This window comes from Candidatus Methylobacter favarea (genome assembly GCF_902806695.1).
GTDB lineage: Bacteria > Pseudomonadota > Gammaproteobacteria > Methylococcales > Methylomonadaceae > Methylobacter_B > Methylobacter_B favarea.
In genome coordinates this window covers 1-57,671 of record NZ_CADCXN010000041.1, presented here as the reverse complement: position 1 = coordinate 57,671, position 57,671 = coordinate 1, and the positions used below count along the sequence as shown (strand labels likewise).

Genomic DNA, 57,671 nt, shown 5'->3' with positions numbered 1-57,671 from the left:
GAATGCAGCGCGCCCATTAAGCCGCACCAGAATATTCCGGTGATCAGCTATGTTTTTTTAAAAGGCAAATGCGCACAATGCCGCAGTCCTATCTCCTTGCGTTATCCGCTTATAGAAATTTTTACTGCCGTAACTTCAGCCATAGTTGCCTGGCATTTTGGCTATACGCCGCAAACGGTTTTTGCTTTAGTATTGACCTGGGCTCTTATTGCGCTGAGCTTTATTGATATAGACCATCAGCTGCTGCCCGATGCCATCTCTGTCCCGGTGCTCTGGCTGGGGCTGTTTTTAAGCCTGTTCACTTTATTTACTGACTCCCATTCCAGCATAATAGGGGCCACTGCCGGTTATATAATTTTATGGATCGTTTATCATCTTTTTAAACTGGCAACTGGTAAAGAAGGCATGGGCTATGGCGATTTTAAATTGTTGGCTTTATTAGGCGCTTGGCTGGGTTGGCAATTTCTGCCTGTTATTATTTTAATATCCTCCCTGGTCGGTGCAGTCATCGGCATAGCCCTGGTCATTTTTGTTAAGCGCAGTTACCATGTTCCTATTCCTTTTGGCCCCTATTTAGCTGCTGCCGGATGGATAGCGCTATTGTGGGGAAACAGCATCAATCAGCTTTATTTATCGGCAGCAGGTCTTTGACTGATGCTAAAGATAGGACTGACCGGCGGCATAGGCTGTGGCAAAACAACGGTTGCCCGGTTATTCGCAAACCTTGGAACGCCAGTTATTGACGCTGACGAAGTAGCCCATCAGTTAGTAGCAGTAGGCCAGCCCGCGCTCGTGGTTATAACGCAGGAATTTGGCGAATCCATACTCAATCCGGATGGATCGTTAAACAGAAACAACCTTAGGGAACAAGTTTTTTCCAATCCCGAAAAGAAACAGAAGCTGGAAGCCATTCTTCATCCTCTGGTTTATAAAACCATCCAGTCCGAAATTGAAAAACTGAATGCCCCCTACTGTATTATCTGCATTCCCTTATTATTGGAAACTGGCATGTCCCGCTTTGTTGACCGGATTCTGGTCGTGGATTGCCCGGTTGAAGCACAGATAGCGCGCGTTAAATCCAGGGATAATTTGTCTTTGCAAAGAATACAGTCAATAATCGACAGCCAGGTATCGCGCGCCTTCAGAAAATCAAAAGCCGACGATATCATCGACAATTCGGAAACTGATTATAGACTTGCAGAACAGGTTAAAAAACTGCACAATTTATATCATTCATTAAGCCTTTGAAAGGATGAACTAATTTGTGAACAGCATAATCACCTATGAATTTCCACTCAATGAACGAATCCGGGTTTTCATTAGGCTCGAACAGCTTTTTCAACAATTCAATCATTTTCTGTCGGGCGCAACTGTGGCAGATACACGTGCTGCTATTAATACTCTCCTTGATATCATTATGATTTTAAGACGCAATGATCTTAAATCAGAAATACTCAAAGAACTGGATCGTCATGTAAATGTGCTGAATAAAATTGCTGACAATCAAAGTGTGGACACGGAAAAACTGGAGCAGCTTCTCGCTCAATTAACTCACACCAGCAAAAGACTTTATGCTTCCACAGGAAAAATCGGCGCCCATGTAATGGAAAGCGACTTGTTTCAAAGTATTGCCCAACGCAGCTCAATCCCCGGAGGAACCTGTTCTTTTGATCTCCCCGAGTTCCATTACTGGCTGGAGCAGGCGGAATCCAATCGCTTGAAAGATCTGGAACATTGGCGCAGCCCGTTTGAAGAGATACATACAGCCATTGATCTTATACTTAATTTTATACGTAACAGCAATTCTTCTACCGATGAGGTTGCAGAGGCGGGTTTTTTCCAGATTGCCCTGGATAGAAGCCTGCCTTATCAGTTGATTAAGGTAAGTCTGGACAAATCCATCCCCTGTTTTGCAGAAATAAGCGGCGGTAAACACCGTTGCAGCATCAGATTTATGATACCGTCTTCTGATGACAAACGGCCCATACAAAGTCAGGATGATATTCCTTTTGCCTTAACCTGTTGTCTGTTCTGATGTCATCCTCCGGCAAGCCGCTCATTGTAAAATGCCCGACTTGTAAACGTCCCGTTCCCTGGACTGCCGACCAGCAATTTAAGCCCTTCTGTTGCGAACGCTGTAAATTAATCGATCTGGGCGAATGGGCGATGGAAGAAAAGAAGATTCCAGGCGAGCCGGTGTCAGGGAATGGCGAAAATGAAGGCGAAGACGAATTTTTATAATCGCACCTTTTATTTTTCGGAAATTACTGGCTTGACGCGGATACGATCGCAAAATTGAGCAAGGGAGTTTGGAGGGGTATTTTCTTTGCATAGTAGGGCTTTTATGCAAAACCGGGTTGAATAATATCAACAACATATTAAAGAGTTAAAAGTGATAATACACCGTTGTTAAATATACATATTCGCCTAAACTAAATAGGTGCCTATTTAACGTTAGGCCTTATTACGGAGAAGATGATGAACAAGCAACAAAAGAAGTGCGTCGTGAAAGCGTTATTTGTAGTTTCGCTATCCCCTATGTCATCAATGGTTTACGCATCTAACGCATCCGCGCTTCAAGCCGCTATTCAAGCGGCTGGATATAGATGCGATGTTGTAGATGTGGATTCGATAGTTCCATTTAGTTGGAGCGGCAAAAGAGGGTATCACGTTTATTGTAATGGCTACCAGTATGGCTACGAAGTGGAAGATGTGGGTGGACGCATTGTAGTAACGGTAAAGTAACCCATTATTAATTTTGCTGTAGTCCACTTAAGGAAATAATCATATGCGCTCATTTGCAGTATTTATCTTGTTCTTTTGCACCATCAACGTGGCTAGTGCCGAGCTATTAAACACAGCACCATCCCAAGCTTGTATCCTTCTCAATGATTTTGGTTTAGCAACCAGTGGTTGGAAAAACGAATATGACCAAGAATTCGGTTGCTCATCTGATTACAAACAAATTGGTTCTGGATTTCCGTTAGCCAACAACATCGCCTTCTACGTTGAAGGAAATAACAACTCAGTTGTGCAGGTAAATCTAATGTTGAACGTCAACGATAGAACATCTGCATCTTCGGCGCATCAAGAACTTTTAAAAGCTGCGAAAATTTTGGGCAATAAGCAAACGGGAAAGCAATTATCTCAGAAGCTAATTGATGCCATAACCAAAGGCAGCAACACATCACAAAAAATCGGAAATGCCACGGTAGATATAGTGCGGGAAGATTGGCCAACAGGTAGAGGCTACGAGGTCAAAGTCACCCTCAAATAGCGATCACGAATTTTAAATATGGATTTTATATCTCACAAATTTCATGGTAGTTTCGATTCTTATCAAAACTTAGATGAAATCAATTTTTCGATTATTCCAACAGGACTAAAAAAGTTATCTTTTTTTGAGGATGATGTCTTTTTGGGTATGCAAGCAATGAATGTTGGCTTAGTCGATCAACTAATCACCCAATATGAGTACACCCTGTTGCGAGAATACAATGAAATAGAGAGAACACCTGATTCTACAATGGCAGTATCAGCTCTTTCTCAAATGTGGATTTACGCAGTTTATGAAGTTTTGCGCATGTGGCGCGATAGAAAATTTGAATTTGAAAAATTGCAAAGAAATGGCGGAATTAAACCAAAAATTAGCAGTATGGTTGATGATCCTCAGAATCTAACTGTAGAAATACGAAAAGAGCAGATGTTGAGGTTTCAAAACGACGCAAAATATCGTGAACGCATAAATAATGTTTGGGATGGTATCGAGGAAATATTTCGAGCCATTGAACTTCTTAGAATTAACTTGGCTAAGCACTGCGCACCCGGTAAAGACAATATAATTCCACGGTCTCCAGGATATGCCCGTATTAACGACTGGTGTGGTGCTATGGATTATCAACTTATAGACAAAAATAAGAATTACACAGAAATAGACGGTGATAGATACTATACATATTTGAATCGTCGTGATATTGCAGATGCTCTTCGTAATTTTATTATTGGCTTCAGTGACTAATTCAAAGCCTAACAAGTCGGTCAAAGGGACGCGCTGCCCGTTGGCGATTTTGAAGTTTGGTTTTTATCAAGGTTCGGTGGCTTCGCTGAGCGTCCTTTAGTGGCGCGTCCCTTACCTTTGCGTTAGGCAATTGGACGATGTTCAATCAAATATGAGCATGAAATACTATAAAAAACTCATCCCTGAAAAGTGGCAAGTATTCCCATTTGAGGCCGATGGCTCTCAAGACAGCTATGGGAACGAAAACATGATCGCCATAACAGCCGAACAGGCACAGGAAATTGCGAGCACAAGCCCACAAGACCCGCTGGTTCTGGATATCCTTAGAAGTGGATCTACTCAGCGAAACTGGACGTGGCCACCCAAGGCATATCAAGAAGCAATTGGCCAAATTGCTGTCAGCTCGTCCAGCATCGAGGTTCTCATTCGAACTGTGATTTGGCATATCGCCGGTTTGGACAGCGTCACCGGTCGAGCCTTCACAGGGAAGGCTCGAATAAGTGAACTGATGGAGATGCTAAAGGCGCTGATTGAGTGCAAGACACCCCACTTGAAAGATCAGGCGGCACTAATCAACACAAAGATCAAAAGTGTCTTTGACCGCCGAGCAGTATACATTCATCAAGTATGGACAATCCAAGACGGAGCACCAGCGGTTGGGAAGCTATTCATTGAGCGATACGAGCGACTTGAGAAACCTATACCTGTCTCACTTAGCGATATGTACAAGCTAGCAGATGAGATGAATCAGATTCAAACCGATTTAATGGCTTCCATCTTAACTCCGTTGCTCTCCACCAATGGGCAGCCAACTGGTCAGGTTCCAATTAATGCCTAACAATTCATTCAACTGTGACGCGCTAACGCGCCCGTTAATTCAAACGTTAGTCGTTAAAAGGAAACTTATGAAATTGGCAAACAAATCAGGCAATGTCTGACTCATTCGAAAACTTACAGCAATATCATAGAATATTTGAGAAGTTCAAACAGCTAGATAATCAGCAACAAGCTGTTGGAATATTGGGCAACTCTGCAAACGTGTTGACATTGCGTACGTTAAAGCGTACCCTTATTTCCTTATTTCCTTATTTCATAGGAGCCATTTTATGCAAACACTCAAAGCCAGCGAAGCTCGCGCAAATTTGTACCGGCTTATTGATGAAGCGGCAGAATCTCACGAACCCATCATTATTACAGGCAAGCGCAGCTCTGCTGTGCTTATTTCCTCCGAAGACTGGAGCGCCATTCAGGAAACGCTTTACCTTCTATCCGTCCCAGGCTTGCGCGAGTCCATCAAAGAAGGCATGGCAGCTCCCCTCGCGGAAAGCGCGAAGGAACTTGATTGGTGAGTTGGCAGATAGTTTTTGCCAAACAAGCTCTTAAAGACGCGAAGAAGCTATCGGCAAGCGGGTTAAAGCAGAAGGCTCAAGAGTTATTGGCTATTCTTGAAAAGAACCCATTCCAAAATCCACCGCCGTATGAAAAACTGGTCGGAGACCTTACCGGAGCTTATTCAAGACGAATCAATATTCAACACCGTCTCGTTTATGAAATATACATACAGGAAAAAGTCGTTCGTATTTTGCGAATGTGGACGCATTATGAATGAACAAAAGCTTAAAACATTTTTCGTTGTGTATAGCTGAAAGTAAACCTGCCCAGTTCAACGCTCAAGCCCACCCATTTCGGGCAAAGTCCCCGGCGATACGCTCCCTACTTTAACGTTAGGCAGCTTTTAGCGCGGCAGGTTGGTGTTTTTGGGAATGCTACTCAAGAAGGGATTTCTTGGTATCTTCATCTTTCAGATTTCCGGCATGCAGCCCGCATTCTTTTTTAGTGGCCTCTTCCCACCACCAGCGGCCCGCCCGCTCGTGCTGATTGGGCAGCACCGGGCGAGTGCAGGGTTCGCAGCCGATGCTGATAAACCCTCTTTCGTGCAGTTCATTATAGGGAACCTGATAGGCGTCTATATAATCCCAGACCTGCGCGGAACTCCAGTTGAGCAAGGGATTAAATTTGATTAATCGATGCTCGGGAGTGGAAAACGCCGTGTCTATCTGCACTTCAGGAATATCTTGCCGGGTATCCAGGCTTTGGTCCTTGCGCTGACCGGTAATCCAGGCGTCCAGATGGGCCAATTTGCGTTTTAGCGGTTCAACTTTACGGATGCCGCAGCACTCCTGATGCCCGTCTGTATAAAAACTGAACAGGCCCTTGGTTTTAACAAAGTTATCGAGTATCTCTCTATCGGGCGTCAATAGTTCTATGTCTAGCTGATAATGTTTTCTGACTTTTTCGATGAAACGGTAGGTTTCCGGATGCAGGCGGCCGGTATCCAGGGAAAAAACCTGAATATTCTTCCTGATGTTTATTGCCATATCAATCAGCACGACATCCTCCGCGCCGCTGAACGCGATGGCGATATTATCAAACAACTCCAGCGCTTTTTTAAGTATTATGCGCGGATTTTTATGAGCCAGGCTGCTTTGCAGTTGCTGAATATCCAAAGTTGTCATAACTATTTCTGCGAAAAATAATGCTTTAAGAACTCATCGAAAGGAAGCTGGTCCTTGCGTTCGATTTCGTTTTGTTGGACATGGGAAAGCTTCGACATTTCAATAAATTTTTGTTTTGTGCTTTCATTGAGCTTATGTCGGCGAAAATAATGCGCATGTTCAACAGAGGTGCGTAATGCAAAATAGCCAAAATTTTCCTTCTGCCGGGCCATGGCCTCCAGAATTCTTGCCGAAGGGGTTAAATCCGGATTTTGGAGTAATGGTTGCTGGTGTTGCAGGGCGGAGCTATACGGCTTACCCGAATCATTATTATCAAGGATCTCACAAACGGGCTTCATGGACTCAAGAGTTTCACTGGCCCAGTCCTGTAAAAGAATCTTTTGGTTGTTTTTGTCCAGTTTTAGCCCCGGCTTTCTGCCAAAATGCGCTACAGCCAGTTGATTGGCATTATTGATCCGGTGTTCCTGTTGCGAAATTTTTGCACTGTCCGTGAACAGGCAGGTGAGCAAAAGCGCTTCTATAAAACGCGCCTTATCTTCGTCTATGCCGATAGGATTAAACAAATCCAGATCCAGCGAACGCATTTCTATATAACGCAAACCCCGGCGTTTAAGAGCCAGGGTCGGTTTTTCGCCTGATTCAGTAATTTGTTTGGGCCGGATCGTGCTGTAAAATTCGTTTTCAATCTGCAAGATATTGCTGTTAAGCTGACGATATTGACCGTCAACCACGATGCCGATTTTTTCATACTCGGGATACGGTGTGGCAATGGCTTTACTCAGGCTGGCAACATAGCCGTCTATGGAGTTGTAATCTATTTCCAAATCAGCCTGGTTTTTACTTTTGTAGCCGATATCGCTCATGCGTAAAGAGGTCGCATAAGGGTGATAAAGGGTGCAACTGTCGAACTCTTCAAATTCCGCCATCAGCGCAGGGCGGCTTTTAAAAAAGCTTTTGCAGATGGCAGGCGATGCGCCGAATAAATACAGAATTAACCAGCCTATCCGCTGAAAATTCCTGATTAAGCCAAAATAGGCGTCTGCGGTAAATTGTCTCAGGGTTAGAGGACTATTTTCCTGTTCGCTCAATGCCGGCCACAGAGCTTCCGGTACGGAATAATTAAAATGGATGCCGGCGATGGCCTGCATGGTCCTGCCGTAGCGATGCCATAAGCCGTGCCGGTAAACGTGTTTCATACGGCCGATATTAGACAAGCCGTACTCGGCGATGGGAATGCTTTCATCGCCATCGATGCCGCACGGCATGCTTGCCGCCAATAATATTTCATTATCCAGATTGGCATAAACAAACCCGTGAATATCGTGCAAATATTTCAGCGTATCTTTTATATTTGCAAACGGCGGCGTAATTAATTCAAGCAGGGCCTCGGAATAATCCGTGGTGATAAAGGGATGCGTCAGTGCGGAGCCTAATGCCTGGGGATGGGGTGTTTGTGCAATAAAACCGTCTTTGGATATTCGCAGGCTTTCTTTTTCAATTCCCTTGAGGCCTCCACAGAGCAGGTGTTGATGACCATTTGACAGAAGTTGTTCCAGGCGCGTTGAAAGCTTATTTTGCAAATTAGTCATGGCGGAGGCGTTGGTTCCCTATAGTCCTGTATAATCGGTCTATTATAAAGATATTGGCTGATCGAAGAAATATAATCGTAGCGAGACGGATACTGTGGATAGCAAGCCGACTGAAATACTCAAAACCGTTTTTGGCTATGCCAGTTTTAGAGACCAGCAACGGGAAGTCATCGAGCAGCTGTTGGCGGGTCAGGATGCATTGGTATTAATGCCGACGGGAGGCGGCAAATCATTGTGCTATCAGATTCCGGCATTGATCAGGCCCGGTGTCGGTATAGTGATTTCTCCTTTGATAGCCTTAATGCAGGATCAGGTGAGCGCGCTGCTCCAGCTGGGCGTAAAAGCCGCCTTTCTCAACTCAACCTTAACGATGGAAGAGGTGCGGCAAACCGAGCAGATGCTGCTTGATGGCGAGCTGGATTTACTTTATATCGCCCCGGAAAGATTGACATCAGCCAGAACGTCAGCGTTGTTTGAACGCATACGGATTGCCTTGTTTGCAATTGATGAGGCGCATTGCGTATCTCAATGGGGGCATGATTTCAGGGTTGATTACTTGCAGCTTTCCATGCTGCATGAGCGGTTTCCTGAAGTTCCGCGCATCGCGCTGACGGCAACCGCGGACGATAAAACCCGGGAAGAAATTAAATTGCGCCTGGGCCTGGAACAGGCCAGGCTTTTTCTCAGCGGTTTTGACCGCCCCAATATCCGTTACCGTATTGTCCAGAAACAAAATGCCCGGCAACAATTGATTGATTTTATTAAGACTGAACATGGCGGCGATGCCGGCATCGTTTATTGTTTATCGCGTAAAAAAGTTGAAGCAACGGCTGAATGGCTGAAAACCAAAGGCATTAAGGCCTTGGCTTATCATGCAGGCATGACGGCTAATCTGCGGCAGAAGCATCAGCATCAGTTTTTAAAGGAAGAGGGTGTGGTGATTGTTGCCACCATTGCTTTTGGCATGGGCATAGATAAACCCAATGTCAGGTTTGTCGCTCACCTGGATTTGCCTAAAAGCGTTGAGGCTTATTATCAGGAAACCGGCCGGGCAGGGCGGGACGGGCTGGCCGCTAATGCCTGGATGGCTTACGGGCTGCAGGATGTCATCACGCTGCGGCAAATGCTGGCAGGTTCAAATGCCGATGAATCCCATAAGCGCATTGAATATCATAAACTGGACGCGATGCTGGCCTTGTGCGAGCAGGTTCATTGCCGGCGGCAAGCGTTATTAAACTATTTCGGCGACACTCTTGAACAGCCCTGCGGCAACTGCGATACCTGTCTGGAGCCGGTAGAGACGTGGGATGGAACCAAAGCCGCGCAACAGGCGTTATCCGGGATTTATCGTACCGGGCAACGCTTCGGCGTCAATTATTTAATTGATGTTTTACTGGGCAAGGCCACAGAGCGGGTTAAAAGTTTTGCCCATGATAAACAATCCACATTTGGCATCGGCATTGATCTGGACGACAAACAATGGTACTCGGTGTTCAGGCAACTGGTTGCGCGCGGCTTGGTGGCTGTGGACTTTGACCGTTTTGGCGCCTTGCAGCTGACCGAAGCGTGCCGGCCGATTCTGCGCGGCGAGCAGCAATTGATGCTGCGCAAGGACTTGCAGCCGCAGAAAATCAAAGCTAATAAAGGCGCCGGCAGGCAATTGGGCTCAGATAGGGACGCATTGCTCTGGAATGCCTTGCGCGCGAAACGCAGGGCGATAGCCGATGAACAGGATGTGCCGCCTTATGTTATTTTTCATGACGCCACCTTGATGGCAATGCTTGAAGCCAAGCCGGTAAATCACCAGCAAATGAGCCTGCTGTCCGGCATCGGTAAACGCAAACTGGACCTTTACGGCGATGAGTTTCTGTCTGTTATCAGCGACTTTCTCCATATTAACCCCAATGGTCCCATTGGCCTGTCCGATACCACGGCTGAATCAGTGGCCTTATTCAGGCTGGGATATACAGTAAAACAGATTGCCCGACAAAGAAATCTGCAAGAGACTACGATATACGGTCATTTGGCGCGCTACCTGGAGCAAGGGTTATTAGTGCTGACGGATGTTATTGACTTGCCGGAGCAGGACATCAGGAGAATACAGGAAGGCATTCTTGGTTTGCCTGAAGAGCAAAAAAACGCCCTCAAACCTGTTTACGAGCTGTTCGACGGCGTATACGGTTATGGCGTCTTGCGCTGTATCAAGGCGGCTTTGCAGCATCAAACCGCCTGATTACAGAATAGCTTTTACTTATCGCTGATAACAGATTTAGCCTGAAGATCAGCATGGTAAGACGACCTGACCATAGGCGCGCTGGCGACTTGTTTAAAGCCCAAAGTTTTTGCCAAAGCCCCGTATTCATCGAATTGCTCCGGCGTGATATAGCTTTTAACGGGTAAATGGGCTTTGCTGGGTTGCAGATATTGACCCAGTGTGAGCATGGAACAGCCGTGCTCCAGTAAATCCTTCATAACCTGGTGGACTTCTTCCGGCTGTTCGCCTATGCCGAGCATCAGGCCTGATTTAGTGGGCGTTTGCGGTTGTGCGTTTTTATAGCGCTGCAGCAAATCGAGCGATCCCAGGTAGTCTGCGCCTGGGCGCGCCTGTTTATAGAGCCGGGGCACGGTTTCCAGGTTATGGTTAAACACATCGCATGGCTGGGCGGCCAATAGTTCAATGGCTTTATCCATGCGCCCGCGGAAATCCGGAACCAGGATTTCTATTTTTGTAGCAGGCGTTTGCCGGCGTATTTCTCTTATGCAGTCGGCAAAATGCCCGGCTCCGCCATCTCTTAAATCGTCACGGTCAACGGAAGTAATGACGACATATTTTAATTCCAGGCCGTTAATGGCGTTGGCCAGGTTTTTGGGTTCATCTTTATCCAGCGCCAGGGGTTTGCCGTGCGCCACATCGCAGAAAGGACAGCGGCGCGTGCACAGATCCCCCATGATCATGAAGGTTGCCGTGCCATGCTGAAAACATTCGGCAAGATTAGGGCAGGCGGCTTCTTCACACACTGTATGCAGCTGGTGCTCGCGCAATAAATGTTTTATGCGGGTGATTTCATCGCTGGCCGATATTTTTACTCGTATCCAGTCGGGTTTGCGCAACGGCGTTAGCGTTGTTTCGACTTTTATGGGGATGCGGGCCAGTTTCTCAGCGTTACGCTGATGCGATTCGGGAGTGGAGCGGGAAGGGGCCTGATAGGTCATTTTTCTAGCGCCGTGGTGATAGCCTGAACAACCGGGATGGCAAGTTCAGAATTGCTGATGGTCACGCCCAGGTCTGCAAGGCCGGTGACTTCCAAGCCCGGATAGCCGCAGGTGTTGATATTATCGAAAGGACTCAGGTCCATATAATTGTTAAGGCTTAAGCCATGATAGCTGCAGTTTTTCCTGATTCTTATTCCGATTGAACCGATTTTTTTATCATTAACATACACGCCGGGCGCATCGGCTCTGGAAACGGCTGAAATGCCAAATCCTGCCAAAGCGATAATCATGGCTTGCTCCAGAATGGTAACTAATTGCCGGATTCCCAGCTTTAACCGTTTAATATCCAATAATATATAGATGATTAATTGCCCAGGGCCATGATAGGTAACCTGCCCACCCCGGTCCGAGTTAATGACAGGAATGACGCTGGAATTCAGCAGATGCTCACGTTTGCCATTTAAACCCAGAGTATAAACAGAAAAGTGCTCCACGATCCATATTTCATCAGCAGTTTCCTCATCACGCTCCTCAGTGAAACGCTGCATGTCCCGCCACACGGCTTCGTAGTCCTGAGTACCTAGATTACGGATGACTATTTGCATGGGCAAGGGAGAGCCGGGATAACGCCTTTAAAAGGCCCAACATCTCTACAAAGCCATTAATATGTCAGGATGGGCGCTTAAATCCTGATAAATGGCGTCGAGCTGCTGCCTGCTGGAGGCTTCTATCAAGATTGTGACGGCCGTGTAATTGCCATCCTTGCTGGAACGCATTGTAATAGCGCCTTCCTTAATATCAACGATATGACGGCGAACAATTTCTACGGCCACCAGGTCAGGTTCAGAGTCGGTTTTTCCCATTGCTTTAATGGCAAATTGACAGGGAAATTTTAACAGCGATTCCTTTTCACTCATAACAGAGAGCGTTTGTAAGCTTGAAAAAGCTCATGCATAGTGCGAAAAACAGGTCCGGGTTTGCCGTCTCCAACCTTTTTGGAGTCAAGTTCAACAACCGGGATGATTTCGCGGGTAGAGCTGGTTATCCATATTTCACTGGCGTTTTTTAATGCCTCAAAGGAAATGATATCTTCACTGCAAGGCAGCTTATTTGTTCGGGCAATTTCCAGTATGACATCGCGCGTAATGCCGGGCAAAATGCCACTGCCTTTGGGCGGGGTAAGCAATAGGCCGTCGATTACTGCAAATATATTACTGGCGGCGCCTTCGGTAACATAACCGTCTTTAACTAAAATGGCTTCAGCACAGCCTTTCTCTACCGCTTCCTGCCTGAGCAGGATATTGGCCAGAAGCGTGGTGGCTTTAACATTGCAAAGATCCCAGCGGCTGTCATCCAGGCTGATGGCTTTTACGCCCCACTCTTTGCCATCCAAAGGCACGATATTCGAGCACATGGCAAAGACGGTGGGCAGGGTATCTTCCGGAAAAGCATGATCTCTTTTCGGCGCAACCCCGCGCGTAATCTGTAGATAAATATATTGATCCAGACTGAAATCCAGTAACGGAGTCAAAATTTCCAGCCATTGCTCCCGGCTGTGCGGGTTGACTAAACGAATGGTGTTAAGACTGTTTTCAAGTCGCTCCATGTGTTCCTGAAAATGAAATAAATGGCCGGAATAGGAAGGAATGACTTCATAAACGCCATCGCCGAATAAAAAACCGCGATCCATGACCGATACCCTGGCTTTATCAAGCGGCAGATAAAGGCCGTTTAAATAAACTGTTTTATTTTCCATTTTGCTTATCCACTACCAGCAGAGCCTCATCATAGAGGCGCTGGAAAAGACTGCCTTTATCCACTGTTTTAAGCGCTATCAGGTCCTGATTAGCCAAAACCTCATCTTTTAAGGCTACATTAACGGAGCCGAGTTTTTGACCTTCTCTAACCGGAGCGGTAATATTTTTATCAATAGTAATGACGGCTTTCAGATCATTGTAATGGCGACGAGGGATAGTAACGAAAAGGTCTTCGGCTAGGCCCAGTTGCAGATTTTTACTGTCGCCTTTCCAAATCCTCGTTTCACTTAAGGAAGTTTTGCCTTGATAGAGCCGGTGCGTTTCAAAAAAACGAAAACCGTAGTTAAGCAGATTCTGATTTTCGTTGGCTCTGGCATTGACACTTTTTGTGCCCATGACGACTGAAATCAAACGCATATTGTCTCGCAGCGCAGAGGCAACCAGGCAATAGCCGGCATCATCGGTGAACCCGGTCTTAACGCCATCCACTGTTGCATCGCGCCAGAGCAGTTTGTTACGGTTTTGCTGAGTGATTTTGTTAAAGGTAAATTCTTTTTCTGAAAACCAGCGGTAATAATCGGGGAATTCTTTAATCAAGGCCCGGGTAAGAATAGCCAAATCGCGCGCAGTTGTGTAATGATCGGGATTGGGCAAGCCGTCGGCATTCAGGAAATGGCTATTCGTCATTCCGAGGCGTTTAGCATGCTGATTCATCATGTCGGCAAAAGTAAGCTCATTACCTGCCACATGCTCCGCCAGGGCGACGCTGGCATCGTTACCCGATTGAATGATTACGCCCTTCAGCAGATCTCCAACCTTGACCTGGTTATTGACTTCAATAAACATGCGCGAACCTGTTGTTTGCCAGGCTTTTTTGCTAATGGTGGCATTATCTTCCAGATGCAAATGGCCATTGCCAAGTTCCCTGAACACCACATAAACAGTCATTATCTTGGTAAGACTGGCGGGAGCAACTTTGGCATCGGCATTATTTTCGGCTAATACCTTGCCGGTGTTAAAGTCCAGCAATATATAGCTGATGGCGGCCACAAGGGGCGCCGGAGGCGTTAGAATTTCAGCATTATCGGAATTTGCCGGAGCGGCGGGAAACAGAAAAACAAAAAATAAAAAAAATTGAAAACGGCTAAAGTCTTTAAAAGATATCATGCTCTTGAAAATGGATACAGTAAAACATCATTTATTGTATCACGGCGTTCTGTATTTTTTTGGCTTCAGTAACAAATTGAGTTTCTGTTATGCCCAGTTTTGCCAATTGCCCATTCAGTTTAACTACGCTGTCGGTCGATTTTATGGGTCCCATTTGCACTTTATAGAGAGTGGACGCCTTATAGGTGGAAGATAAAATTTCAGGCTGAGGCAAATGATGGGAGGCAATTTTATTTTTTAATTTCAGCGCCTTTTTTTGACTGCCAAAGGTGCCAACTTGCAGATACACATTCTTTTTTTGCTTGGCTGCCGTTTTTTGTAATTGCGGCAGCGCCTGAGCTGGCGATAATGCCTTTATTTCTACAGACCCGGTCCCGTTTTTGTGAATATCCAGTTTTTTAGCCGCGGCGTAAGAAAGATCCATAACCCTGTTGCCGACAAACGGGCCGCGGTCGTTGATGCGCACGATAACGCTGCGCTGATTTTCCAGATTGGTTACTTGTGCATAAGAGGGAATAGGCAGCGTTTTATGAGCCGCCGTCATGGCGTACATATCAAATATTTCGCCAGTTGCGGTTTTTTTGCCGTGAAACCGGGGGCCGTACCAGGAAGCAATACCCTGTTTCAGATAGCGCGCGATGCGGGGGAAAAAATATTCCCGGGGAGCTTCTTCCTTATTTTGCTCGGCATGAATATCGTCAACCTGTCTGTTGGTTTGTAATATGGAATGCTGTCGAAGTTTGTGCCTGGATTTTACCGGAGGGGTGGAGGCTATGCTGTCCGGGGGCTGTTTGGAGATCGAGGTGGTTTTAATTTGCCCTGTGGTGCAACTGCACAGAACACAAAGGGAAAGGGCTGGTAGAAGTTTATTATTCATAAGGGGATGACCATCTTCTTATTGAAATGGCCTGGCTTAACTGATAAACAGCCAAAGCATACAAGGGGCTGTGGTTGTAGCGCGTAATTACATAAAAGTTTTCTAAAGCAGCCCATAGTTCTTCGCCTTGTTCTTGTTTAAAAGCCAGGAGTGTTACTTTAGTATTCAACGGTAATGGCTTTGATAAAAGGATTTGCAAGGATTGTAACTGAGGAATTGTTAAATTTGGCTTAAGATTGTTCTTTAAAGCGGCTTTATAGCTTTCGCCAACAGCCTTAACCGGAATGGCGACAGCTTGCCCTCGTTGCCATTGATGGCTGGCCAGGTAATTGGCAATACTGGCTATGACATCGCTGTTGTTATGCCAGATATCGCGGCGCCTATCGTTATCAAAATCAGCCGCATAGGTTCTGAAGCTGCTAGGCATGAATTGCGGCAGTCCCATCGCACCAGCGTAAGAGCCGGTCGGTTGCAGGGGATTAAGGTTTTCTTCGCGGCAGAGCAGTAAATAATTTTCCAGTTCGCCAAGAAAGAATTTACTGCGCGGGGGATAGGCAAAGGCAAGTGTAGAAAGGGCGTCGATGACGCGGTGGCTACCGGTTTTTTGCCCGTACCGCGTTTCAACGCCCAGGATAGCGACAATAATTTCGGCCGGGACCCCGTACTTTTGTTCCACAGCGGCTAATGACGGGGCGTTTTCCTGCCAGAATTTAACGCCTTCATGAATGCGGGATTCGGTCAGGAATATCCTGCGGTATTTGTACCAGGGCAGGCTTTCGGCAGGTGAAGAGATTCTTTTGATTATATCGTCTTTTATTTCAACGGATTTGAATAACTTATCAAGTTCGGATTTACTAAACCGATGCTTTGCCGCCATCTGGCTGATAAAGATATCGACGGGTTTAGTTCGCTTTATTTCAGGCGCACAGGAAATCGCAGTCAAACAGACGCCGCCCAGTATGATCTGAGCCAGGATGTATTTTAGTTTCATTAGTTGGGTAGAAATGTTCTATGGGTATGAATTGACATAAGAATACCGAAACCGGCCAGCAGCGTTACAATGGAGGTGCCGCCATAACTGATTAGCGGTAACGGCACGCCGACAACCGGCAGTATGCCAATGACCATGCCTATGTTGACGAAGACGTAGACAAAAAAGGTAAAGGCCAGGCTGCCGGCTAATAATCGGCTATAGGTATCCTGAGCCCGGGCCGCTATATACAGGCAGCGCCCGATAATAAGCAGGTACAAGCTCAATAGTCCCAGGCAGCCGAACAGGCCGAATTCCTCGGCAAACACGGCAAAAACAAAGTCGGTGGAACTTTCCGGTAAAAAATCCAGTTCGGATTGAGTGCTGCCCAGCCAGCCTTTGCCGTAAATCCCTCCCGAACCAATAGCAATTTTTGACTGAATGATATGATAACCGCGGCCTAACGGGTCAGCTTCAGGATTTAGTAAAGTCAGCACGCGATCGCGCTGATAACCGCGCATAAAATGCCAGAGTACAGGCGCCATTCCAGACAGCGCCGCGACAATTGCCAAGATGAACCGCCAGGAAAGACCGGCAAAAAACAGTACGCCTGCGCCTGAACTGGCTACCAGTAAAGCGGTGCCAAGATCCGGTTGCTTCGCTATCAACAGGGTGGGAATGATAGTAAGCAAACTGGCTATAAAAAGTTGTTTGGATTTGGGCGGCAAGGGATGCTCTGCCAGATACCAGGCAATCATCATGGGCGTAGTGATTTTGATCATTTCGGAAGGCTGAAAACGAAAAAAGCCTATATCCAGCCAGCGTTGTGCGCCTTTTCCTATCTGGCCCATGATCAGCACGGCAATAAGCAGAAAAATGCCTATGTTAAACAGCAGCGTCGAATAACGTTTGAACTGATGAGGGTCAATATGAGCCAATACAGCCATCAATACAAAAGCCAAGCCGATGCGCGCCGCCTGGCGTAGCAGTATGCCTGTTTCCTGACCGCCGGCGCTGTAAAGAATTATAAAACTCAACAGCGAAGTGAAAACCAGGCCGATAAATAAAGGGATATCTATATGCAGTTTTCTGAGAATATTGCCAAGCAGGGAAGGGGGCTGAAGTTGTTCGCGCCGGGTTTCAGTTTTCATTTTTTATCTCCTAAAAACTGCCTAATAACTTTTCCTGCTATAGGCGCTGCAACAGAGCCGCCATGACCGCCATTTTCTACAATAACGGCAACTGCGATTTTTGGATCATCCGCAGGCGCAAAAGAAATAAACAAAGCATGATCGCGCAATTTGAATTCAATGTCTTTTTCGTTATATTTTGCATCCTGCTTAATGTTAAAAACCTGGGCAGTACCCGTTTTACCAGCAATTTGATAAGGAATATCCTTGCTGATGCCCTTGGCCGTGCCTCGGGCACTATGGACAACATTGATCATGCCCTGGATAATATTATTGGCATTGACGGGGTTAAGCGGAATAGTTTTACCGTGGCTTTCAGGGCCCGGAGCGATAGAGTTCATCCTGACAATTTTATCGACCAGAAAAGGCGTAACAACATTGCCTTTATTGGCCAAAGTTGCCGTCGCTCTGGCAAGCTGTAATGGCGAAATCTGTAAAAATCCCTGGCCTATGCCTGTAATCACCGTTTCCCCCGGATACCAGGATTGATTCCGTTGATTCCGTTTCCATTCCCTCGACGGTAATAAACCGGACCTTTCTCCGACCAGATCAATACCTGATTTTTCTCCAAAGCCAAATTGCTGTAAAAAACTGTGGATACGGTCTATACCCAGCATTGATGCCAGCGTATAAAAATAGACATCGCAGGATTGGGTAATGGCTTCGGTTAAACTGACCGCGCCGTGTCCGCCTTTTTTCCAATCCCGATAGCGGTGACTGGCATTCGGCAACTGATAATATCCCGGACAGAAGAGTCTGTGCTGAACGCTTATGACATTATATTCAAGGCCGGCCAGAGCAATAAACGGCTTGATCGAAGAGCCAGGAGGATACAGCCCCCGTAGCGCTCGATTATATAAGGGCTGGTTATCCGAAGCCTGCAATGCCTGATAGTCATTATTGGTAATGCCGACTACAAAAGGGTTAGGGTCAAAGCCGGGGCGGCTGGCAAATACCAGCACGCCGCCGGTTTTAATTTCAATGGCGACTACCGCCCCATTGAAAGTATCCAAGGCATCATAAGCGGTTTTTTGTAAATCAATATCCAGGGTTAAATACAGATTTGCGCCCGGTTCCGTATCCACCTCGTTCAGAATGTTGATAGCGCGGGCCTGCACATTGGTTTCTATTTCAGCATAACCGGCTTTGCCATGCAGTTCAGTTTCATAAAAACCTTCTATGCCTATTTTGCCGACATGATTCGCGCCCCGATATTCTGCAATGGGCAAGGTTTTTAACTCGGCTTCGTTAATGCGGCCAACATAACCGACAACATGCGAGGCCAAGTCCTTATAGGGATAGTGCCGAACCAGACGCGCATGAATATCGACGCCGGGAAAATAAGGCCTGACCACGGCAAATTTTGCGACTTCCTCATCACTCATACTTATTAATAAAGGCGTGCTGGTGAAACGTTTTTGACGGATGCGTTGTTTATGGTATTGCTCGATTTTTTCATTCGGAATAGCTAGCAGATTTTGTAACCTGCGTAACGTATCGTCCATATTGCTGATTTGTTCCGGAATCAGCTCCAGGCTATAGGAGGGCAGGTTTTCGGCCAGAATCTTTCCGTGTCTGTCATAGATAATGCCGCGGGTCGGCTCCAGCGGTTCAATTTTAATGCTGTTCTCTTTTGCCAGTGTTGCATAATGTTCGTGACCGACAATTTGCAGATAAATTAGGCGAATAACCAGACCGGAAGTTAATAACAGTATAGTAATGAACGCGGCGGCAATACGATTGAGAAACAGACGGTTCTCTACCAAATTGTCTTTAATAGTGTAGATACGAGACATAACAGCCGGAAAACTGCCTGATTAATGGCGTCAAGCCAGACGGATAAAGCGCAAGACGGTATAGACCAAAGGCCAGCATAGCGTGCCGGTAAAAACCGGAAGCCAAAATGAGAGTGGCAGCTGTGAAGGATGCTGGATGTTTTTTATCCAGAACAACAATAGCTGGGAAAGTAACAGACAGAAAAAGATAAACAAGCCTTGCTGCACAATCGGAAATTGGCGCAAGCGTCTGTGCAGTTTGAGACAGATATAAATAACCAATGAATAAGCCAATGCGTATTGACCAAATAATCTGCCCGTCAATACATCAGTCAGCAAGCCAAATGTCCAGGCATGAAAGATACCGACGCGTTCCGGTAAGGCAAGCGTCCAGTAGATAAGGGCCAGGAGTACCCAGTCCGGGTTTAGAGCGGCAATGATTCCCGGCAACGGCGCAACTCTCAGGCACATTGTCAACGCTATAGTCAGTATAATGCGGCCCAAGCCGCAGGCCTTATTCATCGGGATGAGCCGCAGTCTCTGTTTCAATCATGGTCTGCTTTGAGATGAGCGGCACGGGTTTTGAATTGCTCCAGACTATCATCAGTTCTCTATTGCGATCCAGCATGGCTTTCGGGGTCGCGGTAATAAGCGCGAAAGATCTTTTCGGCTGAGGAGTGAAATCATCTACTATGCCCACCGGATAGCCCTGAGGGAAGGTGCCGCCTAAACCCGATGTTATTAATAAATCCCCGGGACGGATATCGGCATTATTGGGTAAAAAGGGTAAATTAAGCTGGTTCAGTTTGCCGCTGCCTACGGCTATAGTCAGTAAGCCATTGCGATTGACCTGTACCGGAATAGCATGATTCGGGTCGGTAATCAACATGATTTCAGAGCTGAAAGGCAATGCCCGAAACACCTGGCCGACTACGCCGTTTGCGTCAAGCACGGGTTGCTTGGGATGAACGCCAAAGCGAGTGCCCTTGTTGACCAGAACTATATTTTCATAAGGGGCCATATTGATTGATATTAATTCAGCTATCAGCACTTGCTCGCCGAGTTTAAAAGAATTTTCCAGCAGCGCCCGCAGGCGAATATTTTCTTTTTCCAGCGAAGCAAATTTCAGCAGCCGGATTTGGTGGATTAACTGTTCTTCGCGCAATCTCTTGTTTTCCTTTTTTAATGCCGAGTACGAAGTAACCGAATCGGCGGCATGTTCGCCTAATACCCTGGGCAAGTCGACCAGATATTTTAACGGGTCGATAAAAAAGGATAAGGTGGTGCGAACCGGATCCAATCGGGGGCTCCTGTATTCTGTTACCAGTAAAATAGTGGAAGCAATCACGGCCGCTAAAAGGCGGGTATTGAGTGATGGACCGGTGGCAAATAAAAGCTTTATAGGTAAATGCCTCGTATCAGTTAAAAGATGAAGTCATTGTGTAAATGGCCCGGTTACTGCCAGAATAAATGATTTAAAGGAGATTCCTGCTTATTCTAATGAAAAAGTTGATACACCTTTCTTGTCCAGCATTTCCAGAACCATGCCTCCGCCTCTGGCCACGCAGGTCAGCGGATCATCGGCAATAAATACCGGCAGACCGGTTTCTTCGGCTATCAGCCGATCAATATCTTTCAGCAAGGCGCCGCCACCGGTTAAATAGATACCGCGGTTCGCTACATCCGCGCCGAGTTCGGGCGGCGTTTGTTCCAGAGCTACTTTTACGGCGCCGACAATGCCGGATAAGGGTTCCTGCAAAGCTTCCAGAATTTCATTGCTGTTTAGGGCAAAACTGCGCGGTACGCCTTCGGCGAGATTGCGTCCTTTCACCTCTATCTCCCTGACTTCACTGCCCGGATAAGCTGTGCCGATTTCAAGCTTTATTTTTTCAGCAGTGGCTTCGCCAATTAATGTGCCATAGTTTCGGCGCACATAATTTATAATGGCATCGTCAAAGCGATCGCCGCCAATGCGCACAGAGTTTGAGTAAACAATTCCATTTATCGAAATAACTGCTACTTCCGATGTGCCGCCGCCAATATCCAGAACCATCGAGCCGCAAGCTTCATTTACAGGCAAGCCGGCGCCAATAGCAGCAGACATCGGCTCTTCAATCAAATAGACTTCACGGGCCCCGGCCATTGCCGCTGATTCCCTGATAGCGCGGCGTTCAACTTGCGTTGAACCGCACGGAACGCAGATTAAAATGCGCGGACTGGGCCGGAGCATTTTGCTTTGGTGGACTTTTTCGATAAAGAATCGCAGCATTCGCTCAGTCACTGCAAAATCCGCAATGACGCCGTCTTTAAGCGGACGTATTGCGGTGATGTTGCCGGGCGTGCGTCCCAGCATCAGTTTTGCATCGGTACCGACAGCCGCTATGGTTTTAGCTCCGCGAATTTTATCTTCCTTGATTGCAACTACCGATGGTTCATTGAGTACAATTCCCTGACCCGGAATATATATCAATGTATTAGCGGTTCCTAAGTCGATGGAGAGATCGTTGGAGAAAATGCCGCGAATTCTTTTGAACATCTTTACCTGTATCCTTTGAGGAATAAAAATAGCAGTACTTTATCAATCAAGCAGGTATTTGAGCAAGATATAAAGTATCATATCGATAATCATACAGTGTCACTGGCTTTTACGGAGTAAAAATGTTTTTAACGGCCGATGAGGTGAAGAAAATAGCGCATCTGGCGCGCTTGAAAATTAATGACCAGGATATTCATGGTTATGCCAAAGATTTATCGGACATGCTGAATTTGATGACACAAATGGGTGCTTTGAACACAGAGGGAATTAATCCGATGGCTCATCCGATGGATCAGGAACAAAGGCTTAGGCCCGATGAGGTCACTGAATGTGACAATCGGGAAAAATTTCAGGCGATAGCGCCGCAAGTCGAAGCGGGACTTTATCTGGTGCCGAAAGTTATAGATTGAAGGGAATACTCCTAAGATATGCACAATAAAACAATTGCGGATTTAGCTAAGGGTCTGCGTTCAGGTGAATTTTCCAGCCTGGAATTGACCTTGGCGTTTATAAATAGAATCAAACAGTATTCCCAGCTAAATTGCTATATCACGGTAACCGAAGAACTGGCCGTTCAGGCAGCGAGGGCCGCCGATGACAGGCTCGCTGCAGGCAATGCGAATCTGTTAACCGGCATACCGATTGCCCAGAAAGACATTTTTTGCACAGAAGGCGTTAAAACCTCGTGCGGTTCCAGAATACTGGATAATTTTATTGCCCCTTACAGCGCCACGACCGTAGAAAAATTCACCAAGTCCGGCGCCGTAATGCTGGGCAAGCTCAACATGGACGAATTTGCCATGGGTTCATCGAATGAAACCAGTTATTACGGAGCGGTCAAAAACCCCTGGGATATGACGGCTGTTCCCGGCGGTTCGTCGGGCGGTTCGGCTGCCGCCGTGGCAGCCCGCCTTACGGCCGGCGCGACCGGCACCGACACCGGCGGCTCCATACGCCAGCCTGCCGCGCTGTGCGGCGTAACCGGCTTAAAGCCCACCTACGGACGGGTATCCCGTTACGGCATGATCGCTTACGCATCCAGCCTGGATCAGGGCGGCCCTATGGCGCGTAGTGCTGAAGACGCCGCCATCATGCTGCAAACGATGGCCGGATTTGATGAGAAAGATTCCACCAGCGTCGATTTGCCTGTGCCTGATTACAAGCAAGGGCTTGACAACCGTATTGAAGGTCTGAAAATCGGCCTGCCCAAAGAATTTTTTAGCGAAGGATTGAACAGCGCAGTTGCTTCAACTATTGAAACTGCTGTCGATGAATATCGAAAATTAGGCGCTCAGATTACAGAAATTTCCATGCCTAATCTCAAGCTTGCCATCCCCGCTTATTATGTCATTGCTCCGGCTGAATGTTCTGCAAACCTGTCCCGTTTTGACGGCGTTCGGTACGGCTACCGTTGCCAGAATCCGGCAGATTTAACGGACTTATATACCCGTTCCCGCGGCGAAGCTTTTGGCAGGGAAGTGAAACGCCGCATTTTAATCGGAACGTACGCCTTATCAGCAGGTTATTATGATGCTTATTATATTAAAGCCCAAAAAGTCCGCCGTTTAATCAGTGAGGACTTTAAAAACGCTCTAACCAAGGTAGATGTCATTATGGGACCGGTAACGCCGACCACGGCATTCGGCATAGGCGAAAAAATCGGCAATCCCATTGAAATGTATTTGTCTGATTTTTATACCATTGCCATTAATCTTGCCGGCGTGCCCGCGATGTCGATCCCGGCGGGATTTGTTAATGGCAAGCCGGTAGGCTTGCAGATTATCGGTAATTATTTCGCTGAAGACAGATTGCTGAATATTGCTCATCAATATCAGCAAGTAACGGATTGGCATTTACAAATACCCAAAGGCTTTGAGTAAGGAGCAGACACATGAATGAGCAATGGGAAACCGTAATCGGCCTGGAAATTCATACCCAGCTTGCGACAAAATCGAAGATATTTTCGGGCGCGGCCACAGCCTATGGCGCCGCTCCCAATACCCAGGCCTGTGCGGTTGATCTTGGCCTGCCCGGCGTTCTGCCGGTGTTGAATAAAGAAGCCGTGCGCATGGCGGTAAAGTTCGGCATGGCCATAGAGGCGGAAATAGCCCCTTATTCGGTATTCGCCAGAAAAAATTATTTTTACCCGGACTTGCCAAAAGGCTATCAAATCAGCCAATTTGAACTGCCGATTGTCGGCGCGGGGCATCTTGATATTGAGATTGACGGGACAAGCAAGCGCATTGGCATCACACGAGCGCATCTGGAAGAGGATGCCGGCAAATCGCTGCATGAAAATTTTCATGGTTTAACCGGCATTGATTTAAACCGCGCCGGCACACCCTTGCTGGAAATTGTTTCCGAGCCGGATATGCGCTCTGCGAAAGAAGCCGTCGCCTATATGAAAAAGCTGCATGAACTGGTGCGCTATCTGGGTATTTCGGACGGCAACATGCAGGAAGGCTCATTCCGCTGCGACGCCAACGTATCGGTGCGGCCCAAAGGCCAAAAGCAATTCGGCACGCGGGCGGAAATTAAAAACATCAACTCGTTTAAATTTGTCGAAAAAGCCATTAACTATGAAATTGACCGCCAGATTGAGCTGATAGAAAGCGGCGGCAAGATGATTCAGGAAACCCGCCTGTATGATTCGGTAAAAGATGAAACCCGCTCGATGCGCAGCAAGGAAGAGGCCAATGACTACCGGTATTTCCCGGATCCTGATTTACTGCCCGTCGTCGTCAATGAAGAATTTAAAGCCCAGGTGAAATCAACATTGCCTGAATTGCCTCATGCCCGGAAACAACGTTTTAAACAGCAGTACCTTCTGGATGAAGAGAGCGCTGCCTTGCTGACTTCTTCCCGGCAGCTGGCTGACTATTTCGAAGCGGTTATTAAAGAGTCAGGCTGCGAGGCAAGGCTATGCGCAAACTGGGTGACCGGTGATCTGTCGGCCGCTCTTAACAAAGCCGGGCTTGATATTATTGACACACCCGTCAGTCATGAACGTCTAGCCGGATTATTAGTCCGGATCGCTGATAATTCAATTTCCGGTAAAATTGCCAAACAGGTGTTTGAGGAAATGTGGAAAAATGCCGCTACCGCTGATGAAATAATCGCCGCAAAAGGCTTAAGACAAATCTCCGATACCGGAGCGATAGAAACCATCATTGATAAAATCATCGCTGAAAATCCGGATCAGGTCGAGCAGTACCGCAGCGGCAAGGATAAGGTATTCGGTTTTTTTGTCGGCCAGGTTATGAAGGAAATGCACGGCAAAGCCAATCCCGGCGAAGTCAATAAAATGCTTAAAGCCAAACTGGCAGATAGTCATTTAAAAACAAAAGGATAAAGAGCGTTTTTAAACCATTAGGTCAAACCCGTCAATTGGCGTTTTACCAGCATGAGGCTGAATGTCAGCTCGCCCAGTTTTATCCCCGCGTTTCAACCTGGCTGACTACCGGATCGTATGCCGCTTGATTACAAAACCGATTACCCATAACCGGGGGGGCAGGGGATATCGCCATAAAGACCAATACCGGCTCTACTTTAATTCACTCCGTTAAATGCAGCAAGCACTTCAAATGCCTTGGCTATTTCCTCACGAGTATTATAAAAATGAGGAGAAAAGCGGATGCCTCCGCCACGCACTGCGCAAATCACTCCGTTTTTCTGTAGATGTTTAAATAACGCGTCACTGGAAATAAGGCGGTGTTTAAATACCACGATACCGGATTTAAGCCGGTCTTGCCGTCCTGATAATAAAATTAGCTGCTCATTTTTATCAATTTCATCCCTCAAGTAGCTTGAGTTTTCAACCACCAAAGACTCGACGACGTCCATTCCCGTTTCCAGCAATAAGGACAGGCTTGCGGAAAAAGCATGAATTCCCAGCGTATTGGGACTGCCGCATTCAAAACGGCGGGCCGCAGGATGAACTTCCCAGGGCTTATTTTCATAATTATGGATATCCTTCATCATATGCCAGCCGTACTGCGTCAGCTTCAGTTTTTCCCTCGCAGCCGGCGTCGCGTAAAAAACCCCCAATCCTTCCGGGCCAAACATCCACTTGTGTCCATCGGCCATGACGAAATCCGCTTGATAAGCCTGTACGTCAAACTGAACAGCGCCAAGGCTTTGAATGGCGTCAATACAAAATAATATATCGTGCTGCTTGCAGAATGAGCCTATTTTTTCCAGGTCCATGCGCAGGCCCGAAGCAAACTGTATAGAGCTTATCGTCAACAAGCGCGTACGGCGGTCAACCAAGGCAAACAACGCATCTTCAGGAGAATCGGAACTATTCAGATCGGCTTGACGAAATTCCACGCCTCGCGTTGCCAAGGATTCCCAGGGCAGCCGGTTGGAAGGAAATTCCTCATTGCTGGAAACAATATTATCTCCGGCTTGCCAATCCAGGCCATAGGCGACAAACGATAAGGCTTCCGAGGTATTTTTAACCAACGCAATATCATCAGCGGACGGCGCATTTAATAAAGCCTGCAGTTGTGTGTGTAACTCAGCTTCCTTGTTCAGCCAATCCAGATAAAAGCGCGAGCCATAATGCATATTCTGCTCGGCAAATTCAATCACAGCCAAGCCGGTTCTTTTTGGCCAGGGAGCTACAGCAGCATGATTAAGATAAATTAAATCGTCAGCTAAGGGAAATTCAGGATGTTTCATAGGCTACGTTTCATATTATTAAGACTTCGCATAATGTATATTATGTTAAATTGGCGATATTGTTTAGCATTACTTTTACTTCAAAAAACTCGTACACAGCAGTAAAGAGAATTTTAAAAAGTAAACTCATGCGTTATATTGGTATGACTAACAAGATGCAACTAAAATATAAAATAATCTTTATCACTTACCCGTTTAAAATTGATAATGGGATTTATCCGTTAAGCTGATTAAATCATGACCAGGAACTCTGTAGTAAAAAAACTCGCCGGCTTTGTCGTTCTTATTTTAACTGGAATTTCTTATGCAGAAGCCCAAAATTTATTGGAAACTTATGAACTTGCCTTGCAAAATGATCCGGTATTAAAGCAAGCCCAGGCCAACCAGTCTGCAATTGGGGAAACAAAAGATCAAAGTATCGCACGGTTCCTGCCAAATATTTCAGCTACAGGCGCCAGCAGCAGAGTGGTTCAAACTAATAGTAAAAAATTTGGGCTTGTTGCTAATGTATTTCCGTCCAGACAGGAATATTGGAATAATACTATCAGTGTTAATCTAACCCAGCCAGTTTTTCATTGGGATTACTGGGTGCAGTTAAGTCAGTCCGACAATCAAACCGCCCAGGCTGAAGCTGCTTATCAGGCGGAATTGCAGAATCTGATGGTTAAAACGACCCAGGCCTATTTTAATGTCTTATCTGCCCAGGATAACCTCGAATTTACTGTCGCAGAAAAACAGGCTATCTCGAGGCAGCTTGAACAGGCCAAGCAGCGGTTTGAGGTCGGCGTTATAGCCATAACCGATGTCAATGAAGCGCAGGCAGGCTTCGATCAGGCTCTGGCCAATGAAATAGAGGCGGCTAATAATCTTGATAATCAAAAAGAGGCATTACGGGAAATCATCGGCGAAAACGATGCCTTGCTAAGTGTTTTAGGTAGGGATCTGCCTTTATCCAGACCTGATCCGGATGACATTAAGGTATGGAGCAATGCTGCTGAAGCTACTAACTTCAGTATAATTTCCGCTTTTAATCAGGCGGAGGTTTCGCGCAAATCTATAGCTTTACAGCGCAGCGGACATCTGCCCAGACTGGATCTGGTTGCTTCTTATGGGCAAACTGATAATACCAGCATCTTCGGACTTCGAGGCGATGCAAAAAGTGTGGGGGTTCAGTTTAATATGCCCTTATTTGAAGGCGGCGCAGTAAACTCGCGAACACGTCAGGCAAGTTATGAGTACGAAGCCGCTAAAGAAAAATTAAATGAAACCAAGCGCTCGGTAAAGCGTCAGGTAAAAGATGCTTATCGCGGCGTGGTTTCCACTATTAGCCGCGTAGAAGCTCTCAGCGCCGCTGTAACCTCTGCAGAAAGCGCACTGGAAGCCACGGAAGCAGGTTTTGAAGTAGGCACCCGGACAATGGTGGATGTATTGAATGAACAACGCAACCTGTTTCGGGCAAAACGGGATTTCTCTCGTACCCGCTACGATTATCTGATCAACAGCATCAAGTTAAAACAAGCCTCAAGCAACCTTACTTTAGATGATCTTGAGCAAATCAATCGTTTATTGACAGTCAAGCAAGAGCAATAAATTCCCGGTTAATCCTGCGGCTTCACATTCCAGTATTTGCTTTCGGTCTTGCGCATTAATTGCACGGTAAATGCCTTGTTTCTAAAATTAATCTGAATGGCTCCGCTGTCGGCTACATTTAGCGATGTTGCTTTTATGTTCCGGTAACGCAGCAGGACCTCCTTATGAGGATGCCCGAATTGATTGCGGTAACCGGCTGGAATCAATACGTAGTCAGGCTGGATTGCTTGCAAAAACGTTGTCGTTGAAGAAGTCTTGCTGCCATGATGCGGGGCGATTAAGACATCGGCTTTCAGATTCTTTCCATAACTTTTAACCAGCCAGGATTCTGCGTCGGCTTCTATGTCGCCTGTCAGCAAGACCGTCCCCTGTTCCGATTGAATTTTCAATACGCAGGAATTATCGTTTTCTGAAACAAACTCCTGCGCTTTGGGTGACAATATAGTGAATTTCACCTGATCCCATACCCATGATTGCCCGGCTAGACAGCTAATCGGCGCATAATCGCTGAGCTTTTGCGGAACGCTGGTCAGCACTTCGCCGGTAGCAATGCCGCGCATCAGCGATTGGGCGCCGCCGATATGATCATTATCGCCATGACTGATGATTAGCCGGTCAATTTTACTGATCCCCTGCCCCCGCAAAAAAGGCAGAATTACGCCCTGCCCTATATCATACTCGGAAGAAAATTTAGCTCCGGTGTCGTAGACAAGCAGGTGAGTTGCAGTCTGTACGACCACCGACAGCCCTTGCCCGACATCCAGCAAAGTCATTCGGATGCCGCTGGCTTCAGGTTTTTGTGTATTCGTAAAAACCAACGGTAAAAACATTGCCAGGCCCAGCCACCGGCTTGGCGTTCCCCTTGGCGCAAGCAGTATCAAAATACCCGGCACTGCGAAAAATAATGCCCAATAGGAGGGTTGCGCATGGATTATCGTCGACTGCGGAATATCCGCCAATTGCACTAATAGCCACCATAGCCACTGCAAAATCTGATCAACCAGAAATAATAGCTTGGCTGCCAGTATCGGCGAAATAAACATAATCATGACTGACATTAGCGACAACGGCACCACCAGAAGACTGATGACAGGCACGGCGCATAAGTTGGCGATTGGCGCAATGACCGAGATCTGTTGAAAAAACAATAGCAGCAACGGCGACAAACCGATCGAAGTAACCCAGTTTATTTTTATCGCTCCCCAAAAATATCCAGGCTTGCCTAACCGCCCTGCAATTGTATATACAATCAGGCTGACTGCCAGAAACGAAAGCCAAAAGCCTGCGGCTAAAACCGCTGACGGATCAAATAATAAAACGGCCAGCATCGCTACGGCCAGGATATTAAAAGGACGCGTATTACGCTGCCGGATAATGGCGGTCATAACAATGGCCAGCATGATCACAGAGCGTTGAGTGGGCACGGAAAAACCGGCCAGCGCCGAATAAAAGATTCCAATAGCCAAGGCTGAAAATGCCGCCACTTTTTGTGGAGGCCAGGCTAACAGTCCCGTCCAGGCCCATAGCTTGAGCACCAAAAAATATACCAGCCCGGCCACGAGGCCAATATGAGAACCGGAAATTACTACCAAGTGGGTAGTGCCGGTTTTACGAAACACATCCCATTGATTTTGAGTTATGCCATTACTATCGCCAATAGTGAGGGCTTTTATCAAGGCAATACTTTTACTGTCGACCGAGGCGGCGGATAATCGGTCGGTGATGTTCTGCCTCAATACAGAAATATTGGCCAAGGCCGGATCCTGACCCAGTAACACAGGTTTCTGAAGGGGGCGGACATAGCCGGTAGCGCCAATACCTTCAGTAAATAACCATCGCTCATAATCGAATCCGCCGGGATTCAAACTGCCATGCACTTGCTTCAACTTTACTGTAAACAGCCAATGCTGGCCGGCTTTGACTTCCTGATCGGGATAATACCAGCTTAATCTTAATTTAGATGGCAAGTCCTGTTCGCTTGCCTTGACTATAAAATCAAAACGAACATGCCTGTCATCCCGTTCAGGCAAATCGGCTATTATTCCTTCGATGCGAATATCTAAGGCTTCCAGTTGCTTGGGAAGCCGGTCAGACAGCCGTTCCATTGCAAATAAAACCGTCCACAGAACGCCGGCAATAAAAAACAGACTTCGCCAAAAGCGCAGCCTTGCCGTAATGCCAGCCGCAATAACACAGACTATTAACCAGCCAATAGCCGGCAAGGCATGAAACTGCTGAACCAGCAACACGCCGCCAAGAAATGCCAGGGAAGAAATAAGCATTGAACTTGCCGGCGTTTTCAGGGGGGCCAAAAGTCTGATAAACTAGGCCGCAAATAACCTGTATGTAATAATAATGGCCAAAAAATTTATCCAAAAACTCATACAAAAGTTCATACCTGATCCTGAATTTTTCAAACAACACAAAAACCTTCAATTTCTCGGCGATAAACTCCATGAGCCTAACCTCTGGCATTTAAATCGACGCTCTGTTTCTATGGCTTTTGCAGTAGGATTATTTGCAGCCTGGATTCCAAGCCCAGGGCAAATGGCTATTGCCGCTGCCGCCGCCGTTTATTACCGGGCAAATTTACCTATTTCTGTCGCCCTGGTCTGGATCACCAACCCCGTGACTATGCCGGCGCTATTTTATTTTGCCTATCGGGTTGGGCTTTGGTTTATGAATCTTCCCCCTTCTGCAGAACAGTTTGATTTTTCAGTCAGCGGTGTATTATCCGGCCTGGGCGATGTGTGGGAACCCTTTTTAACGGGTTGTTTTATTATGGGTATTATTTCATCGGCTACAGGTTATTTTGGCATCCAGTATTTATGGCAATCCCAGATAAGCCAAAAATGGCAGGCAAGAAAGCAAAGATCACTCAAATAGCCTGCTGCAGATTTAACTGAACAATTCAATTTTCCTGACTTCATCATTGATTAATTGAGAAATCAAGCCATCTTCCATATGCAAAACCTTACCCATTTTTGCTGCCAGCTCATGATCGTGAGTGACTACCAGAAAGCTGACATTGAGCTCCTGATTTAATTCCAGCATTAACTGATAGACCTGGTCAGCCGTTTTGCTATCCAGGTTTCCCGTCGGTTCATCAGCCAACACAACTCCCGGCTTGTTTATTAATGCTCTGGCCACTGCCGCACGCTGTCTTTCCCCGCCGGATAATTCGCCCGGCTTATGTTCAATGCGATGCCCCAGCCCTACCCTCTGCAATAATTCTATGGCGCGAATACGCGCTTCCTTTACCGGAAGATCGGCTATCAGCAGAGGCATTGCCACATTCTCCAATACAGTAAACTCTCCCAGAAGATGATGGGACTGATAGATAAACCCGAGGGACCTGTTCCTTAATCCGGCCAGTTTTACAGCGCTGACTTTATTGAGATTAACGCCGTTCAGAATCACTTCGCCGCCGCTGGGTTTTTCCAGACCGCCAAGCAGATGCAGCAAGGTGCTTTTGCCCGAGCCTGATGCGCCCATAATGGCCACCCGCTCCCCTGCCCCCATTGTTAAATTAACCCCTTTCAATACTTCAACATCCAGCTTGCCCTGTGTATAACGCTTGGTCAACCGCCGACATTGCAAAATGCTGGTCTTATTCATATCTGAGGACTTCCGCCGGATTTATCTTCGAAGCCTGCCAGGCCGGATAAAGCGTTGCGCATAGCGACAGCAAAAAGGCCATGCCGGCAATAGCATAGACATCCGGCCAGGCCAGTTTGGAAGGCAATTGACTAATGTAATACACATCTGCGGCCATAAACTGAACCTGGAACAGTTTTTCAATCGCCGGGACAATGGTTTCAACATTTAAAGCCAGCAATACCCCTCCGACCGTGCCTAAAGCGGTGCCGACAACGCCGATCACCGTGCCTAATACGATGAATATCCCCATAACTGAACGAGAGGTCAGACCCTGGGTCTTGAGAATCGCTATGTCACCGCGTTTGTCGGTAACTACCATGACCAGCGTGGAAACTATATTGAAAGCCGCCACCGCTACGATTAACAGCAGAATAATAAACATCACCCGTTTTTCGGTTTGAATAGCCCGGAAAAAATTATTATGGGCCAGCGTCCAGTCGCTTACCTGATAATCATTTTCAAAAAAAGTGGCCAGGGATCGGGTTATTTTCGGGGCATTAAAGAGGTCATCCAGCTTGATCCGCAAACCTGAAACGGCGCTGCCCATGCGAAATAATCTAGCGGCATCTTCAATATGAATCATCGCCATATTGCGATCGTATTCATACATGCCTACCTGAAAAATGCCCACTACCGTAAAACGCCTCATTCTGGGCACAATACCGGCCGGTGTGGAATTGATTTGCGGACTGATAACAGTAATTTTATCGCCCGTCATGACGCCCAGATAATTGGCCAGCTCAGCGCCCAAGATAATGCCGTATTCACCGGCGATCAGGTCAGACAGTTTGCCTGCTTTCATGTTACTGACCACTTCCGAAACTTTCGATTCATAGTCCGGCCTGATTCCATTCAGCATGGTGCCGCTTACGCGCCGGCCCGCATTAATCATGACCTGCCCGCTAATAAAAGGGGCCGAACCTTGCACATGCGGATAATCCTTTAATTTCTGATCCAGCTCCTGCCAATTATCCAATTGGCCATAGTTTCCGGTTATGGTGGCATGGGAAGTCATGCCCAGGATACGCTGGCGCAGTTCGGCTTCAAAGCCATTCATTACCGACAGGACGGTAATCAGCGCCGTGACGCCCAAGGCGATTCCGAGAACGGAGGTTAAGGTAATGAAGGAAATGAACTGGGTACGGCGCTTGGCCCGCGTATAGCGCAAGCCGATATAAAAAATGAGAGGTTTGAACATGAAGTTGACAGGTTAGAGAAAATTCAGGATTTTCTGCATTGGGGACAAAAACCGTATAAATACAGGCCATGGTCGGTTAATTCATAGCCCAATCTGGCGGCTATTTCTTTTTGCCTGGCTTCGATAAATTCATCGGTAAATTCATCAACTTTACCGCACTTCATACACAGAATATGATCATGATGATCACCTGAACTCAGTTCAAAGACAGAGTTTCCGCCTTCAAAATGATGTCGGGTCACGAGACCGGCTGCCTCAAACTGGGTCAAAACGCGATAAACCGTGGCTAATCCGATTTCTTCGTCTTCGCTCAGCAGTATTTTATAAACCTTTTCCGCAGTTAAATGATGCTCGTTAGCCTGATTTTCTAAAATCTGCAGAATCTTGACCCGAGGCAAAGTCACCTTCAGGCCTGCATTCCTTAAATCATGAGTTTCCAACAGTATTCTCCGGTTGAATCGCCTGCAAAGCGATTTTATACATGGCGTTGCACATTGTAGCCTTTTTTAAGCATGAAAGGCATGACAGTTTTATAGGAGAATTGTTTGCCATCGTGTATGATTTTATTTTTCAATTATTTTGCAGCCTCCCATGATAAAGCCGCTTTTTTTTTCAAGTTTATTGGCAAGCCTGGCTATTGCTTCCTGCTCCACGATTTTGAACAATTTACCCGGTGTTTATACCCTTGACATTCAACAAGGCAACATAATTGATCAGTCCATGGTTGACCAGCTTCGGCCCAATATGAATAAACGCCAGGTACTGTATATAATGGGATCGCCTATGCTGGTCGATGTTTTCCACCCGGAGCGCTGGGATTACCTTTATTCCTTGCAGCCCGGCGGTGAACCAAGGCTGCAAAAAAGAGTGTCATTATTTTTTAATGAGGATAGCATCATCGCCGTCCAGGGCGACTTCAAACCCAGCACTGTGCCTATTATTAAGGCATCGGAAGAAAAAACGGTTGATGTTCCCAAGCGCAATATTGACAAAACCCTATGGGAAACCATTACCGGTCTGCTCGGCCTGGATAATGTCGACAACGCTTCTGAAACAGACCGGACAGAGAAAAAACCTTCTGCAAATGAACCGCAGTTTTAGCAGCCACGGCAAAAAAACAGGCTGCGGATGTTCTTATAACTTTGCCGCTCGCTGCCGCCTTGCCTGTTTGGGATCATTTACCAAAGGCCGGTAAATTTCTATTCTATCGGCCGGACTTACAGGCTGATCAAGCTTGCAAACCCTGCCGAAAATACCTACTTTAGTCTCGGATAAATCAATTTCCTGAAAAAGGCTTAACAGACCTGAAGCTCTTATCGCTGTTTCAATAGTAGAGCCTTGCGGCACTTTAAGCGCAATAATGACCTGTTCCTCCGGTGTTGCGCAGACCACTTCTACCACTATTGACGGCTCGTTATCCATACAGTTCCTTAGCTCGAGTGATAAAAGAACTTACCATGGTATTGCATATCTGATTGAAAACGGCTCCGAATGCCAAACTCGCAAGTTTCCCTGACATTTCGAATTCCAGATCCAGGGAAATCTTGCTGGCATCATCTGCCAGCGGCATAAAATCCCATTTTCCCTCCAGATAGGAAAATGGGCCATTTAATAAGGAGACTGTTATTCTGCCGCCGCAATCAATCGTATTGCGCGTAGAAAACGATTTTTTGAAACCGCCCTTGGCAATCAGTAATTCTGCTTCAATAATATCGTCTTCACACTTGATAATCCGGCTGCCGCTGCACCACGGTAAAAACTTCGGATAGGCTTCAATGTCATTAACCAGATTAAACATTTGCCGTGCGGAAAATCTGACCAATGCGCTTTTATGAACGACCGTCATGCTTATAAAACTCCAACGACATGTAGAAAAACCAGGAAAACAGCGCCGGGAGCTACATAGCAAACGAGAAATATCCATATTGAATAGCTTTGCTTAACGGCCAAATTAAGCTCTTGTTCGCTATGCTGACGCTTCATGACCCAACCGGCAAATACTGCAATGAAAAAACCGCCGACAGGCAGCATTAAATTTGCTGTCAAATAATCCAGCAAATGAAAAATTGTTCTATCAAATATTTTGAGCTCTGACCAGACATTAAATGAAAAAATGCTTGCAAATCCCAATAGCCATGCTGCCAGGCCAGCCCATATACAGGCGCTTTCCCTGCTGATCCGCCGGTTTTCAACCAGCCAGGCAACCGCAGGCTCTATCAGTGAAATCGATGACGATAAAGCCGCAAATACCAGCATCACAAAAAATAAAACGCCGAATAACCAGCCGCCAGACATCGCGCCAAAGGCGATCGGCAGAGTCTGAAAGATAAGACTCGGACCGCTGGCGGGTTCCAGGCCGTTGGCAAAAACAATCGGAAAAATAGCAACGCCTGCCAGTAGAGCTACCACCGTATCGGCACCGGCAATTAAAAATGCAGTTTTGGCAATCGATACCTCACTCGGCAAATAAGAGCCATATACCATAATGGCTCCCATACCCAGGCTGAGAGTAAAAAAAGCCTGGCCCATGGCGGTCAGTATGGAATTGCCGGTAAGCTTGCTGAAATCGGGAGTAAATAAAAAGGCTATGCCTTGCTCATAGCTGGCCGTGGTCATCGCATAAGCCACTAATAAAATCAAAATAATGAACAAGCCCGGCATCAGAAAACGTAACGCTTTTTCCATCCCTTCATTAATGCCCCGCGCGACAATCAGCATGGTGGCCAGCATGAACAGCGTATGCCAAAAAATCAGCTGGACAGGGCTGGCGATAAAATTATCAAAAAGTTCTTTTATCTCTACTGAGCCTGCGCCGGAAAAACTGCCGATAAAGGCTTTTACCGCATAAGCCGAGGCCCAGCCTGCAATAACGCTGTAATAGGAAAGGATTAAAAACCCTGCCACAACCCCCGTCCAGCCTAGATAATGCCAGCTTTTATCTGCTCCAGCTTCACCGGCCAATGCCTTCAGGGCATCAACAGGATTTTGCTTGCCGCGGCGGCCCATCATAATTTCCGCCATCATTATAGGAATGCCAATCAGTCCTACACAAAGCAGATACACAATAACAAACGCCCCGCCGCCATTTTCTCCTGCGATATAAGGAAATTTCCAGATATTACCCAAACCAACCGCTGAACCGGTTGCCGCCATAATAAATGCGAAAGATGAGGACCATTGACCGTGTTGTAATTTTTTTGAATCCATCATGTGAAGGCCATACTCTATTAAAAACCCACTCGTACAAACATATCGAGTAAAATAACAAAATTATACCCTCACGTCAGTTTAAATCTCTACCCGTACTATGGCCGATAAAAAGTCCCGTAAAAATAAAAATCAACCAAACAATACCATTGCGGTAAATCGTCAGGCCACGCATGAATATTTTATTGAGGAACGGTTTGAGGCAGGCCTTGTTTTGCAAGGCTGGGAAGTTAAAAGCCTGCGGGACGGCCGGGTTCAACTCAAGGAAAGTTATGTGCTGTTAAAACGCGGCGAAGCCTGGCTGTCCGGCGCTCATATTTCGGCCTTGCTGTCGGCTTCAACGCATATAAAGCCGGAAGCCGTCCGTTCCAAAAAACTGCTGCTGCACCGCCATGAACTAGGCAAACTGATCGGCTCGGTAGAACGGAAAGGCTATACCTTGATTCCATTGTCCATGTACTGGAAAAACGGCCGCGCCAAGCTGGAAATCGGTTTGGCAAAAGGCAAGCAGCTGCATGACAAACGCGCCACTTCCAAAGAGCGGGACTGGCAACGTGAAAAAGCGCGCATTATGAAGCATGCATAAACGGCTTTATTGTAAAAGAGCACACGCCCTACCCTCATGTCGGCCGAAACCAGCCTCGGGGTTGTCGTTGATTGAACTTGCATTGAAACTCAGCCATGTCACTCCCCTCATTCCTTGAAAAAGTAAAAAACAATGAAGCCGTCAGTTTTAGTGAAACCATAGCTGTCATTGCGGAAAACTATCACTACCGGCCTACGGAATTCCATACCGGCCGCTATGAACATATACTCGTCAATCAGGCCGGAACTAACGAAGGTTCCTGCAAAATTTTCGCCTTTGCTCAACTAAACCGGCTTGACCGGCAGCAGACCTTAAACCTGTTCGGAGATTATTACCGGCTGGATGTGTTAAATGACCCGCACGGCTCGGGCCATCAAAACATCAGGAATTTCATGCGCTACGGCTGGGAAGGCGTGCATTTTAAAGGCGAGCCGCTGATTGCTAAATAGCCCTCAAGCAAGCGTCTTCCTTGACTTTTTTATCCTGAAGATGCCTACAATTAGGGAATATCTGCTCAATCCTTCGACAAGCTCAGGACGAACGGTCTGTGTTGGCTCCGTTCGTGGTGATCCTTCGTCTATGCTCTAGTGAGCCTTGTTGACGCCGTTCGTGGTGAGCCCTTCGACTAAGCTCAGGAGAGCCTTGTCGAACGCTGAGCGGAGTCAATTTGTTCAAAGATTCCTTAAGTGCTAAATTCCTTCAGTCATATAAATTCCAATGTTGTTTGCGTATCAGCTCCAGACAAAGCCGCAGTTCTTTTTCCAATGCCCGGTCAGTAGTCAGCAACGGACTGTGCTCGCGCAGTTGATTAAACGTACTTTTTAACGCCGGGCTTAAAGCATCAACATTGCCGCGCAGCTCCACGCCCTGTACAACCGCCAGCAATGCGGCCGCCGCAACCTGTTCGGTTAACTCCAGAATGCGAATGCAATCCCGGGCGGCGATAGTGCCCATGCTCACTTTGTCCTGATTGTGGCACTCGGTCGAGCGGGAAAAAACGCTGGCGGGCATGGTTAATTTAAGCGCTTCGGCCGTCCAGGCCGACACCGCTATTTGTACGGCTTTAAAACCGTGATTCAGCATGGCTTGCCCGGCCTCGGCGCCGGAAAGATTGGCTGGAAGACCCTGATTGAACTTGGTATCCATTAATTGCGCCATTTGTCTGTCCAGTAAATCGGCCAGATTAGCAACGGCCGTTTTCATGCAATCCATCGCAAATGCGATGTGACCGCCATAAAAATGGCCGCCATGTAAGACATGTTCACCTTCGGCATCAATAATGGGGTTGTCATTGGCGCTGTTTAATTCATTTTCAATAAACTGGCGCAGCCAGGGCAAGGAATCTTCCAGCACGCCAATCACATGCGGCGCGCAGCGCAGGGAATAGCGATCCTGCAAGCGAATATCATGCCGTGGTGCGCCTTCTGTTAGCTGCAAGTCTGAGCGAAGACGCTCAGCCACGCGGTTTTGTCCCGGATGCGGTTTAACCGAAAACAGTTTTTCATCAAAATGATAGGCATTCCCCCTTAAGGCAATGGATGCAAGGCTGGTAATGCGCGTGGTCAAGCGGCCCAGATACTCGGCTCGTTGCCAGGCAAGACAGGCAATGCCCGTCATTACCGCCGTGCCGTTCATAATAGCCAGGCCTTCTTTGGGCTTTAAGATAAGCGCTTCGATAGCCAAACGGTTAAAAACGTCCTGAGTCACCTGGCGCTTATCCTGATAAACAACCTCTCTTTCTCCAGACAGAACGGCGGCCACATAAGATAAAGGGGTTAAATCGCCGCTGGCGCCTACCGAGCCCTCCTGCGGAATCAGCGGCAGAATATCCTGTCTTAATAGTTCTGCCAATTGCTCCAGTAACTTATAACGAACCCCGGAAAAACCGCGCGCCAGACTCGTTAGTCTTGCTGCCAGAATCGCCCGCGTCTGCGGTGCGTCAAAATGACTGCCGAGACCGCAGCCGTGATAGGTATACAAATGTTTGGGCAGTTCTTCCACCAGATGAAGCGGAATGGATACTGTGCAGGAATCGCCGTAACCGGTCGTAACGCCATAAACAAAACCCTGTTTTTTTAATAAGTCATCGATAAACGCCGCGCCTTTATCAATGCGTTTAATAAATGCAGTTTGCCGGCTTAATTCACAGCTTGCCTGTTTATTGGCCAGCAGACAAATATCTTCAATAGTCAACGGTTGACCATCGAATACAACGCTAGCTTTTATATTCTTCATTACAGATTAAATCCGCCAAAATCGAAAAAATTAACCTATTGTAGATCGATGCGGTTTTATAGGTTCTGAAAACTAATAGCGATGTTCCTTATAATCGGCAACAGGATGCGTTAACCCGGCCCAATGCCATATATTGTGACGACGACTGACGATGGAGCAGCTAAAAAATAGGGGGCGATGCTGCCTTGCAGCACCGTCGAGAAACAGCCACATCAGGATTTTCCGATGGATGAACCGGCTCGCGGCCAGCACGGCTTCCGAGTCTGCCCTGACGTCATCGCCCTTCCCCGCCCCAGCTTGCAAACCGCTCATACGGCCGGCTTGCCTGCGACAGATTTGATTTGCCTATGCCAGCGCCAAATCACATAAATCGCCGGGATGACCAGCAGCGTCAATAACATGGCCGAACCGATCCCGCCGATCATGGGGACGGCCATAGGCTTCATCACATCGGCGCCGGTACCAGTGGCGAGCATGAGACCGGAAACAATCTGAAAATATTGGCAAGGTCCGTCATTCTGAAAATATTGGCAAGGTCCGTCATTATAACCAGACGGATGCGCTCCATGGCGCCGGTTTGCACAGCCTCAAGCAAATCAGCCAGCGAATGCAATTGCCCGGCTTCTGGGTCACAACAGACCAATCCATAAAAACGCCGACAGAGTGCAGATCCTCTGCGGGTACTTCAGGGAACATCTCCCTTCGGCTTGCAGAGCCGCCCTAGCGCCGTGAACCGCATCAACCCGACGCCCCACCCGCGAAATCAGAGGCAGGAACTGATCGGACAGTTTGCCGAAATCCCCCATACAGTTCGCCGCCGGGCCTGAGTACGCGAAATGCTTTCCCGAAAGCCCGCCGTTTAGGCTAACGCGTCGTCAGACGCTGCGGCATCAGTCCAGTGCACATGCGATCAAAGCTTGCGGCTACGGTAAATGATAGCTTGGGCCATGTGTTCATAGTGGCGTTCCTCATTAATCGTTTGAGTTTTCATTAGGGCGAGCGGCGCTTTCCGGGAGACGGCAAAACCCTTGTGCTGGCAAATCGAGGGCGCTGTTAAATTTGCTGGATAAATTCTGGAAGGCGATGAGGCCGGTCAGTTCGACGATTTCATCTTCGTTAAAGTATTCATACAGGCGCTGTGACAAACCAACATCAACCTGCCGGCCGGTATAAGTCATTGCCTCGACGTATTCCAGGACAACTCTTTCCTTGTTATCAAACAACTCGCTTTCCTGCCATCGTTCAAGGGCTTCCACCTTGTTCATGGAGCCTGTTCTTTTTGCCAACACGGCGGAGTTAATATCAATACAAAAACGGCAGCCGTTTATTTGCGATACCCGCACCGTAATCAAGGAGCGTAGAACCGGATCGATAGGGCTGCCTTTTCTATCCAGCACCCCATAGAGTATTGCTATCGCTGCAAACAGCCTGGGGACTCTGGCCCAAATCAATGCAGGCTTAAGGATTTGTCCGTATTTTCTTTTTTGATTCCAGAAGAATGGACGAAGGTACCAGGGGTAACTGGAAACGGGTTTTTCTGTGACTCTCATATCATAATCCAGGCAGAGTTTAAACATCCGGACTCATCCGAAGACAGTACGGGCAACGGTTCGGCCAAGGCAGACAGCTTCACGCCGTCTACCACTCGCAACCAGACCAGAGCGGTTGCCACATAGACCCCGCAATAGGCGCCGCTCAGTGGCTGTGGCGGTGGTGGGCATCCGGGAAGTGTGCATGCGTGTGGGTCAGGGCGTCATGTCGATGCCGGTGGCTGTGCCTGGCGCCAGGCTCGACAGGGGCGTCATGGGCGTGCTGATGATGTTCGTCGTGTTTGTGCTCGTGCTCATGTTCCAGCGCCTCATGCAAGTGTTCGTGTCCATGCCGTTCGGTAAGGTGCAGCCAGACCCCAAGCGCCATCAACGCCCCGGCAGCTAGCAGAGGCAAGGTCAGAGTTTCACCCAGCGCGATTGCCAATACCGCGCCGAAGAACGGTGCGACTGAAAAGTAAGCGCCGGTTCGCGCCGTGCCAAGGTGGCGTAAACCGACGACGAACAGCACCAGACTGACGCCGTAGGCAAAAAAGCCCATAACAATCGCCCCGGCCAGATTTAACACAGGAGGCCATGTAGCGCCCAGGGCGAATGCCAGAATCAGATTAACCGAACCAGCGACCACTCCCTTGATAGAGGCGATCCAGGTTGCATCTGACAGCGATACTTTTTGGGTCAGATTGTTGTCGAGAGCCCACGCGAAACATGCGCCAAGCACGGACAGAGCTGGCCAAAGACCTGCGAAGCTGACCTCGCCCGGCCAGCTCAAGACGATTGCACCGGCCACGATGGCGGCCATGCCCAAGGCAATACGGCGATCGAAATTTTCCTTGAAGACGAACCATGCCAACAGCGCAGTGAACACGCCTTCGGCGTTCAGCAGCAGCGATGCGCCTGATGCCGGCATGCCGCTCAGTCCCAGCATTAACAGCACAGGCCCGATGATGCCGCCTGCGATTATTGCCCCAACGAGCCACAGTCTGTCAGAGCGCGTTAGCCTCACGGATGCGCTGCGCCTCAAGCGGCGATAGAGCGTAAGGCCAATACCAGAGCCAAGATAAAGCAATCCTGCCAGCAACCAGGGACTGACACTGTTCAGCAGCATTTTCGCCAACGGCGTACCTGCCCCGAACAGCAACGCTGCACCAAGCGTTGCTAAAACGCCGGGTTGGCGCATTCTTTCTTTCCAGTTCATAACCGTTATTACCTCTCGCGTTAAGTAATATTTAACAACTGTTGCGGTTTGAATTACCGCGCTCGACCGCTTGTTCTGCCTGCCTGCGCCGTTTCAAAGCACAGGATTGGGTGTTTGCCTGAAGCTTCATTTTTATTTCAAGCCTTCCTTATGGGGACGGCGGATGACTTTTCTCAGTTCCAGGACAATTAGCGGTATGAATCCGGCCCCGATCCAGGCCGCGTACTGATTTTGCGACACCGGCTCGATCTGAAACAGCGTTTGCAGCATGGGGACATGATGTATCGCCAACTGCAAGGCAAAGCTCACTGCCACAATCAGAAACAAGCGCATGTTGGAAAACAGGCCGATCTGCCATATAGTGCGCTGCTCGCTCCGTGCGCCGAAGGCGCGCAGCAGTTCGGCGATCACCAGAGTGGTAAAGGCGGCATCGCGGGCTTGTTCAAGGCTGTTGTCGATATAGAGTTCATAGGCGAACACGCCAAGCGTGACGCCGGCGGTCAATAAGCCGGTGAACAGAGTTAGCGTGAGGAACTCCCGGTTGAATAGCGCCTCCTGGGAACGCCGCGGCGGGCGATTCAATACGCCGGGGTCGATCGGATCAGTCGCAAGGGCTAGCGCAGGCAAGCCGTCTGTCACCAGGTTGATCCACAGAAGATGCAGCGGTAGAAGCGGCAGCGGCCAGCCCAGAAGGACCGCGCTCAGCATTACGATCAATTCACCGGTATTGCCGCTCAGCAAATAGGCCAAAGTTTTGGCGATATTGTCATAAATGCCCCTCCCTTCTTCAACGGCAGCGACAATGGAGGCAAAATTGTCATCGGTGATAATGATGTCGGCAGCCTCCTTGGTCACCTCGGTGCCGGTAATGCCCATAGCGATGCCGATGGAGGATTCCTTGATCGCAGGCGCATCATTAACCCCGTCCCCGGTCATCGCCACGACTGCGTCCCGCGCTTTCCAGGCGCTGACAATGCGGAGCTTGTGCTCGGCGGTAACCCGCGCATAAACCGAGACCTGTGCTACACGCGCCTTCAGCGCTTCGTTATCCAGGCGGTCAATCTCGGCGCCTGCGAGAACTTCTTCGCCTTTGCCCAGCATGCCCAATTCATGGGCTATGGCCCGCGCCGTATCGGGATGATCCCCGGTGATCATAACGGTTTTGATGTCGGCCCGCTTGCACTTGACCACGGCTTCCTTCGCCTCGTTACGAGGCGGATCCTGCAAGCCTACTAGCCCCAAAAGGATAAGCTCCTGCTCAATCTCGTTGTCGTTTATCACCCCGCCTTCTTCGAAACTGAAGCCAGCCAGGGAGCGCTCAGCGACTGCCAGCACGCGCAGGGCATCATGTGCCATTAAGGTATTAGCCTGGAGCAGCCGGCTGCGGTCGCTTTCAGTCAGTTCCCTTACGCCCTGGCCGGTACGAATCAGGGTGCAACGGTGGAGAATAACTTCGGGTGCGCCTTTGACAAATGCCCAGAGTTGGTTTTCCCGACGACGGATGACTGTCATGCGTTTGCGGTCGGAATCGAAAGGTACGGCAGCCAGGCGCGGCATTTCAGTCTCAATGGCCCCACGGCGAATGCCGCCTTTTGCTGCGGCCACCAGCAGCGCCCCCTCGGTGGGATCGCCCACTATTCCTGGACGGTCATCTATTAAGGTCAATTCGGCATCATTACAGGCGGCCGATGAACGCAGCAAAGCCAGGAGTTCCGGGCTTTTTGACGGCAGGCTTTCCTCGGTGCCGGAAAAGAAAGCGCCTTCCGTGGCATAACCTTCGCCGGTGACTCGATATAAGTTTTCCGAGGTAATCAACTTGCGGGCCGTCATTTCACCCATCGTCAGCGTGCCGGTCTTGTCGGTACAGATAACCTGAGCTCGCCCTAGCGTTTCAACCGAGGCCAGGCGCCGCACCAGGGCATGACGCTGTACCATGCGCTGCACACCCAACGAGAGCGCGACAGTCACCACTGCCGGCAGACCTTCCGGAATGGCGGCTACCGCAAGACTTACCGCGCTCATGAAAAGCTCAAACGGCGCAATTCCTCGCAGCAATCCGAGGCTGAAAATCATCACGATGATGCCGAGACAGGCCCACAACAATAAGCGCGCTACCCGGTTAAGCTGACGTTGCAGCGGGGTTTCTCCGCTTTCGGCGGTGTCCAGAAGTTTGGCGATATGGCCGAGTTCCGTCTCCATTCCGGTATTCACCACCAAGGCGCGACCGGTGCCTGCTGTCACGCTGGTGCCGAGAAAGACCATATTGTTCCGCTCCGCCAGCGGCGTTTCAGATGGCAAGCTGTCGGTGAACTTGCCTACGGCTTGCGATTCTCCGGTGAGCGGCGCTTCGTTGATGCGAAGAACCGATACCTGGATCAGCCGAGCGTCCGCAGCGATCAGATCCCCGCCTTCGAGCAACAGAATATCGCCCGGAACAATTTCAGAGGCGGCGACTACGGCGCTATGGCCGTCACGCACCACGCGGCAATGGGGCGCTGCCAGGCGTGCCAATGCGGCCGCCGCCTTTTCGGCGCGATACTCCTGAAAGAAGCCGATAACCGCATTCAGGATTACGATGGCAATGATGGCGATGCCGTCTACGGTTTCGCCCAGCGCGGCGGAAACCGCCGCTGCGCCAATCAGCACCCAGATAACCAGACTTTTAAACTGGCTTACAAAAATGATCAGGGCCGAAAATCGCTTGCCCTTGCGCAGTTTATTTGGCCCATACCGGGCAAGCCGGTTTTTCGCTTCATTGGCCGAAAGCCCCTGCTCCACATCGCTAGCAAGAAGGCTTGCGGCTTCGGTAATCGAGGTGTTGTGCCATGTGTTCATAAGTGGAGATTCTTTTGCTCTTGATATTAGGAATCGAAACTAAACCCGAACGCTTTAGGACCGCCAATGCTGGCTTTTGGCATATACAGCGCGCATTAAATGCTTGAATAACGGAGCATAGCGCATAACCATCCTGAATAGCACTGCCTGCAGTTAACGGCGATGGCCAGAGGCTATATCTCTTCGCTTTAATAGCGCTGATCCTGAAAATACAGCTCTCGAGCCAAGCCCCAGAGCTCTTCCGACTGATTCAAATAAAGGGTAAGCGTTTACTTTACCTATCATTGCGAGGGGATGAGCATTTTCATCCCCTGCGCTTGCATGACTGTTTACATCTGACGATGCATCTTCGCCATTTCCAGGTTCTCCTCGGCGGCTTTTTCATAGACATCAATCAGCCTTTGGCAATGGACGCCGAAGTCAGTTGACTGCCTGCCCATCAACCACGGCTCGCGCTCGTACTGCTTCAGGAGCTTCTTGTGCTCCTCAGCCTTAAGCCGCATTTCTTGCGCTACATCCTCATAGTGTTTCGCCAGCGCCTCATGATCAGCTTTGGTTTGTGCGTTTTGCAAGGCTTGATTCATATCCATCGGATGCGGGTTCATCTCGCCGCAGGCGGACAGTAAGCCAAAGGCTAAAAGCAGGATAATCAATGATTTGGTCTTCATGGGTTTTCTCCAGAGTAATACAATTATTAAAAAGACATTGTTTCTATTGTTTCTAAAATATTAGCATATCGTTCAGTTTTACCTCCTTTATAGCTTGTTGTCGAAAGAATGAAGTCTAGCAGATGCCGTGTCTATAAGCCCAACCTGCATGACTATTATTTAATATGAGCGTCCCTTGTCCCAGGGGTGACCACGACTGCCAGGATGTGACTGGTAGCCATTTTTATATACCTTAGTACTTGATGCGCACGCAGAAACAGTAAGCAATAAAAGTGTGATTACTATAACAACAGGTTTTTTAGTTTTCATGGCTTTTCTCCAGAGCCATTCAATAGCCAGAATGACATTGTCTTTCACATTGTTAATATAGCGTTCAATTTTCGGGATTATTTGATGATGGAATGGCGCTTGCACAGGGCATAAAGCGCCGGTATGACAATCAAGGTCAACAGCGTTGACGACACCATGCCGCCCACCATCGGCGCGGCGATGCGGCGCATGACTTCCGAGCCGGTGCCGGTGCTCCACAGGATAGGCAATAATCCTGCCATAATCGCAGTGACAGTCATTAGTTTCGGCCGCAAACGTTCCGCCGCGCCGGCCATCAGCGCGGCGTAAAGATCGGTCTCGGTGAAAGGGCGCTTTTCTTCGACGCACTGGCGCTGCTTTTCCCGGTAAGCCTGATCCAGGTAAACCAGCATCACGACGCCGGTTTCAGCAGCAACTCCCGCCAGGGCGATGAAGCCGACGCCGACCGCCACGCTGACGTTATAATCCAGAAACCACAACAGCCAGACGCCGCCGACCAGCGCAAACGGCACGGACAGCATAACGATGAGCGTTTCGGTCAGGCGGCCGAAGTTGAGATAAAGCAAAACGAAGATAATGCCCAAGGTGAGCGGCACGACCCGTTGCAATCGCTGTTTGGCCCGCTCCATATACTCGAACTGGCCGCTCCAGGTAATATAATAGCCGCCAGGGAACTTGACCGATTGCTGCACCGCTTGTTTGGCGTCCTTTACATAACGGTCGATGTCGCGTCCGCGCATGTCGACATAGATATAAGCGGACAACAAAGCGTTTTCGGTACGTATACCCGAAGGGCCTTGATCCAGGCTCAGTTGTGCCAGTTGTCCCAAAGGAATCATCGCTCCGCCGGACACCGGAACGAGCACCTGCGCGGCAATGGCTTGCGGACTGTCGCGCAGTTCACGCGGATAGCGGACGATGACGGCGAAACGTTCGCGTCCTTCCAGCATCGTGGTCACGGTCTCGCCGCCGATGGCGGTGGCAATAATGTCCTGCACATCGCCGATTAAAAGCCCATAACGCGCCAGCGCTTCGTAGTCCGGCGTGATGTTCAGATAAAAGCCGCCAGTGAGGCGTTCGGCATAAGCGCTGGTGGTGCCGGGAACGTTTTTGACGGCCTGTTCGATCTGCTGCGCCAGGCGTTCCATTTCTCCCAGATCCTTGCCGAACAGCTTAATGCCGATAGGCGTGCGGATGCCGGTCGCCAGCATGTCAATGCGGTTTTTAATCGGCATCGTCCAGGAGTTGCTGACGCCGGGAATTTGCAGCGCCTGATCCAAAGCGGCTATGAGCTTGTCGACCGTCTGTCCGGGCCGCCAGGCGGATTCCGGCTTGAGGTTGACTAATGTTTCCGACATCTCCAGCGGCGCCGGGTCGGTGGCAGTCAATGCGCGCCCGGCTTTGCCGAACACCGATTCGACTTCGGGAAAGCTTTTAATAATGCGGTCCTGGGTTTGCAGCAATTCGGCCGCTTTGGTCGGAGACAGGCCCGGCAAGGTCAACGGCATGAACAGCAGCGTGCCTTCATTCAGCGTCGGCATGAATTCACCGCCCAGATGAGAAGCCGGGTACCAGGATGCCGCCAGCATCAGCAGCGCGAAAGCGAGCGTCAGTTTTTTGTAGCGCATGACCACGGCGATGACCGGGCGATAAAACCGGATCAGGACGCGGTTGATGGGATTGCGTTGCTCGGGCAGGATTTTCCCGCGTACAAACAGTGACATCAGCACCGGAACCAAAGTTATCGACAGCAGCGCCGCGCCGGCCATTGCGAACGTCTTGGTATAGGCCAGGGGATGGAACAGGCGGCCTTCCTGTGCTTCCAGCGCAAACACCGGCAGGAACGAAACCGTGATGACAGCGAGGCTGAAAAACAGCGGCGGGCCGACTTCCCGGCAGGCATTGAGCAATATTTCGAAACGCGGCAAGCGGCCGGCATCTCGCTCCAGATGCTTGTGCGCATTCTCGATCATGACGATGGCGGCATCGACCATGGCGCCGATAGCGATGGCGATGCCGCCCAGGCTCATGATGTTGGAATTCATGCCCAGCGCCTGCATGACGATAAAGGCTACAGCCAAGCCGACGGGCAGCATCAGAATCGCCACCAGTGCGCTACGTATGTGCAGCAGAAACAGCACGCAGACTGCAGCGACCACGGCGCTTTCTTCCAGCAAGGTATAGCGCAAATTCTCGATGGCGCGATAAATCAGCTCGGAGCGGTCATATACCGTTTGCACGCTGACACCGCTTGGCAAACCGGCGCTGATTTCGCGCAGCCGGTCTTTGGCATTGCCGATGACCTCCAGCGCATTCTGGCCATAGCGCGCCAGCACAATACCGGAAACCGCCTCGCCTTCGCCGTTCCATTCGGTGATACCGCGCCGCTCATCGGGCACCAGTTCCACGCGCGCCACGTCGCGCACCAGTACCGGAATACCGTTTTTGGTCTTCAATACCAGCCGTTCCAAATCCGCCTGACCGCGCAGATAACCGCGTCCGCGCACCATGTACTCGGTTTCAGCGAGCTCGATAACCCGGCCGCCGACATCGCGGTTGCTATTGCGGATGGCATCGCTCAAGGTGCGCAAGGAAATGCCATAGGCTTGCAGCTTGCCCGGATCGGCCGTGACCTGATACTGCTGCACGAAGCCGCCGATGCCGGCGACTTCGGCTACTCCATGCGTTTTGGTCAATTGGTAACGCACAAACCAGTCCTGCAGAGTGCGCAGTTCAGCCAGCGATTGGTTTTTCGCCAGCAGTGCGTACTGGTAAACCCAGCCGACGCCGGTGGCATCCGGTCCCAGTTGCGGCGTCACGCCGCGCGGCAGGCGCCCTGCGGCAAAGTTGAGATATTCCAAAACCCGCGAACGCGCCCAGTAAATATCGGCGCCGTCCTCGAAAATGACATACACGAAAGATGCGCCGAAGAACGAAAAGCCGCGCACGACTTTGGAGCGCGGCACGCCCAGCATGGCGGTGGTCAAAGGATACGTGACCTGGTCCTCGACGACTTGCGGCGCTTGTCCTGGATATTCGGTGTAAACGATCACCTGCGCGTCGGACAGATCGGGCAGCGCATCCAGCGGTATAAGCGCCAGCGCGTAAATCCCGCCGATGACAATGCCCAGCGTTGCCAGCAGCACCAGGAATCTATTGCGCAAGGACCAGGCAATGACATGGTTCAACATAGCTAGCGGCCTCCGGGTTGCGCTTCAGGCACAGCCTGGCTGGCATCAGCATCGTAGCCGCCAAAGCTATCCAGGGCCGATTTCAAATTACTCTCGGCATCGATCAGGAAATTGGCGCGCGTCACGACTTCATCACCGGCTTCCAGTCCTTCCAATACTTCCCGATAGCCGTCGGCCTGCCGCCCCAGCTTGACGGCGTGCGGCTCGAACCGGCCTTCGCTCCGTTGCAGCAGCACGATTCGGCGCGTGCCGCTGTCAATGACCGCCGAATCGGGAACCGCCAAACGCGCGTCTTTTTCCGCGGGCGCGGCCAGCGCGACGCTGCCGTACAGTCCCGGTTTAAGCAAACCTTTGTCGTTGGGCAGCTCGATGCGCACTTGGACCGTCCGGGTTGCCGTTGCCAGCGTCGGATAGATGAAGTCGACCTTGCCGCTGAACAGCCGCTCCGGATAGGCGTCGATATGCACCTGCACGGCCTGGCCCTGACGCACTCCGCCGATATCCTGCTCGAACACATCGGCCAGCAGCCATACCGTGCTCAGATCGGCGATACGGAACAACAGCTCGCCGGGCATGAAGCGCATGCCTTCCACGGCCGGTTTCTCCAGCACGACGCCGTTGACGGGGGCCGTTAGCGGCAGGGTATCCAGCGGCTTTTCCAGGGTTTGTAAATGCTGCAACTGTGCCGGGGCAATGTCCCAATAATGCAGGCGCTGCAAGGCATTTTCGGCCAGCTGCTCGGCCGTGCCACGCGCCTGGGCGCTGGCCTGCCGCAGAGCTTGCTTTCCCTGCCGGGCGATCAGATATTCCTGCTGGGCAGTCACCAGTTCCGGGCTGTAAATCTCAAGCAGCGGCTGACCGCGTTTGACGGCTTGTCCGGTGGCATTGACATACAAATGCTGAATCCAGCCTTCAAACTTGAGTGTTACGGCGTGAACGCGCCGCTCATCGGCCTGAATGCTGCCCAGCGCGCGAATGCTGCGAGTCAGCGTGCGTTTTGCCACGGTTTCGGTGGTCACGCCCAGTTTCTGGATTTTTTCCGGGCTGATCCGGATTTGCCCGGAGGGTTCCGGTTCGGTCTCATAAACCGGCACGTAATCCATGCCCATCTCATCTTTTTTCGGCCCCGGTGAGGTATCCGGAGCCCCCATCGGATGCCGGTAATACAGAATTCTGCCGGATTTCGGCTTAGCTTCCGGCAGATTCTGGTCTTCCGCATAAACCGGCAGGTAATCCATGCCCATCTCATCCTTGGCTGGGGTAGGCGAGGTAATTTTGGGATTCATCGGATGACGGTAATACAGCGGTTTCCGTTCATTTAACCCCACATTAGCCTGGGTTTTCGCAACCCGCTGTTGTCCAATCCATAGTCCCAATCCGATGCCGAACAGTAAAATTATAATGAAACCGGCATATTTAATCATGACCCAACTCCTCGCCGACTTCAGCGGACAAGTCGGCCAGGAGTTGCTGCGTGCCGGCCAAGGCCTGCCAGTATCGCGTCTGATATTGAAAAAGACTCAGTTGCGTGCGCAGCAGATCGCTAAAGCTCGCCTGGCTGACTTGATAGCCGGCCAATAAAGAACGGACCGTTTGCTCCGCCTGCGGAATGATTTCATGCTCGAGCAGCAGCAGCTTTTCTTTTGTCTGTTGATACTCGGCGGCTTTGGCCGCTATCTCGGCCTGAATTTTGCGATGGTCGTCCTCTAAGGCATATTGCGCCTGCAAGAGTTCGCTCTGGCGCTGGTCAATCGCCCGGGCTTGCTTGCGGCCTGCATAAATCGGCAAATTGATACTCAGCTGGACACTGGCGAAATCGGTGCGCGGCTGCCCCGTCGGCGTGTTCCGGCGAGCATCATAAAATGCGCCAACGGTGAAATCGGGGTAGAAACCTTGTTGCGCCAGATCGACCCTGGCTAGCCCGGCATCCAGCATCTTGCGATGTTGGGCGAATAAAGGACGAATTTGCAGGGCCTTGTCATGCAGGGCGGACTCGACAAGGACCGGCAACCTGAATTCAGCCTCCGCCGGAATTCGCACAGGTGTTTCCGCAGCACGATCCAGCATGGCGTTGAAGCGGGCGTTCTGAGCTGCGCGCATACTGACCAGATCCAGTTTCTCTTCCTTGAGCCTGGACAGTTCAAGCTGGGCCAACAGCACATCCTGCTGCGAACCTTCGCCCACTTGATATTTGGCCTGGGCTATGGCTATGAGCTGCTGGAAAAAGTGTTCCGATTCGTCCAGCAGATTTAAAGCGCGGTCATAATAAAACAGCTGCCACCAGCCCCGTTTTACTCCGCCCGCCAGCCGCAATCGCGCTTCGTCAACTGAATCGGCGGCGGCCAGTGCTTCCTGTTCGGCGATTTTTTCCCGCAATGCCAGCTTGCCGGGAAATGGAATCTCCTGGCTGACGCCTGCTTCCATCATGGTGAAATCATCCTGCTGCAGGCTGAAACTGTCGGTTGGCAGATAAAGAGCGCCGAATCTGAGCGTCGGATCGGGCAAAGCGCCTTCTTGTGAAGGCACGGCCGCTATTGCCTCGGCACGCGCCCTGATTTCAGCCAGTCCCGGGTTGCCGGTTAGGGCAAGTTCAAGCGCCTGACCGAGCGTCAGGACAGCTTCATTTGTCTTGATGGCCGGGGTTTCGGCTAGCGCCGTAGCCCAGCCCATATAGACTATGCCGGGTGAAATATGAAAAACCGGGCCAGGTGAGAATGCGGCCAGCCAGAAAGTCAGCGCCGCCCATACCGAAGGCGCCTTGGGCGTTAGCCGTGCACAGCTAATAAAAAACATTGGATTTTCCTCTTACAGTAAACAAATCAGGCTTTGCAGTTCAGGAAGCCTTGGTGCGCCTGAATAGGCGCGATTCGATTTGAAGAGGAACTAATTCAGCAGGGTGCAGAACCGATAGATGAGCAGAATCCGTCGGCCGAGCGGCGGATCAGCTATACGCGAAACTCTTGTGGGAAAATAGCTTGGGAAAAAATACCAGTACGTCCAGATGAGGCTCAGAATGACAACTGGCAAGTCGGGATTAGTCAGACGATTAAAATCGGGGAACGAGTCAGGTTGCGAGTCAAGACAGGGCTTGAATGAACAATCCTGCAATGCCTTAGGCATCGAGTCTTGGTGATGAAGATGCGAGGGCGCGCCCGTGTCCGGACATCCCGGCATAGGATCGGGCATGGCAATAAATGCCGAAGGCATCGAACAGGTTGCCGAAATGGTCAAGGAAATCCAGCTCACCAGCAACACGAGCACCAGCGTACGCAGGTAAAGACGGTTTATTTTTGAATGCAACGCTATTATCACAAGAGTGCTCTTAACGCAGTGATTTTCATACAATCTAGCACAGGGAAAATACTATAGCAAATAGCCGGCCGACGGTTGTTGAAAATCAAACCGGGCACTTCGAATCTTGCCGGTCAGAATAAATTCAGAATTCCTGTTCAATGATCTCTATTGCATTTCCATCCGGATCCCGGAAAAACAAGGCTTTTCTGCCGGATATGCTCACCGTATAAACAATACCTTGTTTATCCAATATTTCCCTGACGGTTGAAAGATCCGGCACGTTCAATGCGACATGGCGATCTCGTCCGCCATGTTCGGGACGGCCGGTCACAGAGTCGGGATTTTTTAGTTCCATTAAATGAATTTGTTGCGCGCCCAACTGCAACCATGCCCCTGGAAAACCAAAATCGGGCCGGTCAACTTGCTGTAAACCAAAAGTCCGGCAGTAAAATTCTAGCGACTTTTCGACATCAGCAACAATAAGGCTCACATGGTTCAGGGAATAACTGATTTTTGACATTATTAGATCTGATCGCAGTAATTGATAAAGCCGTACATTATCACATTTACTATAACCGAAAGGGTAAATCCGGTATGTATCAAAATTGATGTGTATCAAGATTGAAAAGTTTCAAAAGAATTTCCGCTGCATATTTTTTCTTGCAGTTTATCTCAAGAAATTAGCGTAGGAATCTTCCTCCGCTGATATCGATCAAAGCACCGTTTATATGCGATGACATGTCGCTAACCAGAAAATGTACTGCACTTGCCACTTCTTCGGCATACGTGTTGCGTCCCAACGGCGTCTGTTTGCGATAATTCTCCATCATCTCCGGCGTGGAATGGATCTCATGGTGCTGTGTTTCCACAGTGCCGGGCATGACGGAATTGGTGCGTACTTGAGGCGCCAGTTCCTTGGCCAGGGTGTGGGTAAAGACCATCAGGCCGCCTTTTGCAGCCGCGTAGGCGCCGCCGCCATTGGCGCCGCCGGTTTGTACGGAAAGCGAAAGAAGGTTGACAATGCGGCCGCTGCCGGTAGCCCGAAGATGCGGAATAGCTCGTTTGGTCAACAAAAAAGCACTGGTCAAATTAATAGCCAGTGATTTGTTCCAGTTTTCCACCGTACACTCTTCAATCCTTGCGCGTTTAACCAGTCCGCCGCTATTATTGACCAGAATATCGAGGCGGCCTGCTTCAGCAATAAGTGTATCAACCACGCGGTTGGCCTCATCTTCACGGGTAAGATCGGCCGGTAAAAGCATGGCGTTGATTTTAGCGGCATTCAATTCATCAATAAGACTTTCCGCGCCTGTTTTACTGCTATGATAATGAATACCGATAAAGGCACCCGCATGGCCCAGCGCCAATGCCACGGCTCGCCCGATTCCGACCCCTGCCCCGCTTACCAAAGCTACCTTGCCCGCTAGATTTAATGTTTGCTCTGGTAACATGAGTGTGCTCCTAAAGATAATTATTCGCAATCGTCAAGACAGCCTGAAATTTAATAGACCAATAGCAAAAATAACACTGCGTGATGATCAGGAATAAAATAGTTAATTAATATCCAATCGCTTCTGCCAAGTTTACCTGGAAAATCAGGAATTACTCAATTAACTTAATTCGATTACGCTTATCTATTATCTGTAACCTGTATCTTTTTCATGTTCTATCCGTTAATAGCAGTTAAAGAGTACAAATTCATACGCCTTCTTTTAATTTATTAATTTAATTAATTTAAAACCTGAATTTCATGGAAAATTACAGCTTTTACAGTTATTTGACAGCGGCAATTGCCTATTTCCTCTTGCTGCCTGTAGCCTTGATGGGGATCAGAAAGAACTTTTTTGCCCTCCCTTTTATGATAGCCGCAGTTTTTTCTTTGATCTGGGCCGGCTATACGGCTTTTTCCATACAAAGCCGGGAGTTATTCACTTCAGAAATACTGCCATACGAAACCTTACGCGATGCGTCCTGGTTTTTTTTGCTAGTTACATTAATGTCGCGGCAGCAATTCAGCAGTAATTATGCTTTATTGATTAAATCCGGGCTGACCCAGGCATTAATATCAATGATCGGATTTATTTTCATAATGGAAGTCTTCGCAGATTTTCGTTATCAGATCCAGCAACTCCTGGGCCAGGATATTCGTCTTTTTGCCCATGTTGTTTTTGCAATCCTTGGCCTGATGCTGGTGGAACAGGTATATCGAAATGCAGTGGTTGAAGTGCGCTGGGCAATCAAATTTTTATGTATCGGCGTAGGCGCTTTATTCATTATTGATTTTATTGTTTATAGCAAATCATTATTATTTTCAAAACTGGACTCTTCGCTCTGGAATTCCCGGGGAATAATCAATGCCTTGATTGTGCCTTTGGTAGCTATTTCAATTCACCGCTTACAAACCGATACCACTCGAATTACCATCTCAAGAAAAGTCGTATTTCATACCACAGTCTTGTTTGGCGCAGGGCTTTATCTGATTTTAATGTCCCTGTCAGGTTTTTATATCCGCGATTACGGCGGTAACTGGGGAGAAGTTGCCCAGATTATTTTTATTTTTTTAGCAATTTTACTGCTATTAATATTATTCGTTTCAGGGAAAGTGCGGGCATTGTCCAAGGTTTACTTTAACAAGCATTTTTTCCACTACCGTTACGATTATCGGGATGAATGGATTAAACTGAGTAAAACAATAGCTCAGTTAAATTCCATTAATGAATTATCAGGCTTTATCATTAAAACCATGGCGGAACTGGTCGATAGCTCGGGCGGCGGCTTATGGTTAAAAAATGAACAGAATGGTTTTTATCTCGCTGAAGAAAAAACGCTGGGCTTTACAGCTCCGAAACTGATCGGTTCAGACCAGTCTTTAATAAAATTCCTTACAAATAAACAATGGGTTATAGATTTCTTTGAATATTTTAATGACCCGGAAGTTTATGATGAAGTGGATTTAGCCCAATGGTATGCTGAAGAAAACAATGTCTGGCTGATCATTCCCCTGTTTCGGCAAAACGAGTTGGAAGCGTTTGTTGTGTTGACCCAGGCTAAAGTTCCAAGACGCCTAAATTGGGAAGATCACGATTTATTAAAAACTGTAGGCATGCAGCTGGCTAACGCCTTGGCGCTCAGCCATGCCAGCGATGCATTATCCAGGGCGCGGCAATTTGAAGCTTATAACCGGCTTTCGGCTTATCTGGTTCATGATCTGAAGAATCTGGTGGCGCAAATTTCCCTCATCGTAAAAAATTCAGAAAAACATAAATACAATCCTGAATTTATTGATGATTCCATAGCAACTTTGGAAAATGTAGTCAATAAAATTGAATACCTCTTGAGCCAGCTAAAAAAGGGTACAGTAAAAACCGATAATAAAATAGTTATTAACCTTAACGAAATTATTAGCGATGTCTCTATACAGCAAGCCGGAAACAACCCCCCCTTGCAACTACCCGAACGTGCCGATAAAATTGAAGTTTTCGGGGAAAAAGAGAAATTTACGGCTATTTTGGGGCATCTTGTACAAAATGCTCAAGACGCCACAGCTGATGACGGTTATGTCAAACTCGAATTAGGCAAAGATGACAATCACGCTGTTATTAAAATTATTGATAATGGTTGCGGAATGGACAGTAAATTTATTGCTGAACGCTTATTCAAACCGTTTGATACCACGAAAGGCAATGCCGGCATGGGGGTTGGCGTATATGAAGCGCGCGATTATGTATTAAAACATTCCGGTCATATTGCTGTGGAAAGCACACCTGATCTGGGAACCACTTTTATTATCAGCCTGCCTCTTGCCCGGCAAGAAAGTTAATTTTTTATTAAGCAATCCCAATTATTCTAAATTATCTTCTCTTTCCTCTATTAAAGTTTACTGCTGAAGCAATAAGGAAAAAAGTACCTTTCCGGATAAAGTCAAGAATCGGGACGAGGTCTGTAACCGCTCCAAACCGCGCCGGCAAAAGCAACGACGTTTTACCCCCTACATGCGCTTTTTGGACTCTAGGTCGGGGTCCAAAACAGGCAAGACGATTGAATTAAATAAATAATTGATATTACGCAGTTATCTTTCAAAAAGCGTATTATTTTAAGGTGGAAAAGGATAACTAGCGTCACACCGAGACTACCTGATCTGCAATAATAGGTTTGCGACGGTGACCGTTATGTCAGCGATAGGGGGCAGGCAAGGTGAGCTACGGCCAACTGACTCATTATTTATCAGCGAGTACATATACCTTTAAAGATCTTTTGGGCGAAGTTAAAGGGACGGTACGTCAAATAGAACAGGAAGAGGACGGCAGCCTGTTCTATTTGACGTACCGTCCAGGAGAAGGTATTGAAGGATGAGGATGAGATCATATGCTGGCATAATGACCACGGCAAAACTTGGTGGGTCAAGGGCATCAATCTGGTGAAGGCGTTGTACCATAGCAAGGGCGTGTTAATCCCGGTCGTCTTTGAAGTGGTACATAAGCCTCATCGTGAAAAAAGGCAAGCAATTTAAAAAAGGCAAGCACTTTAATTAGTGTACTCAAAGACAATCGCTTGGCGGCCTTAAGAGAAGATGACCAGAAAGAAGCAGGATTTGTACGTGTCAGTCAGATGGAAGTAGTAAATTAGCAGGTGCTGCACAGTTAACTGAAAGGATTCCTTAAAGAGGCGCTTTTCGTCCGCAGAGTATTTACCTACAAACATGACAGCTGCGGCTATTGAACCTGGTATGCAGCGGTTCAGAGTGCAACGGCGAACAAGCCGCCAGACTTTATCAAAACAGTGGAAAATCGATAAATTCCATAAGTCGTTAAAAGCCAATGCGAGCTTAGCGTAGTCCTCAAGCCGCACGGTCCATCCACAACAATCACATCTTTATGGGTATATACGCGGTGTTCAATATGGGGTGTCTGAACATTAAGCACAACGCCAACCATTTCACATTACAGGCTAAGCTTTTCATAAAGACGAATTAGGTGACTTATTAAGAAATCCAGAAATTACAAGCTGCGTAACATCAGTTAATATTTGGCATATCGAGCTTTATAATCTAATGTGATATATCGAACAGACTAGTGTAAGTGTTGCCTTTATGCTACTGTTTAAGAAATTTTTACAACAAATACACAAATTTGTGGTATTCTATATTTGTTTATAGAAAGAAAACCTTTTAAAATTCAGAAACCGCAGAAAGTATTAAAAACATAAATTAACTTCAAGGATTAATTCATAAAACAAAAGAGGCATATGAAAAAATTAGCTGCTGAGCTGGATGAATGAATTGTCATGTTGGCTTGCTGACTGCCAAGGCAGAGAGCACGACAGGGGATACAAATTACACTCTATGCACAGACACTTGAAGAATTACGTTTTAGGCAACGAGAAGCTTCAGAAAAATGAAGGAACCGGATGAGGCTTGGGAAGTTGGGAAAAGGACAGTAGATACAGCAGATAAAGTATGGAAAGATCTTTAAATAGGAGTAATCACGGCATCAGCTAAATTTAAGTATGCCTAGGAAATAATTATAGAACCAGTGACCTAGTGTTTAATATAAATTTACGGTCAAATCGAGCCATAGAATTTTTAATTTAATATTAATATATCAAGATAGATTCAGCAGTTCGTTAAAGGTATCGCAGAAACAATAGCGGCTCAACACCGCAAGTCTAAACTGATCGAAGAATACAAAGTTATAGTAGATTTTGTATTTTATATTTATGAGTTAGGTTTTTTTAAACTTCTTCAAGGAGAATATTATGCGCAAGACACAGTTACTGGCTATTGCTACTTTCACCAGCTTAGGCCTTATCACATCCGTATCCGCTGCCCCCTACCAGGACGAGTCAGCGCCGGAGACTACTTCC

At 48.4% G+C, this 57,671-nt stretch carries 55 protein-coding genes and 1 pseudogene (1 of these 56 running past the window's edge); 21 read left to right on the top strand and 35 right to left on the bottom strand.

What is annotated here, in order from left to right; genetic code table 11:
* The 10 genes from HUX64_RS03475 to HUX64_RS03430 all read left to right on the top strand — a co-directional run.
* Positions 1–651 carry the 3' portion of a prepilin peptidase gene (locus HUX64_RS03475; protein ID WP_174624850.1) on the top strand. The gene continues 234 nt to the left of window position 1, outside the view, so 651 of the gene's 885 nt are visible here — the last part of the coding sequence; its start codon lies beyond the left edge, outside the window; its stop codon occupies positions 649–651.
* A gap of 3 nt (positions 652–654) precedes the next feature.
* Positions 655–1,248, top strand: a complete 594-nt coding sequence (coaE, locus tag HUX64_RS03470; RefSeq protein ID WP_174624849.1) for a dephospho-CoA kinase — start codon at positions 655–657, stop codon at positions 1,246–1,248.
* A 16-nt stretch (positions 1,249–1,264) separates the two neighbouring features.
* Complete coding sequence (gene zapD / locus HUX64_RS03465) at positions 1,265–2,035, top strand: cell division protein ZapD (RefSeq protein WP_174624848.1); 771 nt, start codon at positions 1,265–1,267, stop codon at positions 2,033–2,035.
* Positions 2,035–2,241, top strand: a complete 207-nt coding sequence (gene yacG / locus HUX64_RS03460; protein WP_174624847.1) for a DNA gyrase inhibitor YacG — start codon at positions 2,035–2,037, stop codon at positions 2,239–2,241. Before zapD ends, yacG begins: the two co-directional genes overlap by 1 nt.
* Before the next feature lie 237 nt (positions 2,242–2,478).
* Positions 2,479–2,745: a hypothetical protein gene (locus HUX64_RS03455; protein ID WP_174624846.1), complete on the top strand. Its 267-nt coding sequence runs from the start codon at positions 2,479–2,481 to the stop codon at positions 2,743–2,745.
* A gap of 43 nt (positions 2,746–2,788) precedes the next feature.
* Positions 2,789–3,277 carry a DUF6030 family protein gene (locus tag HUX64_RS03450; protein ID WP_174624845.1) on the top strand — a complete coding sequence of 163 codons (489 nt, stop codon included), beginning with the start codon at positions 2,789–2,791 and terminating at the stop codon, positions 3,275–3,277.
* 18 nt (positions 3,278–3,295) lie between these two features.
* Positions 3,296–4,018 (top strand): hypothetical protein, encoded by a 723-nt coding sequence (locus HUX64_RS03445; RefSeq protein ID WP_174624844.1) that lies wholly within the window; start codon positions 3,296–3,298, stop codon positions 4,016–4,018.
* Positions 4,019–4,175: 157 nt separating this feature from the next.
* Positions 4,176–4,856 carry a hypothetical protein gene (locus HUX64_RS03440; protein ID WP_174624843.1) on the top strand — a complete coding sequence of 227 codons (681 nt, stop codon included), beginning with the start codon at positions 4,176–4,178 and terminating at the stop codon, positions 4,854–4,856.
* 268 nt (positions 4,857–5,124) lie between these two features.
* Positions 5,125–5,367, top strand: a complete 243-nt coding sequence (locus HUX64_RS03435) for a type II toxin-antitoxin system Phd/YefM family antitoxin (RefSeq protein ID WP_174624842.1) — start codon at positions 5,125–5,127, stop codon at positions 5,365–5,367.
* Positions 5,364–5,627 carry a Txe/YoeB family addiction module toxin gene (locus tag HUX64_RS03430; RefSeq protein WP_174624841.1) on the top strand — a complete coding sequence of 88 codons (264 nt, stop codon included), beginning with the start codon at positions 5,364–5,366 and terminating at the stop codon, positions 5,625–5,627. Before HUX64_RS03435 ends, HUX64_RS03430 begins: the two co-directional genes overlap by 4 nt.
* A gap of 157 nt (positions 5,628–5,784) precedes the next feature.
* On the opposite strand, the gene HUX64_RS03425 is transcribed toward HUX64_RS03430, so the two are convergent.
* Together HUX64_RS03425 and gshA are read right to left on the bottom strand one after the other, a co-directional pair.
* A complete protein-coding gene (locus HUX64_RS03425; protein ID WP_174624840.1) occupies positions 5,785–6,534 on the bottom strand; it encodes a phosphoadenylyl-sulfate reductase in 750 nt (249 codons plus the stop codon).
* Positions 6,535–6,536: 2 nt separating this feature from the next.
* Positions 6,537–8,123: a glutamate--cysteine ligase gene (gene gshA, locus HUX64_RS03420; protein ID WP_174624839.1), complete on the bottom strand. Its 1,587-nt coding sequence runs from the start codon at positions 8,121–8,123 to the stop codon at positions 6,537–6,539.
* A 94-nt stretch (positions 8,124–8,217) separates the two neighbouring features.
* Here gshA and recQ point away from each other — a divergent pair, with 94 nt between their 5' ends.
* Positions 8,218–10,356, top strand: a complete 2,139-nt coding sequence (recQ, locus tag HUX64_RS03415) for a DNA helicase RecQ (protein ID WP_174624838.1) — start codon at positions 8,218–8,220, stop codon at positions 10,354–10,356.
* Positions 10,357–10,370: 14 nt separating this feature from the next.
* Here the strand turns inward: recQ and lipA are convergent, their stop codons facing one another.
* From lipA to HUX64_RS03355, 12 genes are all read right to left on the bottom strand, one after another.
* Positions 10,371–11,336: a lipoyl synthase gene (gene lipA, locus HUX64_RS03410; protein WP_174624837.1), complete on the bottom strand. Its 966-nt coding sequence runs from the start codon at positions 11,334–11,336 to the stop codon at positions 10,371–10,373.
* Complete coding sequence (gene lipB / locus HUX64_RS03405) at positions 11,333–11,941, bottom strand: lipoyl(octanoyl) transferase LipB (RefSeq protein ID WP_174624836.1); 609 nt, start codon at positions 11,939–11,941, stop codon at positions 11,333–11,335. Before lipB ends, lipA begins: the two co-directional genes overlap by 4 nt.
* 45 nt (positions 11,942–11,986) lie before the next feature.
* Positions 11,987–12,253, bottom strand: a complete 267-nt coding sequence (locus HUX64_RS03400; RefSeq protein ID WP_174624835.1) for a YbeD family protein — start codon at positions 12,251–12,253, stop codon at positions 11,987–11,989.
* Positions 12,250–13,092, bottom strand: coding sequence for a D-amino acid aminotransferase (locus tag HUX64_RS03395; RefSeq protein ID WP_174624834.1), 843 nt, complete (start codon positions 13,090–13,092; stop codon positions 12,250–12,252). The genes HUX64_RS03400 and HUX64_RS03395 overlap by 4 nt, the downstream gene beginning before the upstream one ends.
* Positions 13,082–14,260 (bottom strand): D-alanyl-D-alanine carboxypeptidase family protein, encoded by a 1,179-nt coding sequence (locus HUX64_RS03390; RefSeq protein WP_174624833.1) that lies wholly within the window; start codon positions 14,258–14,260, stop codon positions 13,082–13,084. Before HUX64_RS03390 ends, HUX64_RS03395 begins: the two co-directional genes overlap by 11 nt.
* A 31-nt stretch (positions 14,261–14,291) precedes the next feature.
* Positions 14,292–15,137, bottom strand: a complete 846-nt coding sequence (locus HUX64_RS03385; RefSeq protein WP_174624832.1) for a septal ring lytic transglycosylase RlpA family protein — start codon at positions 15,135–15,137, stop codon at positions 14,292–14,294.
* Positions 15,130–16,128, bottom strand: coding sequence for a lytic murein transglycosylase B (gene mltB, locus HUX64_RS03380; RefSeq protein ID WP_174624831.1), 999 nt, complete (start codon positions 16,126–16,128; stop codon positions 15,130–15,132). The genes HUX64_RS03385 and mltB overlap by 8 nt, the downstream gene beginning before the upstream one ends.
* Positions 16,128–17,258: a rod shape-determining protein RodA gene (gene rodA / locus HUX64_RS03375; protein WP_174624830.1), complete on the bottom strand. Its 1,131-nt coding sequence runs from the start codon at positions 17,256–17,258 to the stop codon at positions 16,128–16,130. Before rodA ends, mltB begins: the two co-directional genes overlap by 1 nt.
* Positions 17,255–19,093, bottom strand: a complete 1,839-nt coding sequence (gene mrdA, locus HUX64_RS03370) for a penicillin-binding protein 2 (RefSeq protein ID WP_174624829.1) — start codon at positions 19,091–19,093, stop codon at positions 17,255–17,257. Before mrdA ends, rodA begins: the two co-directional genes overlap by 4 nt.
* A gap of 30 nt (positions 19,094–19,123) precedes the next feature.
* A complete protein-coding gene (mreD, locus tag HUX64_RS03365; protein ID WP_174624828.1) occupies positions 19,124–19,594 on the bottom strand; it encodes a rod shape-determining protein MreD in 471 nt (156 codons plus the stop codon).
* Positions 19,587–20,474: a rod shape-determining protein MreC gene (gene mreC / locus HUX64_RS03360; RefSeq protein ID WP_174624854.1), complete on the bottom strand. Its 888-nt coding sequence runs from the start codon at positions 20,472–20,474 to the stop codon at positions 19,587–19,589. Before mreC ends, mreD begins: the two co-directional genes overlap by 8 nt.
* A 90-nt stretch (positions 20,475–20,564) precedes the next feature.
* Positions 20,565–21,608 carry a rod shape-determining protein gene (locus tag HUX64_RS03355; protein ID WP_174624827.1) on the bottom strand — a complete coding sequence of 348 codons (1,044 nt, stop codon included), beginning with the start codon at positions 21,606–21,608 and terminating at the stop codon, positions 20,565–20,567.
* Between the two features lie 122 nt (positions 21,609–21,730).
* On the opposite strand from HUX64_RS03355, the gene gatC reads away from it, so the two are divergent.
* From gatC to gatB, 3 genes are read left to right on the top strand one after another with little or no spacing between them, the layout of a single operon-like run.
* On the top strand, positions 21,731–22,018 hold the full coding sequence (gatC, locus tag HUX64_RS03350) for an Asp-tRNA(Asn)/Glu-tRNA(Gln) amidotransferase subunit GatC (RefSeq protein ID WP_174624826.1): 288 nt from the start codon (positions 21,731–21,733) through the stop codon (positions 22,016–22,018).
* An 18-nt stretch (positions 22,019–22,036) separates the two neighbouring features.
* A complete protein-coding gene (gene gatA, locus HUX64_RS03345) occupies positions 22,037–23,488 on the top strand; it encodes an Asp-tRNA(Asn)/Glu-tRNA(Gln) amidotransferase subunit GatA (protein WP_174624825.1) in 1,452 nt (483 codons plus the stop codon).
* A gap of 11 nt (positions 23,489–23,499) precedes the next feature.
* The gene (gene gatB, locus HUX64_RS03340) at positions 23,500–24,960 is read left to right on the top strand and encodes an Asp-tRNA(Asn)/Glu-tRNA(Gln) amidotransferase subunit GatB (RefSeq protein ID WP_174624824.1); all 1,461 of its coding nucleotides are present in this window, start codon (positions 23,500–23,502) and stop codon (positions 24,958–24,960) included.
* Between the two features lie 197 nt (positions 24,961–25,157).
* Here the strand turns inward: gatB and HUX64_RS03335 are convergent, their stop codons facing one another.
* A complete protein-coding gene (locus HUX64_RS03335; protein ID WP_174624823.1) occupies positions 25,158–26,291 on the bottom strand; it encodes an aminotransferase class V-fold PLP-dependent enzyme in 1,134 nt (377 codons plus the stop codon).
* Positions 26,292–26,528: 237 nt separating this feature from the next.
* On the opposite strand from HUX64_RS03335, the gene HUX64_RS03330 reads away from it, so the two are divergent.
* Positions 26,529–27,881, top strand: coding sequence for a TolC family outer membrane protein (locus HUX64_RS03330; protein ID WP_174624822.1), 1,353 nt, complete (start codon positions 26,529–26,531; stop codon positions 27,879–27,881).
* A gap of 8 nt (positions 27,882–27,889) precedes the next feature.
* Here HUX64_RS03330 and HUX64_RS03325 read toward each other — a convergent pair whose 3' ends face one another.
* Positions 27,890–30,163, bottom strand: a complete 2,274-nt coding sequence (locus HUX64_RS03325) for a DNA internalization-related competence protein ComEC/Rec2 (protein WP_174624821.1) — start codon at positions 30,161–30,163, stop codon at positions 27,890–27,892.
* A gap of 73 nt (positions 30,164–30,236) precedes the next feature.
* On the opposite strand from HUX64_RS03325, the gene HUX64_RS03320 reads away from it, so the two are divergent.
* Positions 30,237–30,767: a DUF2062 domain-containing protein gene (locus tag HUX64_RS03320; RefSeq protein ID WP_174624820.1), complete on the top strand. Its 531-nt coding sequence runs from the start codon at positions 30,237–30,239 to the stop codon at positions 30,765–30,767.
* A gap of 12 nt (positions 30,768–30,779) precedes the next feature.
* On the opposite strand, the gene lolD is transcribed toward HUX64_RS03320, so the two are convergent.
* Genes lolD through fur form a run of 3 tightly spaced genes read right to left on the bottom strand, consistent with a single transcriptional unit; the run spans position 30,780 to position 33,179 of the window.
* Entirely contained in the window at positions 30,780–31,499 is a 720-nt protein-coding gene (lolD, locus tag HUX64_RS03315) for a lipoprotein-releasing ABC transporter ATP-binding protein LolD (RefSeq protein ID WP_174624819.1), read from the bottom strand.
* A complete protein-coding gene (locus HUX64_RS03310) occupies positions 31,492–32,739 on the bottom strand; it encodes a lipoprotein-releasing ABC transporter permease subunit (protein WP_174624818.1) in 1,248 nt (415 codons plus the stop codon). Before HUX64_RS03310 ends, lolD begins: the two co-directional genes overlap by 8 nt.
* Before the next feature lie 23 nt (positions 32,740–32,762).
* The gene (gene fur / locus HUX64_RS03305) at positions 32,763–33,179 is read right to left on the bottom strand and encodes a ferric iron uptake transcriptional regulator (RefSeq protein ID WP_174624817.1); all 417 of its coding nucleotides are present in this window, start codon (positions 33,177–33,179) and stop codon (positions 32,763–32,765) included.
* A 151-nt stretch (positions 33,180–33,330) separates the two neighbouring features.
* Here fur and HUX64_RS03300 point away from each other — a divergent pair, with 151 nt between their 5' ends.
* Complete coding sequence (locus HUX64_RS03300; RefSeq protein WP_174624816.1) at positions 33,331–33,840, top strand: outer membrane protein assembly factor BamE; 510 nt, start codon at positions 33,331–33,333, stop codon at positions 33,838–33,840.
* 33 nt (positions 33,841–33,873) lie between these two features.
* Here HUX64_RS03300 and HUX64_RS03295 read toward each other — a convergent pair whose 3' ends face one another.
* The 3 genes from HUX64_RS03295 to HUX64_RS03285 are packed head-to-tail and all read right to left on the bottom strand — an operon-like array spanning position 33,874 to position 35,949.
* Positions 33,874–34,161 carry an RnfH family protein gene (locus HUX64_RS03295; RefSeq protein WP_174624815.1) on the bottom strand — a complete coding sequence of 96 codons (288 nt, stop codon included), beginning with the start codon at positions 34,159–34,161 and terminating at the stop codon, positions 33,874–33,876.
* Positions 34,154–34,585 (bottom strand): type II toxin-antitoxin system RatA family toxin, encoded by a 432-nt coding sequence (locus HUX64_RS03290; protein WP_174624814.1) that lies wholly within the window; start codon positions 34,583–34,585, stop codon positions 34,154–34,156. The genes HUX64_RS03295 and HUX64_RS03290 overlap by 8 nt, the downstream gene beginning before the upstream one ends.
* Positions 34,586–34,587: 2 nt before the next feature.
* Positions 34,588–35,949, bottom strand: a complete 1,362-nt coding sequence (locus HUX64_RS03285; protein WP_174624813.1) for a sodium-dependent transporter — start codon at positions 35,947–35,949, stop codon at positions 34,588–34,590.
* 97 nt (positions 35,950–36,046) lie between these two features.
* On the opposite strand from HUX64_RS03285, the gene smpB reads away from it, so the two are divergent.
* Together smpB and HUX64_RS03275 are read left to right on the top strand one after the other, a co-directional pair.
* Positions 36,047–36,532, top strand: coding sequence for an SsrA-binding protein SmpB (gene smpB, locus HUX64_RS03280; protein ID WP_174624812.1), 486 nt, complete (start codon positions 36,047–36,049; stop codon positions 36,530–36,532).
* A 95-nt stretch (positions 36,533–36,627) separates the two neighbouring features.
* Positions 36,628–36,981, top strand: a complete 354-nt coding sequence (locus tag HUX64_RS03275; protein ID WP_174624811.1) for a HopJ type III effector protein — start codon at positions 36,628–36,630, stop codon at positions 36,979–36,981.
* 250 nt (positions 36,982–37,231) lie between these two features.
* Here the strand turns inward: HUX64_RS03275 and HUX64_RS03270 are convergent, their stop codons facing one another.
* From HUX64_RS03270 to HUX64_RS03210, 13 genes are all read right to left on the bottom strand, one after another.
* Entirely contained in the window at positions 37,232–38,767 is a 1,536-nt protein-coding gene (locus HUX64_RS03270) for an HAL/PAL/TAL family ammonia-lyase (protein ID WP_174624810.1), read from the bottom strand.
* Positions 38,768–38,839: 72 nt separating this feature from the next.
* Positions 38,840–39,079: a hypothetical protein gene (locus HUX64_RS03265; protein ID WP_174624809.1), complete on the bottom strand. Its 240-nt coding sequence runs from the start codon at positions 39,077–39,079 to the stop codon at positions 38,840–38,842.
* Positions 39,076–39,243, bottom strand: coding sequence for an efflux RND transporter permease subunit (locus tag HUX64_RS19130; RefSeq protein ID WP_217426420.1), 168 nt, complete (start codon positions 39,241–39,243; stop codon positions 39,076–39,078). Before HUX64_RS19130 ends, HUX64_RS03265 begins: the two co-directional genes overlap by 4 nt.
* A 495-nt stretch (positions 39,244–39,738) precedes the next feature.
* Positions 39,739–40,317, bottom strand: a complete 579-nt coding sequence (locus HUX64_RS03255) for a carboxymuconolactone decarboxylase family protein (RefSeq protein ID WP_174624808.1) — start codon at positions 40,315–40,317, stop codon at positions 39,739–39,741.
* Between the two features lie 145 nt (positions 40,318–40,462).
* Positions 40,463–41,512, bottom strand: a complete 1,050-nt coding sequence (locus HUX64_RS03250) for a DMT family transporter (protein ID WP_174624807.1) — start codon at positions 41,510–41,512, stop codon at positions 40,463–40,465.
* A 132-nt stretch (positions 41,513–41,644) separates the two neighbouring features.
* Positions 41,645–44,347, bottom strand: coding sequence for a cation-translocating P-type ATPase (locus HUX64_RS03245; protein ID WP_174624806.1), 2,703 nt, complete (start codon positions 44,345–44,347; stop codon positions 41,645–41,647).
* A 329-nt stretch (positions 44,348–44,676) separates the two neighbouring features.
* Positions 44,677–45,015 (bottom strand): hypothetical protein, encoded by a 339-nt coding sequence (locus HUX64_RS03240; protein ID WP_174624805.1) that lies wholly within the window; start codon positions 45,013–45,015, stop codon positions 44,677–44,679.
* A gap of 386 nt (positions 45,016–45,401) precedes the next feature.
* Positions 45,402–48,515: an efflux RND transporter permease subunit gene (locus tag HUX64_RS03235; protein ID WP_174624804.1), complete on the bottom strand. Its 3,114-nt coding sequence runs from the start codon at positions 48,513–48,515 to the stop codon at positions 45,402–45,404.
* A gap of 2 nt (positions 48,516–48,517) precedes the next feature.
* A complete protein-coding gene (locus tag HUX64_RS03230; protein WP_174624803.1) occupies positions 48,518–49,939 on the bottom strand; it encodes an efflux RND transporter periplasmic adaptor subunit in 1,422 nt (473 codons plus the stop codon).
* Positions 49,932–51,308, bottom strand: coding sequence for a TolC family protein (locus HUX64_RS03225; protein WP_174624802.1), 1,377 nt, complete (start codon positions 51,306–51,308; stop codon positions 49,932–49,934). Before HUX64_RS03225 ends, HUX64_RS03230 begins: the two co-directional genes overlap by 8 nt.
* 90 nt (positions 51,309–51,398) lie before the next feature.
* Complete coding sequence (locus tag HUX64_RS03220) at positions 51,399–51,827, bottom strand: hypothetical protein (RefSeq protein ID WP_174624801.1); 429 nt, start codon at positions 51,825–51,827, stop codon at positions 51,399–51,401.
* A 124-nt stretch (positions 51,828–51,951) separates the two neighbouring features.
* A complete protein-coding gene (locus HUX64_RS03215; protein WP_174624800.1) occupies positions 51,952–52,329 on the bottom strand; it encodes a VOC family protein in 378 nt (125 codons plus the stop codon).
* A 160-nt stretch (positions 52,330–52,489) separates the two neighbouring features.
* Positions 52,490–53,260, bottom strand: coding sequence for an SDR family NAD(P)-dependent oxidoreductase (locus HUX64_RS03210; protein ID WP_174624799.1), 771 nt, complete (start codon positions 53,258–53,260; stop codon positions 52,490–52,492).
* A 299-nt stretch (positions 53,261–53,559) separates the two neighbouring features.
* Here HUX64_RS03210 and prsK point away from each other — a divergent pair, with 299 nt between their 5' ends.
* Together prsK and HUX64_RS20355 are read left to right on the top strand one after the other, a co-directional pair.
* Positions 53,560–55,629: an XrtA/PEP-CTERM system histidine kinase PrsK gene (prsK, locus tag HUX64_RS03205; RefSeq protein WP_174624798.1), complete on the top strand. Its 2,070-nt coding sequence runs from the start codon at positions 53,560–53,562 to the stop codon at positions 55,627–55,629.
* Positions 55,630–55,942: 313 nt separating this feature from the next.
* A pseudogene (locus HUX64_RS20355) lies at positions 55,943–56,782 on the top strand (IS701 family transposase).
* The last annotated feature ends 889 nt before the right edge of the window (positions 56,783–57,671 follow it).

Bases quoted from the DNA above. Each gene is read 5' to 3' on its own strand.
- HUX64_RS03240 (WP_174624805.1), bottom strand. From the start codon at position 45,015: ATGAAGACCAAATCATTGATTATCCTGCTTTTAGCCTTTGGCTTACTG.
- HUX64_RS03250 (WP_174624807.1), bottom strand. From the start codon at position 41,512: ATGAACTGGAAAGAAAGAATGCGCCAACCCGGCGTTTTAGCAACGCTT.
- HUX64_RS03310 (WP_174624818.1), bottom strand. From the start codon at position 32,739: ATGTTCAAACCTCTCATTTTTTATATCGGCTTGCGCTATACGCGGGCC.
- gshA (WP_174624839.1), bottom strand. From the start codon at position 8,123: ATGACTAATTTGCAAAATAAGCTTTCAACGCGCCTGGAACAACTTCTG.
- HUX64_RS03245 (WP_174624806.1), bottom strand. From the start codon at position 44,347: ATGAACACATGGCACAACACCTCGATTACCGAAGCCGCAAGCCTTCTT.
- HUX64_RS03285 (WP_174624813.1), bottom strand. From the start codon at position 35,949: ATGATGGATTCAAAAAAATTACAACACGGTCAATGGTCCTCATCTTTC.
- smpB (WP_174624812.1), top strand. From the start codon at position 36,047: ATGGCCGATAAAAAGTCCCGTAAAAATAAAAATCAACCAAACAATACC.
- HUX64_RS03215 (WP_174624800.1), bottom strand. From the start codon at position 52,329: ATGTCAAAAATCAGTTATTCCCTGAACCATGTGAGCCTTATTGTTGCT.
- HUX64_RS03335 (WP_174624823.1), bottom strand. From the start codon at position 26,291: ATGAAACATCCTGAATTTCCCTTAGCTGACGATTTAATTTATCTTAAT.
- mreD (WP_174624828.1), bottom strand. From the start codon at position 19,594: ATGAATAAGGCCTGCGGCTTGGGCCGCATTATACTGACTATAGCGTTG.
- HUX64_RS03330 (WP_174624822.1), top strand. From the start codon at position 26,529: ATGACCAGGAACTCTGTAGTAAAAAAACTCGCCGGCTTTGTCGTTCTT.
- HUX64_RS03230 (WP_174624803.1), bottom strand. From the start codon at position 49,939: ATGATTAAATATGCCGGTTTCATTATAATTTTACTGTTCGGCATCGGA.
- HUX64_RS03210 (WP_174624799.1), bottom strand. From the start codon at position 53,260: ATGTTACCAGAGCAAACATTAAATCTAGCGGGCAAGGTAGCTTTGGTA.
- HUX64_RS03235 (WP_174624804.1), bottom strand. From the start codon at position 48,515: ATGTTGAACCATGTCATTGCCTGGTCCTTGCGCAATAGATTCCTGGTG.
- HUX64_RS03275 (WP_174624811.1), top strand. From the start codon at position 36,628: ATGTCACTCCCCTCATTCCTTGAAAAAGTAAAAAACAATGAAGCCGTC.
- HUX64_RS03445 (WP_174624844.1), top strand. From the start codon at position 3,296: ATGGATTTTATATCTCACAAATTTCATGGTAGTTTCGATTCTTATCAA.
- HUX64_RS03435 (WP_174624842.1), top strand. From the start codon at position 5,125: ATGCAAACACTCAAAGCCAGCGAAGCTCGCGCAAATTTGTACCGGCTT.
- HUX64_RS03300 (WP_174624816.1), top strand. From the start codon at position 33,331: ATGATAAAGCCGCTTTTTTTTTCAAGTTTATTGGCAAGCCTGGCTATT.
- HUX64_RS03440 (WP_174624843.1), top strand. From the start codon at position 4,176: ATGAAATACTATAAAAAACTCATCCCTGAAAAGTGGCAAGTATTCCCA.
- HUX64_RS03325 (WP_174624821.1), bottom strand. From the start codon at position 30,163: ATGCTTATTTCTTCCCTGGCATTTCTTGGCGGCGTGTTGCTGGTTCAG.
- HUX64_RS03320 (WP_174624820.1), top strand. From the start codon at position 30,237: ATGGCCAAAAAATTTATCCAAAAACTCATACAAAAGTTCATACCTGAT.
- lipA (WP_174624837.1), bottom strand. From the start codon at position 11,336: ATGACCTATCAGGCCCCTTCCCGCTCCACTCCCGAATCGCATCAGCGT.
- prsK (WP_174624798.1), top strand. From the start codon at position 53,560: ATGGAAAATTACAGCTTTTACAGTTATTTGACAGCGGCAATTGCCTAT.
- lolD (WP_174624819.1), bottom strand. From the start codon at position 31,499: ATGAATAAGACCAGCATTTTGCAATGTCGGCGGTTGACCAAGCGTTAT.
- HUX64_RS03455 (WP_174624846.1), top strand. From the start codon at position 2,479: ATGAACAAGCAACAAAAGAAGTGCGTCGTGAAAGCGTTATTTGTAGTT.
- HUX64_RS03255 (WP_174624808.1), bottom strand. From the start codon at position 40,317: ATGAGAGTCACAGAAAAACCCGTTTCCAGTTACCCCTGGTACCTTCGT.
- gatC (WP_174624826.1), top strand. From the start codon at position 21,731: ATGTTTTTAACGGCCGATGAGGTGAAGAAAATAGCGCATCTGGCGCGC.
- HUX64_RS03425 (WP_174624840.1), bottom strand. From the start codon at position 6,534: ATGACAACTTTGGATATTCAGCAACTGCAAAGCAGCCTGGCTCATAAA.
- gatB (WP_174624824.1), top strand. From the start codon at position 23,500: ATGAATGAGCAATGGGAAACCGTAATCGGCCTGGAAATTCATACCCAG.
- yacG (WP_174624847.1), top strand. From the start codon at position 2,035: ATGTCATCCTCCGGCAAGCCGCTCATTGTAAAATGCCCGACTTGTAAA.
- HUX64_RS03225 (WP_174624802.1), bottom strand. From the start codon at position 51,308: ATGTTTTTTATTAGCTGTGCACGGCTAACGCCCAAGGCGCCTTCGGTA.
- HUX64_RS03290 (WP_174624814.1), bottom strand. From the start codon at position 34,585: ATGACGGTCGTTCATAAAAGCGCATTGGTCAGATTTTCCGCACGGCAA.
- HUX64_RS03390 (WP_174624833.1), bottom strand. From the start codon at position 14,260: ATGATATCTTTTAAAGACTTTAGCCGTTTTCAATTTTTTTTATTTTTT.
- mrdA (WP_174624829.1), bottom strand. From the start codon at position 19,093: ATGTCTCGTATCTACACTATTAAAGACAATTTGGTAGAGAACCGTCTG.
- HUX64_RS03355 (WP_174624827.1), bottom strand. From the start codon at position 21,608: ATGTTCAAAAGAATTCGCGGCATTTTCTCCAACGATCTCTCCATCGAC.
- HUX64_RS03295 (WP_174624815.1), bottom strand. From the start codon at position 34,161: ATGGATAACGAGCCGTCAATAGTGGTAGAAGTGGTCTGCGCAACACCG.
- coaE (WP_174624849.1), top strand. From the start codon at position 655: ATGCTAAAGATAGGACTGACCGGCGGCATAGGCTGTGGCAAAACAACG.
- HUX64_RS03395 (WP_174624834.1), bottom strand. From the start codon at position 13,092: ATGGAAAATAAAACAGTTTATTTAAACGGCCTTTATCTGCCGCTTGAT.
- rodA (WP_174624830.1), bottom strand. From the start codon at position 17,258: ATGAAAACTGAAACCCGGCGCGAACAACTTCAGCCCCCTTCCCTGCTT.
- HUX64_RS03265 (WP_174624809.1), bottom strand. From the start codon at position 39,079: ATGAGCGGTTTGCAAGCTGGGGCGGGGAAGGGCGATGACGTCAGGGCA.
- HUX64_RS19130 (WP_217426420.1), bottom strand. From the start codon at position 39,243: ATGCTCGCCACTGGTACCGGCGCCGATGTGATGAAGCCTATGGCCGTC.
- HUX64_RS03385 (WP_174624832.1), bottom strand. From the start codon at position 15,137: ATGAATAATAAACTTCTACCAGCCCTTTCCCTTTGTGTTCTGTGCAGT.
- gatA (WP_174624825.1), top strand. From the start codon at position 22,037: ATGCACAATAAAACAATTGCGGATTTAGCTAAGGGTCTGCGTTCAGGT.
- mltB (WP_174624831.1), bottom strand. From the start codon at position 16,128: ATGAAACTAAAATACATCCTGGCTCAGATCATACTGGGCGGCGTCTGT.
- HUX64_RS03270 (WP_174624810.1), bottom strand. From the start codon at position 38,767: ATGAAGAATATAAAAGCTAGCGTTGTATTCGATGGTCAACCGTTGACT.
- HUX64_RS03450 (WP_174624845.1), top strand. From the start codon at position 2,789: ATGCGCTCATTTGCAGTATTTATCTTGTTCTTTTGCACCATCAACGTG.
- HUX64_RS03400 (WP_174624835.1), bottom strand. From the start codon at position 12,253: ATGAGTGAAAAGGAATCGCTGTTAAAATTTCCCTGTCAATTTGCCATT.
- lipB (WP_174624836.1), bottom strand. From the start codon at position 11,941: ATGCAAATAGTCATCCGTAATCTAGGTACTCAGGACTACGAAGCCGTG.